This is a genomic window from Gallibacterium faecale, assembly GCF_027920745.1.
In the GTDB taxonomy this organism is placed as follows: domain Bacteria; phylum Pseudomonadota; class Gammaproteobacteria; order Enterobacterales; family Pasteurellaceae; genus Gallibacterium; species Gallibacterium faecale.
In genome coordinates, this window is record NZ_JAQIBB010000036.1 from 1 (window position 1) to 45155 (window position 45155).

General features: G+C 36.0%; 52 protein-coding genes, 1 tRNA gene and 2 pseudogenes. 28 read left to right on the forward strand and 27 right to left on the reverse strand.

All coding sequences use genetic code 11. From position 1 onward, the window contains the following. The first annotated feature begins 649 nt into the window (after positions 1-649). The 3 genes from PF272_RS02370 (at position 650) to PF272_RS02380 (ending at position 2283) form a co-directional block, all read left to right on the forward strand. Positions 650-898, forward strand: coding sequence for a type II toxin-antitoxin system HicA family toxin (locus PF272_RS02370; protein ID WP_271141474.1), 249 nt, complete (start codon positions 650-652; stop codon positions 896-898). Beyond that, positions 895-1236, forward strand: a complete 342-nt coding sequence (locus PF272_RS02375) for a type II toxin-antitoxin system HicB family antitoxin (RefSeq protein WP_271141475.1) — start codon at positions 895-897, stop codon at positions 1234-1236. The genes PF272_RS02370 and PF272_RS02375 overlap by 4 nt, the downstream gene beginning before the upstream one ends. 606 nt (positions 1237-1842) lie before the next feature. Next, positions 1843-2283, forward strand: coding sequence for a GNAT family N-acetyltransferase (locus PF272_RS02380; RefSeq protein WP_271141476.1), 441 nt, complete (start codon positions 1843-1845; stop codon positions 2281-2283). A 24-nt stretch (positions 2284-2307) separates the two neighbouring features. Here the strand turns inward: PF272_RS02380 and yccS are convergent, their stop codons facing one another. From yccS to PF272_RS02400, 4 genes are all read right to left on the reverse strand, one after another. Further along, positions 2308-4488, reverse strand: coding sequence for a YccS family putative transporter (yccS, locus tag PF272_RS02385; RefSeq protein ID WP_271141511.1), 2181 nt, complete (start codon positions 4486-4488; stop codon positions 2308-2310). Between the two features lie 5 nt (positions 4489-4493). Further along, positions 4494-4928, reverse strand: coding sequence for a YccF domain-containing protein (locus PF272_RS02390; RefSeq protein ID WP_271141477.1), 435 nt, complete (start codon positions 4926-4928; stop codon positions 4494-4496). Between the two features lies 1 nt (position 4929). Beyond that, positions 4930-5388 (reverse strand): methylglyoxal synthase, encoded by a 459-nt coding sequence (locus PF272_RS02395; RefSeq protein ID WP_065238090.1) that lies wholly within the window; start codon positions 5386-5388, stop codon positions 4930-4932. Positions 5389-5477: 89 nt separating this feature from the next. Continuing rightward, positions 5478-6140, reverse strand: coding sequence for a curli polymerization inhibitor CsgI-related protein (locus tag PF272_RS02400; RefSeq protein ID WP_065234083.1), 663 nt, complete (start codon positions 6138-6140; stop codon positions 5478-5480). A 95-nt stretch (positions 6141-6235) separates the two neighbouring features. Between PF272_RS02400 and PF272_RS02405 the strand changes: the two genes are divergently transcribed. Beyond that, positions 6236-6508 (forward strand): acylphosphatase, encoded by a 273-nt coding sequence (locus PF272_RS02405; RefSeq protein WP_271141478.1) that lies wholly within the window; start codon positions 6236-6238, stop codon positions 6506-6508. A 28-nt stretch (positions 6509-6536) separates the two neighbouring features. Here the strand turns inward: PF272_RS02405 and PF272_RS02410 are convergent, their stop codons facing one another. From PF272_RS02410 to PF272_RS02435, 6 genes are all read right to left on the reverse strand, one after another. Beyond that, entirely contained in the window at positions 6537-7361 is an 825-nt protein-coding gene (locus tag PF272_RS02410; protein WP_271141479.1) for a metal ABC transporter permease, read from the reverse strand. A gap of 6 nt (positions 7362-7367) precedes the next feature. Continuing rightward, entirely contained in the window at positions 7368-8219 is an 852-nt protein-coding gene (locus PF272_RS02415) for a metal ABC transporter permease (RefSeq protein WP_271141480.1), read from the reverse strand. 1 nt (position 8220) lies between these two features. Then, complete coding sequence (locus tag PF272_RS02420) at positions 8221-9099, reverse strand: ATP-binding cassette domain-containing protein (RefSeq protein ID WP_271141481.1); 879 nt, start codon at positions 9097-9099, stop codon at positions 8221-8223. Then, positions 9096-9980, reverse strand: a complete 885-nt coding sequence (locus PF272_RS02425) for a metal ABC transporter substrate-binding protein (protein ID WP_271141482.1) — start codon at positions 9978-9980, stop codon at positions 9096-9098. Before PF272_RS02425 ends, PF272_RS02420 begins: the two co-directional genes overlap by 4 nt. Positions 9981-10058: 78 nt before the next feature. Then, positions 10059-10394 (reverse strand): TusE/DsrC/DsvC family sulfur relay protein, encoded by a 336-nt coding sequence (locus PF272_RS02430; protein WP_065234077.1) that lies wholly within the window; start codon positions 10392-10394, stop codon positions 10059-10061. Between the two features lie 146 nt (positions 10395-10540). Continuing rightward, entirely contained in the window at positions 10541-11203 is a 663-nt protein-coding gene (locus PF272_RS02435; RefSeq protein ID WP_065238095.1) for a Bax inhibitor-1 family protein, read from the reverse strand. Positions 11204-11413: 210 nt separating this feature from the next. On the opposite strand from PF272_RS02435, the gene PF272_RS02440 reads away from it, so the two are divergent. Beyond that, positions 11414-11503 (forward strand) — tRNA-Ser (locus PF272_RS02440). A gap of 88 nt (positions 11504-11591) precedes the next feature. Here PF272_RS02440 and PF272_RS02445 read toward each other — a convergent pair. Continuing rightward, positions 11592-12164: a TorD/DmsD family molecular chaperone gene (locus PF272_RS02445; protein WP_271141483.1), complete on the reverse strand. Its 573-nt coding sequence runs from the start codon at positions 12162-12164 to the stop codon at positions 11592-11594. A 98-nt stretch (positions 12165-12262) separates the two neighbouring features. Between PF272_RS02445 and nfo the strand changes: the two genes are divergently transcribed. After that, positions 12263-13108: a deoxyribonuclease IV gene (gene nfo, locus PF272_RS02450; RefSeq protein ID WP_271141484.1), complete on the forward strand. Its 846-nt coding sequence runs from the start codon at positions 12263-12265 to the stop codon at positions 13106-13108. A gap of 144 nt (positions 13109-13252) precedes the next feature. Further along, the gene (locus PF272_RS02455; RefSeq protein ID WP_065234073.1) at positions 13253-13759 is read left to right on the forward strand and encodes an NlpC/P60 family protein; all 507 of its coding nucleotides are present in this window, start codon (positions 13253-13255) and stop codon (positions 13757-13759) included. A 153-nt stretch (positions 13760-13912) separates the two neighbouring features. Here PF272_RS02455 and PF272_RS02460 read toward each other — a convergent pair whose 3' ends face one another. The 3 genes from PF272_RS02460 to PF272_RS02470 all read right to left on the reverse strand — a co-directional run bounded on the left by PF272_RS02460 (position 13913) and on the right by PF272_RS02470 (position 15495). Next, positions 13913-14203: a HigA family addiction module antitoxin gene (locus PF272_RS02460; protein WP_271141485.1), complete on the reverse strand. Its 291-nt coding sequence runs from the start codon at positions 14201-14203 to the stop codon at positions 13913-13915. 8 nt (positions 14204-14211) lie between these two features. Further along, positions 14212-14490, reverse strand: coding sequence for a type II toxin-antitoxin system RelE/ParE family toxin (locus tag PF272_RS02465; RefSeq protein ID WP_271141486.1), 279 nt, complete (start codon positions 14488-14490; stop codon positions 14212-14214). Between the two features lie 351 nt (positions 14491-14841). Then, on the reverse strand, positions 14842-15495 hold the full coding sequence (locus PF272_RS02470; protein ID WP_271141487.1) for an NAD(P)-dependent oxidoreductase: 654 nt from the start codon (positions 15493-15495) through the stop codon (positions 14842-14844). A 109-nt stretch (positions 15496-15604) separates the two neighbouring features. Here PF272_RS02470 and PF272_RS02475 point away from each other — a divergent pair, with 109 nt between their 5' ends. From PF272_RS02475 to PF272_RS02485, 3 genes are all read left to right on the forward strand, one after another. Then, positions 15605-16504 carry a LysR family transcriptional regulator gene (locus PF272_RS02475; protein ID WP_271141488.1) on the forward strand — a complete coding sequence of 300 codons (900 nt, stop codon included), beginning with the start codon at positions 15605-15607 and terminating at the stop codon, positions 16502-16504. 62 nt (positions 16505-16566) lie between these two features. Next, entirely contained in the window at positions 16567-16929 is a 363-nt protein-coding gene (locus PF272_RS02480) for a type II toxin-antitoxin system RelE/ParE family toxin (protein ID WP_271141489.1), read from the forward strand. 4 nt (positions 16930-16933) lie between these two features. Next, positions 16934-17236 (forward strand): helix-turn-helix domain-containing protein, encoded by a 303-nt coding sequence (locus PF272_RS02485; protein WP_271141490.1) that lies wholly within the window; start codon positions 16934-16936, stop codon positions 17234-17236. A 168-nt stretch (positions 17237-17404) separates the two neighbouring features. On the opposite strand, the pseudogene PF272_RS02490 reads toward PF272_RS02485, so the two are convergent. From PF272_RS02490 to ruvA, 11 genes and pseudogenes are all read right to left on the reverse strand, one after another. Then, positions 17405-17733: pseudogene (locus PF272_RS02490) on the reverse strand (transposase); the annotation flags it as partial. A gap of 113 nt (positions 17734-17846) precedes the next feature. Next, positions 17847-18365: a GNAT family N-acetyltransferase gene (locus PF272_RS02495; RefSeq protein WP_271141491.1), complete on the reverse strand. Its 519-nt coding sequence runs from the start codon at positions 18363-18365 to the stop codon at positions 17847-17849. Next, positions 18365-18637: a type II toxin-antitoxin system TacA family antitoxin gene (locus tag PF272_RS02500; RefSeq protein WP_065239577.1), complete on the reverse strand. Its 273-nt coding sequence runs from the start codon at positions 18635-18637 to the stop codon at positions 18365-18367. Before PF272_RS02500 ends, PF272_RS02495 begins: the two co-directional genes overlap by 1 nt. A gap of 153 nt (positions 18638-18790) precedes the next feature. Continuing rightward, the gene (locus tag PF272_RS02505) at positions 18791-19816 is read right to left on the reverse strand and encodes a porin (protein WP_271141492.1); all 1026 of its coding nucleotides are present in this window, start codon (positions 19814-19816) and stop codon (positions 18791-18793) included. Positions 19817-20621: 805 nt separating this feature from the next. Then, entirely contained in the window at positions 20622-21065 is a 444-nt protein-coding gene (locus PF272_RS02510) for an ACP-like domain-containing protein (protein WP_271141493.1), read from the reverse strand. Positions 21066-21114: 49 nt separating this feature from the next. Beyond that, a complete protein-coding gene (locus PF272_RS02515; RefSeq protein ID WP_271141494.1) occupies positions 21115-21327 on the reverse strand; it encodes a hypothetical protein in 213 nt (70 codons plus the stop codon). 94 nt (positions 21328-21421) lie between these two features. Then, positions 21422-21775, reverse strand: coding sequence for a 50S ribosomal protein L20 (gene rplT, locus PF272_RS02520; protein WP_065234471.1), 354 nt, complete (start codon positions 21773-21775; stop codon positions 21422-21424). A 59-nt stretch (positions 21776-21834) separates the two neighbouring features. Continuing rightward, positions 21835-22032: a 50S ribosomal protein L35 gene (gene rpmI, locus PF272_RS02525; protein WP_013745268.1), complete on the reverse strand. Its 198-nt coding sequence runs from the start codon at positions 22030-22032 to the stop codon at positions 21835-21837. A 102-nt stretch (positions 22033-22134) separates the two neighbouring features. Beyond that, entirely contained in the window at positions 22135-22677 is a 543-nt protein-coding gene (gene infC / locus PF272_RS02530; RefSeq protein WP_271141512.1) for a translation initiation factor IF-3, read from the reverse strand. Between the two features lie 210 nt (positions 22678-22887). Continuing rightward, on the reverse strand, positions 22888-23898 hold the full coding sequence (ruvB, locus tag PF272_RS02535) for a Holliday junction branch migration DNA helicase RuvB (protein ID WP_065239370.1): 1011 nt from the start codon (positions 23896-23898) through the stop codon (positions 22888-22890). 18 nt (positions 23899-23916) lie between these two features. Further along, positions 23917-24534 (reverse strand): Holliday junction branch migration protein RuvA, encoded by a 618-nt coding sequence (ruvA, locus tag PF272_RS02540; protein ID WP_271141495.1) that lies wholly within the window; start codon positions 24532-24534, stop codon positions 23917-23919. A 181-nt stretch (positions 24535-24715) separates the two neighbouring features. On the opposite strand from ruvA, the gene PF272_RS02545 reads away from it, so the two are divergent. From PF272_RS02545 to ruvC, 15 genes and pseudogenes are all read left to right on the forward strand, one after another. Next, the gene (locus tag PF272_RS02545; protein ID WP_271141496.1) at positions 24716-25612 is read left to right on the forward strand and encodes a DMT family transporter; all 897 of its coding nucleotides are present in this window, start codon (positions 24716-24718) and stop codon (positions 25610-25612) included. A gap of 61 nt (positions 25613-25673) precedes the next feature. Beyond that, the gene (locus PF272_RS02550; RefSeq protein ID WP_271141497.1) at positions 25674-26216 is read left to right on the forward strand and encodes a methylated-DNA--[protein]-cysteine S-methyltransferase; all 543 of its coding nucleotides are present in this window, start codon (positions 25674-25676) and stop codon (positions 26214-26216) included. A 10-nt stretch (positions 26217-26226) separates the two neighbouring features. Continuing rightward, positions 26227-27069 (forward strand): 23S rRNA (adenine(2030)-N(6))-methyltransferase RlmJ, encoded by an 843-nt coding sequence (locus PF272_RS02555; protein WP_271141498.1) that lies wholly within the window; start codon positions 26227-26229, stop codon positions 27067-27069. Between the two features lie 105 nt (positions 27070-27174). Then, positions 27175-28524: a glutathione-disulfide reductase gene (gorA, locus tag PF272_RS02560; RefSeq protein ID WP_413789415.1), complete on the forward strand. Its 1350-nt coding sequence runs from the start codon at positions 27175-27177 to the stop codon at positions 28522-28524. Positions 28525-28794: 270 nt separating this feature from the next. Beyond that, positions 28795-28974: an ESPR domain-containing protein gene (locus PF272_RS02565; protein WP_271141500.1), complete on the forward strand. Its 180-nt coding sequence runs from the start codon at positions 28795-28797 to the stop codon at positions 28972-28974. Between the two features lie 475 nt (positions 28975-29449). Beyond that, positions 29450-30850, forward strand: coding sequence for a L,D-transpeptidase family protein (locus PF272_RS02570; RefSeq protein WP_271141501.1), 1401 nt, complete (start codon positions 29450-29452; stop codon positions 30848-30850). 99 nt (positions 30851-30949) lie between these two features. Continuing rightward, entirely contained in the window at positions 30950-31510 is a 561-nt protein-coding gene (locus PF272_RS02575; protein WP_271141502.1) for a YcbK family protein, read from the forward strand. Between the two features lie 17 nt (positions 31511-31527). Further along, positions 31528-32169 (forward strand): MBL fold metallo-hydrolase, encoded by a 642-nt coding sequence (locus PF272_RS02580; protein WP_271141513.1) that lies wholly within the window; start codon positions 31528-31530, stop codon positions 32167-32169. Positions 32170-32271: 102 nt separating this feature from the next. Continuing rightward, a pseudogene (locus PF272_RS02585) lies at positions 32272-34206 on the forward strand (LTA synthase family protein). 615 nt (positions 34207-34821) lie between these two features. Continuing rightward, on the forward strand, positions 34822-35550 hold the full coding sequence (gene cmoA, locus PF272_RS02590; protein WP_271141503.1) for a carboxy-S-adenosyl-L-methionine synthase CmoA: 729 nt from the start codon (positions 34822-34824) through the stop codon (positions 35548-35550). Positions 35551-35691: 141 nt separating this feature from the next. Continuing rightward, a complete protein-coding gene (gene aspS / locus PF272_RS02595) occupies positions 35692-37461 on the forward strand; it encodes an aspartate--tRNA ligase (RefSeq protein WP_271141504.1) in 1770 nt (589 codons plus the stop codon). A 13-nt stretch (positions 37462-37474) separates the two neighbouring features. Beyond that, entirely contained in the window at positions 37475-38362 is an 888-nt protein-coding gene (locus PF272_RS02600) for an RsiV family protein (protein WP_271141505.1), read from the forward strand. A gap of 3 nt (positions 38363-38365) precedes the next feature. Then, positions 38366-38818, forward strand: coding sequence for a dihydroneopterin triphosphate diphosphatase (gene nudB / locus PF272_RS02605; protein ID WP_065234546.1), 453 nt, complete (start codon positions 38366-38368; stop codon positions 38816-38818). A 12-nt stretch (positions 38819-38830) separates the two neighbouring features. After that, positions 38831-39571 (forward strand): YebC/PmpR family DNA-binding transcriptional regulator, encoded by a 741-nt coding sequence (locus tag PF272_RS02610; protein WP_065238023.1) that lies wholly within the window; start codon positions 38831-38833, stop codon positions 39569-39571. A gap of 471 nt (positions 39572-40042) precedes the next feature. Further along, positions 40043-40612, forward strand: a complete 570-nt coding sequence (ruvC, locus tag PF272_RS02615) for a crossover junction endodeoxyribonuclease RuvC (RefSeq protein WP_271141506.1) — start codon at positions 40043-40045, stop codon at positions 40610-40612. Positions 40613-40978: 366 nt separating this feature from the next. On the opposite strand, the gene fabA is transcribed toward ruvC, so the two are convergent. After that, a complete protein-coding gene (gene fabA, locus PF272_RS02620) occupies positions 40979-41524 on the reverse strand; it encodes a 3-hydroxyacyl-[acyl-carrier-protein] dehydratase FabA (RefSeq protein WP_065234534.1) in 546 nt (181 codons plus the stop codon). 129 nt (positions 41525-41653) lie between these two features. Then, a complete protein-coding gene (locus tag PF272_RS02625) occupies positions 41654-43429 on the reverse strand; it encodes a Lon protease family protein (protein WP_271141507.1) in 1776 nt (591 codons plus the stop codon). A 315-nt stretch (positions 43430-43744) separates the two neighbouring features. Between PF272_RS02625 and PF272_RS02630 the strand changes: the two genes are divergently transcribed. The 3 genes from PF272_RS02630 to PF272_RS02640 form a co-directional block, all read left to right on the forward strand. Continuing rightward, positions 43745-43870, forward strand: coding sequence for an ESPR domain-containing protein (locus PF272_RS02630; RefSeq protein WP_271141508.1), 126 nt, complete (start codon positions 43745-43747; stop codon positions 43868-43870). Continuing rightward, positions 43851-44351, forward strand: coding sequence for a hypothetical protein (locus PF272_RS02635; protein WP_271141509.1), 501 nt, complete (start codon positions 43851-43853; stop codon positions 44349-44351). Before PF272_RS02630 ends, PF272_RS02635 begins: the two co-directional genes overlap by 20 nt. A gap of 227 nt (positions 44352-44578) precedes the next feature. Then, positions 44579-45155, forward strand: a 577-nt coding sequence (locus PF272_RS02640) for an autotransporter-associated beta strand repeat-containing protein (RefSeq protein WP_271141510.1), incomplete at its 3' end; no start/stop codon positions are given.

Genomic DNA, 45155 nt, shown 5'->3' on the forward strand with positions numbered 1-45155 from the left:
TTTTAGCTGCTTTTTATTTAGTTCTTTTTGTATTGTTATATCCTTACATTAATTAACAAGCATAATTACTCCTTAAAATCACTCAGATATTGTCGTCTTAGCGCTTCGCTTTGATACACTTCTTTGCAATATTGTTTATCAAAGAACAAAGCACTAATTAGCTGTAGAAGATCAGACTTGATCTTCTACAGCTAATTAATGTAAGTAGTGGGGCTATTGGGCAATTCCTTGCCAGGAAACGAAATATCCCCCTATCTCAATTGGCATACCATTGCCATCCGATGAGAGTAAACGGAAAATATTGCACATTAGCGAGGATTTGGCATTAAAAATAGAAGCTTGTTTGATTGTAATGCATAAAGTTACGCCTAATTTATACGTACATTCATGGCAACTTACGCTTATCGCTGACCACACTCTATACGGAATATGATAAAGATCGTATTTCTGTTATATACGGGATATTAGAGTTATTTTCAATTAAAGAAAGAACATATTATACGCAAATGAAAATAGCGGAAACCTCATTAAAATTAATGTTAATGAAAGATGAATGTTTATTCCTTGCTTAGTATTAAAATTAGTTACAAAAAAATTGACTTTTTATACTTAGTAACTAAAATTAGTATTAATAAATGTGGAGGTAAAGATGGGTAGAGCAGAAAAACTTTTAGAAAAATTAGTTAATTCAAAGAATACATTTGTATGGACTGATTTAGTTACTTTGCTTTCCCAGCTTGGTTATGAGAGAAAAGAAATGGCAGGATCTAGGGTGCGTTTTTATAATGTAGAATTAGATCATTTAATCTTATTACACAAGCCACACCCTGAAAATTACATTAAAGGCGGAGCATTAAAATCAGTTAAAGATAGTTTAAAAGGAGTAAGATTGTTATGACATATTTAAAATATAAAGGTTATGTTGGCACGATTGAAGCTGATTTAGAAAATCATGTTCTTTTTGGTAAATTAGCATATTTACGTGATGTAGTAACATATGAAGCAACAACATTACCAGAATTAGAAGCTGAATTTAAAAAATCAGTAGACTTATATCTACAAGATTGTAAAGATTTAGGCAGAACAGCAGATAAACCATTTAAAGGCGTATTTAATGTGCGCATTAGTGAAGAATTACATCGTAATGCAGTGTTAGCAGCAGGAGATTTAAGTTTAAATGCTTTTGTAAGTGAAGCAATTAAAGAAAAAGTGGAACGTTCAGGCATTAAATTATAAAAAAGTATTGATTTCTGCGCAGGAGAAGTAATATTTTAATTTATAATGAGATTTTACCTTGAAGAAAGCTCGATAGAAATATCGAGCTTTTTTATAGTTAAAAATCAGAAGTTAATAAAAACTTTTCAAAACCTTGATCGTAAATAGTCGGGGGCTTTTTCATTTGGGGTGCATATCATATTTGATCCATGTGTATTTATTTTTACAATAAAAATCAAACGGTTATAACTATATATGTGTAAGGCTCCCTCCCCCAGCTCCACCAGATAACCATTTCAATAAGCATAAAAGACCTTGATTTATCAAGGTTTTTCTTTTTTTACTCATATCAAAAAGTCTCAGAAAAACCATACAGAGTTAACGTAATGGTAGTAAAGATAGTAGTAAGATATTACAATCTCAAAAACCTTACTACTATTTTGAGGATTATATGGCTAGCCCAGGGAAACTATTCTCTGTGAAACAAATTAATGTAGATCCACCAGACACCTTAAAATAAAAAAAAATAAAAATCAAAAACTTAAACTGAGTTTAGCTTCCTGATAAATTGCTTTTAATGTATGCACATTTCTAATGATCAATAATATATTGTCAAAAGGTTCTTATATGAAAATCTATCCAATGCAAATCAGTGATTATGAAGATATCTATCAATTATGGTGTTCTTGTAAAGGAATGGGACTAAATGATCTTGATGATTCAAAAATTGGGATTGAACGCTTTCTGCAAAGAAATCCTGATACCTGTTTTGTGGCTAAAAGTGGACAAAAAGTTGTAGGTGTTATTCTCGCTGGTCATGATGGTCGTCGAGGCTATATTTATCATACCGCGGTTGCTCCTCAATATCGCCATCAGGGTATTGCTACCGCATTAACCCATTCCGTTTTAAATGCGTTTCAACAACTCCAAATTCATAAAGTTGCATTATTAGTTTTTGCTCATAATCAAGCTGCAAATGCTTTCTGGGAGAAAATGGACTTTACAGCACGAGAAGATATTATCTATCGCAATAAAGCCCTATGTGAAATGGTGCGGATCGATACTTAAATTCAAATAAAATTGATATATCAATTAAGCAGCTTTAAACTCAATTTCTTTTTGATAATCAACGAATAATGTTGGTAACGTTTTTGCAATCGCATCTAATTGCTTCACTAATGGCAAGAATGTCGCTAATGATGGTTGCAAAATACATTGTTGTTGTAATTGTTGTAATAACTCCTCAACATCTTGCATCGCTTGTTTAAAGTTCTCTGCTGAAAGCTGATCAAAATTATCCAAAATCGTAATAATACGGCGTGAAATTGGATATAAATGAATTAACATTTGTGTGCTTAATTTTGTGCTATCCATTTGTGAACGGAATGTCGCTAATGCCGCAATATAGCTTAATAAAGAATAATTTAGCTTCAATAATTCAAACGCATTATTTAAACGAGTTTTATCCTTATAACCTTGGTAATTTAAATTCGATACTGCGGTATTTAACGCTGTTGCATTATCATGTGCCTGACGGCGAATAATCCGATATTTTAGATCATGATGATTACCAAATTGCAGTTGCACCATAATCGTTAATAAATAACGTGCATTACTCCTTAACGCGTTAATTAAAGTATATTTTAAGCGTAGATATTTCCAATCTGGCCATAAATATGAAACAGCCAATCCCGCAATAAAACAACCAATAATTGTATCTACTGCACGCGGTAATGTAGCTGAAGCAATATCCACCCCAATAATATTAAAGCTCATCAACACTTGGATAGTAATGAAAAATGTTGAAAAGCTGTAATTATTGGTCCTAAAGAAGAAGAATAAGGTACTCGCAATAACGACAATCCCTAATTTACTTTCTAGACTAGTCGTAAAATATGGCATTAATGATCCCACTAATACCCCTAAAATCGTACCAATAATCCGTTGTTTTAAGCGGGCTTGAGTAGTTGTGTAATTTGGCTGACAGACAAACACAGCAGTTAATAAAATCCAGTAACCACGCTCAATAGGTACATTATTCGCAATCAAACAACATATCGTTACTACAATGGTTAATCGTACCGCATGACGAAATAATTGGGATTCAAAAGTACATTGATTTTTAATTACACGGAAAATATTCGCTAAACCAGTAATATGATCTTGATGAATACGCCAATTAATCGCACTGCTATCGGGTTCTTTCACTTTTGCATCTAAATGTGAAAGTTGTTGCTCTATTTTATGTAAACTTTCTAGCAATACCGACAAATTAGCTAAATGCTCACTATTCGGTGTTTGTTGCTGAAAATGGGCGAAGGATTGTTCTAGCGATAACATCGCGTGTTTTACTTTACCATAATAAAAAAACGCTTGATTCCGCTGCAAAGTTCTCGCAAAAGCACGACAAGTTTTAGCTTGTAACTCAAGTAAATAACGGATTCTAAAGATCAAATCGCTATATTTAAGATCGGCTAATAACTCAGGATAACTAAAATAATTAGAGTTAATCCGTTCATGGATATCTTGTGCAATAAAATAGCTATTAATCATACGTAACGTTGTATTTTGCACATAGGTCCCAGTTGAGCGATAAAACAAAGCACTACGGCATAGATTAAACGCTTGGATCACTTTGCTATTTGCCATCACTAATGCAGTTTGATGATGATCGAGATCTTGCGCTCGATTATCAGGATTAAAAAATTCTGCTTTTGTTTGCAAATAATCTGCTAACGCAAGATAAGCATTCGCTAAATTTTCTTGTGCTGGTCGTAATGGAAACAATAGATAGACCAACATCGTCAATAAACTATATAACGAGGTTCCCACCAAAATAAGGAGCGGATTCACAAACCAAACTTGTTCTGGGTTATAAGCCAAAATAGTATAAAGTGCGACAACCAGACTACCAAAAGCAATCGTACTATAACGTTGTCCAATCGCTCCTAACATGGTGAAGAAAAATGTTAATAGCGCCATTACTAAAATAAACAAGTAATGATCAACAAAAGTAATTTGAATAACTAACGAGGAAATCGAAAAGGCGATCAATGTATAAAATAAATTTTTTAATCGCCCACTCAATCGATTATCTAAATCTACCAATCCCCCAGCAATAGTACCGAGAATAAGTGGCATACTGACTGATGAAATATCAAAATACCAAACAACCAGAGAAACAATATTGACAGCAAGGAAAATTGGAATAACCGCTAAAATTTTGCTATTTAGCCATGTGGTATTAATACGTTCTAAAAACTGCTTGAACATCATTTTTATTTAAAAAATTTCCTTTGATTTAGATAATTTGCATAATCTTTTTCTACCACTCTTTGTCCTACTGGAAAGAGTGAAATCCGCACTAATTTAAAATGCATAATTCCCGTTGGAATACCAATAATCGTTAAACATTGCATCACACCAACAATAATATGGGCAATCGCTAGCCACCAACCAAAGAGAATAAACCAAACGAGGTTTAACACAGTACCCAAGCCATTCATGACTGAATGTTGCGGTTCTATTTGGCTAACATGAACAATATCATGTCCAAATGGTACTAAAGAAAGTTTGAAAATTTCCCAACAACTGCGTGTATAAGGTAGCGTTACAATCAGAATGGCACTCAAACAAGTCGTGATCAGCCATCCTAAAGAGATCGCAAAACCACCGAAAAAGAAATTCCATAAATTTAAGATAAAATTCAACATATTATTGCAAACGCTCCTTTAAATAACCTTGATAATCTGGAATTTGGATCTCTGTTGTTTGAGTAAATAATGGGGAAGAAATTAAGAAATTCGCTGAAGAACGTGTAATTGCCGTTGGAATATTCCATACGGTCGCAATACGCATTAATGCTTTCACATCAGGATCGTGTGGTGCTGCATTCATTGGATCCCAAAAGAAAATTAATACATCAATTTTACCTTCTGCAATTAATGCACCAATTTGTTGATCGCCCCCCATTGGCCCACTAAGTAAACTATTAATCGTTAATCCAGTTTCTTTCGCAATAAGATGGCCTGTTGTTCCAGTAGCGACTAAATGATGTTGTGATAACTGTTGTTGATGTGTTTTACACCATAAAATCAAATCTTCTTTACAGTGATCGTGCGCAACTAAAGCAATTGTTTTTTGTGTTTGTAATTGACGAGTGGTTTGTTTCATTGCGGTCTCCTTTTGCAATAGAAATAAAAAAAAAAGCGGACAAATTTGCCCGCTTATTGTACCTCAAATTATAACCTTAAAGGATTATTTTATTTGCTACCTTGAGCCCATTTTAAGAAACGAGCTTGAGTTTCTTTATCTGCTTGTTGATACCAATATTGCAACATTTGTTCTGCAACATTCTCACCTTGCACAGTGATTTTCGCTTTCGCTGCTTTAGCACCTGCTGCTGTTGGAATTGCTGCTGGCATACTAACAGACACAAAGCTTGGTACAGCTGCAACACCTTGTGATGCATTATACTCTGCTAAATCTTCTGCAACACGAGTATCAGGGAAAATTCCGCTTTGTTGTAAGATATCTTGTTTAGTACTAATTTCTTGATTACCGCTCGTTTTCACCGTAATTTTCGGATTCTTAGCGAATAAATTTGCATTACGCATATTGTCTAAACGTGGTGCAGTAATAACTAAATCTTGGCTATTACCTTGGAAAGTCACAATAATTGGACTAGATTCAAACAATGTTCTATCTGAACCATTGGTTACCACTTCAGAAACACGCACAACAACTTGGTGAGTGTTGTTATCACTTGCGTCAAAACTGTTTTGTGATTTAGTTAATGAAGATTTGGCTTTTTCACCGTCGATGGCAAGGAGGGAAATATTTGGGGTTACAGTGACTTTCGCCGCTAATGTACTCATCGAAAGGGTCGCTGCCACACATGCCAATGCAAAACGAGATAATTTCATGTACACTCCTAGTAAAAATTACGAGCTAGTTTAAGAGGTTCTTATCCTATGCTATTTTCTAGCAAAATTAAATAAGAATTTAGGAAATATTTATTATGAAAACAGAACAATTTATTATTTATGGACATGTGCAAGGTGTTGGCTTTCGTTTTTTTACTTGGCGAGAAGCGCAACGAATTGGTATTACTGGATGGGTAAAAAATCAATCTAACGGTAGCGTTGCTGTACTCGCACAAGGCACAGAACAACAACTAGAAACCTTCTACCGCTGGTTACAACAGGGTCCTAAAACAGCAACTGTTAATTATATCGAATCATTGATTGTAGAAAATAATACGATTTATTCAGACTTTCAAATTCTTCATTAATATTATTTTCTTAGGCATATCTTTTATTTTACCGATATTTTAATTTGCTCAAAATAACAGCAAAAATAAATAATATCGCTTGGGTTAAGACAATTGTAGCCCCTGTGGCACTATCTAAATGATAACTTAATACAATTCCGAATAGATTAGAAATTAATGCACTGCCAATCGCAATGCCTAACATTGTCGAAAAACGTTTAGTCAATAGATAGGCCGTAATCCCTGGAGAAATCAACATTGCTACTACCAGAATCACACCAACAATCTGCATCGCCAATACAATCGCTAAAGAAAGAAGAGCCAATAAACCATAGTGTAATAATGTAATATTTAATCCTGCCACCTTTGCTTGTATCGGATCAAAACAGTACAACAACAGATCCCGCCATTTTGTATAAATAATCAACAAAATTACACTGCCAAAACCAAGCATCTGCCACATTTGTTGCCGATCAATCCCTAAAATATCGCCAAATAATATATGAGTTAAATGCTGTGTGGTCTCTACATAATTAAATAACACTAAACCAAAGGCAAACATACCAGAAAAAACAATTCCCATGATCGTATCTTCTTTTAAACGCATATGATTTTTTAAAAACCCTACGCTGCCAGCACAACAAACTCCTGCAATAAAAGCACCTAACGTCAAAGGTAAATTAAACATAAAAGCCAATACAATACCTGGCAATACCGCATGGGAAATCGCATCTCCCATTAATGCCCATCCTTTTAACACCAAATAACAGGATAGCACTGCACAAATCACTGCAATCATTAATGCTGTAAGCAAAGATACTTGCATAAAAGGATAAGAAAGTGGCTCAATAAACCAATTTAATAATGTATTCATAGCCATTTACCTTTTCTCTCTAACCGCATAATAACGTTGCGTAAAAAAGCCATATTTTGGCGAAAATGCAAATACCAATAAAAATAAACAGGTTTGCAAACTCACAATAATGCCTCCCGTTGCACCATTTAGATAAAAGCTAAGATATGCCCCTATCCCACTGGTGAAAAAACCAAAGGCCACCGCAATTTTCAATAAGGTAGAAAATCTATCTGTTAATAAATAGGCTGTTGCTCCTGGTGTTACGACCATCGCAATCACTAAAATTGCGCCTACTGTCTGTAATGCAGCGACAATACAAGCACTTAATAAAGTGAAAAATAACACTTTTAATCTTGTTGGATTTAATCCACTGGCTTTAGCTTGGATTTCATCAAAAAAGACTAATAATAAATCTTTCCAAAACAATAACAGCAAAACCAAACTGACACTTAAAATAATCACTACTTGCCAAACATCATTATCTGCAATCCCAAGAATATTGCCTAAAATGATACTTTCAACATCAACTGACGTAGGATTAAGTGAGATAACAAATAGCCCTAACGCTAAGAAAGTAGTAAAAATAAAACCAATAATCGCATCTTCTTTTAATGGTGTGATCGCTTTAATCCATAAAATCGCTATTGCGGCAAACATTCCTGAAAAGAACGCTCCGATTGCATAAGGCAACGATAACGCATAAGCAATCGCTACACCGGGGACAACAGAGTGCGAAAGCGCATCACCAATTAATGACCAGCCTTTTAGCATCAAATAAGCAGATAAAAAAGCACAAACACCACCAATTGCAGCACTTACCCAAATTGCTTTAAACATATAATCATATTCAAAAGGGGCAAACAGAAGTTCCCACATATTATTGTCCTTTATCGTGTTCCACTAATGTGGCTGGTGGTTCATTTTTCGTTTTACCATAGAATACTGCAGCTTTTTCATCATCAGTAAACACAGTCACCGCCCGTTCATCACCATCTTCGTGCAAGGTTTCACCGTGCAATTTGATATGACGCAACACCCCACTAAATACCTTTTCCAGATTTTCTTGCGTAAAGGTAGAGTGCGTTGAACCGCTGGCGATCACAGTACGATTAATCATAACTACTTGATCACAAAAATCAGGCACACTTCCTAAATTGTGGGTAGAAACTAAAATTAAACAACCTTCCTCACGTAATTTCTGTAGCAACTCAATAATCGCAAGTTCCGTTTGCACATCAACCCCTGTAAACGGTTCATCGAGTAAAATAATTTTACTTTGTTGGGCTAATGCTCTGGCTAAAAAAACACGTTTCTTTTGTCCGCCTGATAGTTCTCCAATCTGTCGATCTTGTAAATGAGCAATATCTACACGCTGCATTGCTTTCATTACCGCATCTTTATCGTCCTTTTTCGGAATTCGCAAAAAATTCATATGAGCATATCGGCCTTGCATCACCACATCATAAACCGAAATCGGGAACTGCCAATCAACCTCTTCACTTTGCGGTACATACGCAACAAGATGCTGTTTCAGCGCCTCTTTTACTGATAAATCAGATAAGGTGATTTTGCCTTGTTGTGGGGTAATTAATCCCATAATGCTTTTAAATAATGTTGACTTTCCACTGCCATTTACCCCGATTAAACCGCAAATCGTGCCACCAGCTAATTGAAACGACATATCTCGAATAGCTGTATGTCCATTGTTATAACGCACACTAATCTTATCTACCTGTAAAGAAGCTATTTTATTCATTTTTGGTTAAATCCTTTGCTGATCGTATTCACGGTAGTGGAAAGTAAATCCAAATAGGTTGGTACTGGCCCATCTTGGGTAGAAAGTGAATCCACGTAAAGCACGCCACCATATTTAGCCCCCGTTTCTTTTGCGACTTGTTTTGCTGGCTTATCCGAAATGGTACTTTCACTAAACACAACTGGAACATGATGAGCTTTGACTTGTTCAATCACTTTGCGAATCTGCTGTGGTGATCCTTGTTGTTCCGCATTAATTGGCCATAAATATAACTCTGAAAAACCATACTCTTTGACTAGATAACTGAAAGCTCTTTCGCTGGTCACTAACCATCGCTGAGATTCTGGAATATTTGCCAATTTCTCACGAATTTCAGTATCAAGTGCCATCAATTTTTCACGATATTTTGCTGCATTTTGGTTATATTGCTCAGTATGTGCAGGATCATACTTTACCAATGCTTGACGGATATTTTCTACATAAATCATCACATTTTTCGGCGACATCCATGCGTGAGGATTAGGAATACCCTTATATGGCCCTTCATAAATGGATAAAGGCTGAATACCTTCACTAACAATAATACTAGGTATTTTTTTGGGTAATGTTTTAAAGAAACGTTCAAACCATTGTTCTAAATGTAATCCATTCCATAAAATCAAATCTGCATCTTGAGCTTTAATAATATCCTTTGGCGTTGGCTGATAATTGTGAATTTCGGCACCGGGCTTAGTGATAGATTCCACAACTGCGCTTTCTCCAGCAACATTTTGTGCAATATCTTGAATAATCGTAAACGTAGTAATTACCTTAAAAGGTTTTGCTAAACTACAAACCGAGATCGAGAATAGACAAAATAAGATAATCAATTTTTTTAACATGATAGCTCTCGCAAAATTTATTAATTATGTAAAAGTTTAGCTGAATTACCATTTTACTTAAATGAGAATAATTATCAACTATAAACATTTTGCAGGTTTGGGCAATCCTGCTAATTTTGTTGCTTGTTTCGCTGGTCCATCCGGAAATAACCGCTGTAAATAACGACTATTCCCTTTATCTTCACCTAATTTTTGTGCCATTGCTTTCACTAACATACGAATTGCAGGTGAAGTTTTATATTCTTGATAAAAATCACGTACAAAATAGATCACTTCCCAGTGTGCATCTGTTAATGTTAAGTTTTCTTTTTCTGCAATCACAAACGCAAGTTCTGGACACCAATCCGCACTATTTAATAAATAACCCTGTCCATCAACTTCAATTTGTTGCCCATTAAATTCAATATATTGCATATCGTTTTTCCCTTTTTGCTAATTCAAATATTGTACAAAATTCTCCATAGAAGAACTGATTAAAATATCTATCGCTATAATTAATCCATTAAAAAACCGCATCATCTGATGCGGTTTTTTCATTTTTATCCTTGATTAATTGATGATTAATCACGGCTTGCAGATAAGATATTCAACAAGCTTACAAAGATATTATAAAGTGACACGTAAATACTTACAGTCGCACGAATATAATTTGTTTCACCACCATGAATAATATTGCTGGTTTCTAATAAAATTGCACCACTTGAGAACACAATAAATAACGCACTAATTGCTAAATGTAATGCTGGAATATTTAAAAATAGGCTTGCAATCACGCCCACAACTAACACAATAAATAAAGAGAACATCATTCCAGCAATGAAAGACATATCTTTTTTAGTTGTTAATACATAAGCAGAACAAGCAAAAAAGACTAATGCTGTACCAGCTAATGCAGTAACGACAACATCACCTAATCCTTGGCTAACATAAATATTCAAAATTGGTCCCAAGGTATAACCTAAAAAACCAGTAAATGCGAACGTTGCTAAAATACCAAGCCCACTGTTAGCCAATTTATAGGTTAAAAAAAGTAAACCATAAAAACCAACTAACATCACAATTAATCCCGGATAAGGAAGATTAAAAGCCATTGATAAATAGGCAGTAAATGCAGAAAAAGCGATAGTTAATGCTAATAAAAAGTAGGTATTACGTAATACACGATTCGTACTTAGTATGGAAGTTGAACTTTCTCGAGTATCGACAACGATTTTTGGTTGCATAAAGTAAGTCTCCTAATTAACAAAATAACTGAATAACGGTAATAATTTATACTGACAATGTCAATAATAACAGCAATAAAAAAAACAAAAAGTGTAAAAAAGCAGCATAAGGTCTAAAAAGTAAGCTATTGCATTAAAATTTCAATTTTTTTATTTACTGTAAGATCAAACTATACTATATTGCACACCGCTGAAAACAACCAGCTCTGCGGAGGAATGGTCGAGTGGTTGAAGGCACCGGTCTTGAAAACCGGCGAGGATTTACGTCCTCCGTGAGTTCGAATCTCACTTCCTCCGCCATCTAGCTTAAGAGAAGCCATAAGTTTAAACCATAAACTTATGGCTTTTTTGTTTTATATCATTCTTGCTGTACTAACAGCCTATCTTCTTACTCTACTACTTGATTTTGTTCTTCTTCCTCTAACTCATCTGCCATTGCTGCTAATAAATCACGGCAAAGTTGAGCTAGGCTACGATAAAAGCCTGTTTTAGCGTGGGCTTCAACTTGCCCCAAAAAACGCCCCATACAAGGCAATAAAAAAGTTTGGAAAAACGCTTGTTGTGCAGTTAAAGACCCTGTTTGATCTTCAATCCAAGAAGCAGTTAATAACAACAAAGCGATATGATCCGGATTTTCTAACGCAGGCATTGCTCGTTCTTGTCTAAATTGCACAAAATCCGCTACCGCAATATCATAAGCTGATAAATGAAAATCAACAGACTCTTGTAAATGCTGATAATCTTCAGCTAATTGTTCGATTGTCCAATTAGACTGTAAATTCATCATTGCCACTTCGCTTTGTTGATCCAACACCAAAGCCCAAACCGATCTTACTCCACCTTGTTTGATCCACTGTAAAGCGGAAGTTAATACTGAATCTTGTGGTTGGCGATAAAATAGATTTCCAAAAAGACGACAAATTAAAGAAAAGTTATTAATTTCAATAGGTTGTTCACTCATATATTTTAGCTATCTTAGTAATCATCAATAAATTATGAAGAAAGTGGCTAAGTTTACTATAATTCTCATTTTTCAATAAATCATTTTAAGGAGAAACAATGAAATATATTGGTGCTCACGTTAGTGCATCCGGTGGTGTAGAAAATGCCGTGTTACGTGCAGTAGAAATTAATGCCAATGCTTTTGCTCTATTTACAAAAAATCAACGCCAATGGAAAGCGCCTGCTTTAAGCCAAGAAAGTATCAAAAAATTTAGAGCATTTTGTGAGAAATATCAGTTTTCGCCCGATCAAATTTTGCCACATGATAGCTATTTAATTAATTTAGGCAATCCTACTGCCGAAGGGTTAGAAAAATCACGAACCGCTTTTATTGATGAAATGCAACGTTGTGAGCAACTTGGTCTAAAACTACTGAATTTTCACCCTGGTAGCCATTTACAACAAATTGATGAACTCAGCTGTTTAAAACGTATTGCTGAATCAATTAATATTGCCCTAGATACAGTACCAAATGTCGTTGCAGTAATTGAAAATACTGCTGGTCAAGGCTCAAATTTAGGTTGGAAATTTGAACATTTAGCAGAAATCATTGCCCATGTTGAAAATAAAGAGCGTGTTGGCGTCTGTTTAGACACTTGTCATACTTTCTCTGCTGGCTATGATCTCTCATCGCTTGATGCTTGTGAGCAAACTTTTACCCAATTTGCCAATATTGTTGGTTTTCAATATCTCCGTGGTATGCATCTCAATGGTTCTAAAACCCCATTAGGTAGCCGTGTTGATCGCCATGATTGTTTACAAGCTGGGACGATTGGTACCACCGTATTTTCTTATATTATGAATGACTCTCGTTTTGACAATATTCCAATGATTCTGGAAACAATTAACCCTGACATCTGGAAAGATGAAGTTTCTTGGTTACGTTCGTTAGAAAATCGTTAAAAATCCAGCTCAAACTTTGAACAAACTCACAAAAATGAGCTTTAATTACCATTTTTTATCAAAAATAACTAGCCAGACCAGTGCTTTTTCGGTAGGATGTCGGCACTTGTGTGGTTTTTATATTTAATTTTTTATTTTTGAGTCATGTTTTATCGAATTCTCGTACCAGTATGTTTCCTATTTTTGACCGCGTGTAGTAACTTATCTACCACGCAAACAGCTGCTACACATTCTGATGGCGATGATCCAATCGGCGAATTAATTTTAAAAACAAACGCTACCGAACGTAAAATTATCAATAAAAAACTTAGCAACTTCTATCAAGAATGGGTAGGTGTTCGTTATAAGTTTGGTGGTACTGGTAAAAACGGAATTGATTGTTCAGCATTCGTACAAACTGCATTTGCAGAAAAATTCCACATCAGCCTTCCTCGTAGCACATCAGAACAAAAATCTTTAGGTCGTCAAATCCAGAAAAATCAGTTAAAACAAGGTGATTTAGTTTTCTTTAGAAAAAATCGTCATGTTGGGATTTATCTAGGAGGCGATTTATTTATTCACTCTAGTACTAGTCAAGGTGTGACTATCAGTTCTTTAAGTGAAGATTATTGGACTCGAACTTATACACAATCTCGTAGAATCCTTGATTAGTTGATTTTTCTGATAGAAATTATCTCCTTTAGATATTTAGATTACTAATAAACCTACGATTTTTATCGTAGGTTTATTTTTTCAACTATATTAATACATACTATCTATAATAGAGTACATAAAACATTTATCTTTATACCTTAATAGTAGGTTTTATGACGTTGTTATAGAGTGCATTGAGAATGGTTGGATATGAATCTTACAACGTTGTTCTATTTGCCATAAATCATATTCACTTTGCATATTCAACCAGAATATTGGTGCAGTATTTAAAGCTTGCCCTAATCTAATTGCCATTTCAGCAGAAATTGCAGCTTTACCATTTAATACTCGAGATAAAGCAACACGCGATACACCTAATTTTTCAGCAGCTTCAGTAACAGATATACCATCTAAATATTCCCTCAATACTTCTCCAGGATGAGCTGGATTATACATAGTCATAAAACCTCCTAATGATAATCTTGATAATCTACAATTTCAGCATGTCCATTCTCAAATTTAAATGTGATACGCCAGTTTCCATTTACTTTGATTGACCAATGTTCAGCAAGATTGCCTTTTAACTTATGTAAACTCCAATTTGGTGCATTTAGATCTAGAGGACTTGTTGCATTATTTAATGCAGTGAGCTGAACTCTCAATTTATTAGCATGATTAGATTGAATTCCTGATGTAACACCTGTTCTGAAAAACAATTCTAACCCTTTATGTTTAAATGATTTAATCATCTCAATAACCAATAACTTTGTATAGCTGTACTATACACAATAATCTTAAATTTGTAAATCTATGCGATACAACTTACTAAGTCTTATAGAAACGTTCAATTATCATCTGAAAATTATCTAATAAATTAAAACAATTTTTAGGGAAATATCATAACTGAGCAATAGAAAATAAAATGATGTTCATATAGGATTTTTAAATAAAAAGAGTGGTTATAGTTCTATAATCACTCTTTTTTACTAAAAAATTGACTGGTCAAATAGCAACATTTTTCCACTATGGTCAAACATAGATAAATTTAGAAATTATCTACTTAGACTTTTATAAATAGTTGATACTTCATACAACAGACATCATTCCGCTACAGTAAAATGTTGGTGTAAATGTGCTTTCTGTTCTACATCATCTGCAATCGCTTTTGCTAAATCAGGCACACTAATATCCGCAGGTTGATTATTTTCATCTAATAAAACTTGATTACCACCGATACGATAACGACCTGTTCCTGTAAAACGAGGTGGTTTCACAGCAAACATAGCTGCTGGAGAAAGGAAAGCCCAATTTAAAAGAAGATTACCTTTTAATTGCACCAATATTTGACGTACAGCATCTGCCGCTGGGTAGATCGCTTTCGGAAATTCTGGTGTATCCACGAGTTGTAAATTAGGGGCAACATACAGACAACCTGCACCACCGACTATCAAAAAATATGGCACATTCGCTTGTTCTGCAATGTGTAAAATAGTAGCCATGCCACGATTATAATCTGCGACTAAATTTGGATTTTCCCAACCGCCATTAAAGGCACAAACCACCGCATCAACGCCCGTTAAAACAGCTGCCAAATTACCAGTATTTACATCTATTGATACCGCAGTAAAATTTTCCGCTTTCGGTAAGCTATCCGCATGACGAGAAATTCCTACTACTTGATGGCCGCGAGCTACTAATTCTGCTACTACACCTTTACCGACTAGCCCTGTTGCACCAATTACTGCAATTTTCATTGTAAACTCCTTTCTAATTGTTAATTAAAAACTGTGCCATTATAGCCAACTCTTTTTTCAAGATTTAGCTTATAATTAATCAAAATATATTCAACTATTAGTTAATAATATGCAGAAGAATTATTATCAACAACTCCTTATTTTTCATACTATTGCTAAAACCAGAAATATTTCTGCTGCTGCACGGCAGCTAGAACTTAGTGTTGCTGCGGTCAGTAAATCCTTGCAAACACTCGAACAACATCTCGGTTTACCGCTTATTCAACGTACAACACGCAAATTAACACTAACCGAAGCTGGTGAAAAATTAGTACAGCAAACCACGCTGGCAGTGAAACAGATTGAACATAGCTTAACGGACATCCAGTCTTGGGCAAATCCACCAGCAGGCTTAGTTAGAATCACCTTACCGCAATTAGCCTTTTATTTAGTATTACAGCCGAATTACGCTGAGTTTTGCCAACAATATCCACAAATTCAATTAGAACTTTCAATTGATAATGCAACCGTTGATATTGTTGAACAACACTTTGATTTTGGTATTCGTTTTGGGCACAGTATTGAAGATGGAATGATCGCACATCAATTAACTACGCCAATGCAAGAAGGTTTATTTGTTTCTAAACAATATGCTCTACAATATGGTATTCCTCAAACACCTACTGAACTATCGCACCATCAATTAATTGGACATCGCTTTATCACTCATAATCGTTTAAATCCGTTAACTCTTAACCTTAATGGGATCGAAAAACAGTTCGAGGTTAAGCAACAATTAATTTTAAATGATACAGAAATGGTAGTTGATGCGGTGCTGCAAGGTTTTGGCATCGGTCGAATTTTTGATCTACGTTATCAACAATTAGACTTAAAAGATCAGCTTATTCCTGTGTTGCAGCCTTATTGGCGGCAATTCCCTGCTCTCTATCTATATTATTTTCCTCGTCAGCAACAACTCAAGCGAGCTAAAGCGATTATTGATTTTTTGTTAGCACACAGAACAATTTAAAACTTAAGTTGTTTTTTATTTTATATAGACTATAATCTATATAAAATAAAGAAGGACAAATAATGCAACAAGAATGGAATATTCTATTACAACAACCCGTATTAGACTGGTTAAAAACACTAGAACAAGATGATTTATTAAGAGTCTATGCAGCCTTAGAATTATTGTCAACGGAGGGGCCTCAACTTGGACGTCCTTACGTAGATACATTACAAGGTTCTAAATATGTGAATTTAAAAGAATTAAGGGTACAGTCTAAATTATCTGTATTTCGTCTGTTCTTTATTTTTGATCCCATCCGCCAGGCAATCATATTATGTGGTGGAAATAAAAAAGGTAAAAAACAACAACTGTTTTACAAGCAGATGATTACACTTGCAGAAAAAACTTATGATGAGTATCTTTCTCAATTTGCACAGGAGTAAGACTATGAGCGTACAATTTAAAGATCTTATGGCTGAATTGCCAATAGAGCAGCAAAATAAAGTTAAATTAATGGCTGATGAAATGAGAATGGAATTACAGCTTCAACGTATTCGCGAGGAATTAGAAATATCACAACAACAAATTGCAGCAGCTTTAAATATTAAGCAACCTTCTGTCGCGGCTTTAGAAAAACGAGGAAATGAAATCCGCCTTTCATCAATAAAACGTTATGTAGAAGCAATGGGTGGTGTTTTAAATTTATCAGTTGAATTACCGACAGGAAAAACCGTAACTTTTCATCTATAAATATATAGCAGCCCAATTTAAATTGAGCCGATATTTTCCCTCTTACAAAAAGCGGGGCATAGTAGACAAAAAGGTTGGTATTTTGCTGAACTATGCCTTTTATTATTTTTTGGCTGTACTAGATAATTAGCTCAAACTTCACTTAACCAATTGTTTTAAAATGGAAATTTAAGACTTTATATTACTGTTTTTAAAACGCCACTCACATTCCTTCAAATACAGTTCAAAACACTAACTTGCATAAATGACGTTTTGCTTGATTCCAAAAACTCTCAATTTCGTTTATATGGTTATGATTTTCAGCAAAATGCATACTATGATTGATTCAAAAATGGCTAAATTCACTCACATCAAGTACATCATAACTACGGTGAGTATCAGTGTAAGGCTATCAGACTTAACTTTCTCGTAGATTATTGACAATAACGTCGCTCTAATTGAGCATTAGGCAAAATAACACTATAAACCTTATCATTTCACCTGAGAAGTCCAAATAGCTCAATAAGTTTATTTTGTTTATGCTGACTTAGGCGATTTTTTCTCATGGGCTCATTCTAACCTAAATCGAGTTTTTAGTTATTATCTAGTATAGTCCCTAAAATAATATACTTTATCTCGCTGATTCTTCTTGTTCTAATTGCTTTCTTATTTTTTCCAAAGGAAAGAACAATTTATTGGGTTCATGAATAAAAGGTATAAATCCAAATGTCTGATAAAATGCTTTTGCATTTTGATCTTTTGCATCAACAATAAGTGCATAAGCGGCAATTTCTGAACGGATAATACGCTTCAATGCATTACCTAATAAAGCTTTTCCTAAGCCAGATCCTTTTACTTGATTATCAATCGCTAAACGTCCAAGTAAAACAGCAGGAACACTAGGATAACGGGGTAATTTTTTCTTTAAATAATTAGGTAGTTCTATCAGAGGTATACTAGTTGAGGCTAATGTGTAATACCCTAAAATAGTCTGGTTTTCATCAATTATCGTAAAGCAAGAAGCAATACACCTTTTTATATCTTGAGAAACCTGTTGTTGTAGATAATTATTTAATGGAGTAGAACCACAATCAAATTTATTACGATTCAATACCTTACTGAACGTCACAATTTTTAGTTTAGGCAACACTAATCCTCCAACAACTCTGAACTTAAGCGTAAAGCCTCTTTCATTTTCTGATTTGGTTCTGGTGGAGAAATTAACGCTTCTGCAAACTTTTGCTGATCAGTAATAGAAAGATGAATTAATTCATTTTTCTCTACGGTTTCTTTAGCCGCCAATAATGCGGCATTAATTACAAAATCACTTAAACTACGCCCTTCGAGGCTTGCTGCTCGTTTTAATAAACGCTGTACATCTTCGCTAATTCTTGCTTCAAATCTTGCTGTTGCTGCCATCATATGCTCCTATCTATTTTTCTAGAATATTGTACGGCGATTGTACGGCAATTTCAACTATTTATACCATTTAATATTATTTCTCCTTTATTTTAGCCATAAAAAAACACCTCAGCAGAACTGAGGTGTTTTTTAATGATTAACTAAATCGTGAGATTAGAAATAAACGCGGAAACCTACGCCAACTTTGTTATCTCTATCTTTATCACCAGCTTTGTGTTTCTTCAATTGAGTTGTGCCACCTTCTAAGTACGCTACTACTGATTTAGTAAACCAGTAATCTGTACCTAAGATAAATGTATTACGTTTTACATAATCATCTGCAGCAAGACTTGCTTTACCATTAATATATTCACCATAAATAGAAGCATTCTCTAAATAGCTATATTTAACACCAACTTCAAGTTCTCTAACTTTACCTGCATCTGTTACGCCATAAGTATCATTTGTGATGCTATATGAATCATCACTATGTTTCTTTTGTGAATAGTCAACACCAATAGCAAATGGACCTGATACTAGTTCAGCACCTACTAAGAATGCATTTTCTTTAACATATTCTGTTGTATAAGATTTTTTCAATTGAGAAAAACCAGCTTCTACGTTAAGTTTAGTATCTGCTGCTAATGCTACAGTATAGAATGCTGATACACCAAATCCTGAATCAAAATTATGAACAGCTTTATCTTTTTGACCAAAGAGGTAATCTAAACCAAAGCTAAAACCACCAAAATCTGCACTACGGAATTTAACAACTTTAGCACCATCAGTCGCAGTTTGATTAATACCACCTAAATCATAAGTATAATCTGATACACCTACATCATCTAAGTTAGTTAATTGGCGACCAAAAGTTAATGTACCTACACCATCTTTTGCGAAACCAGCATATAAACGTTTAACAGTGATATTTGTGTGTTCATCTGATGTATCAAAGTTGCTAAGGCGAGTTTCTAAATAGCCTAATGCACTATAGCCATCACCTAAATCATGACTTGCCTTAAAGTGAAAACGTGACCCGTCATTTTTAAGATCAACTCGTTCACCTTTATCTTTAGATAGAAGTAAACGAATAGAACCACCAATATCTACTTTAGTACCATCTTGGTTATAAACTTCTGCTGCATTTGCAGAAGTTGCTGCTAATGCTGCTACTGCTACTGCGACTAATGTTTTTTTCATAATTGACACCTCTGTGTTAAGTGATGTTATTTAACAGTAAGCCATTAAATAACTGGATTGTGCTGAATAATACAAATTACTCAGCGATTACTCATTTCGAGGTGAATAGTACAGACTTTCCAAATTCTGTCAATTTTTTACCAGTCTTACGGAACTTTTTAAAAAATCATTTAATTTCAATAGGTTGAGAAAAACTCCATTATTTACCTTTATTTGAATGATAATATCAAAAAAAGTAACGTTTGTTATTATATATTTTAACTATATGATTTATATAATTTTATTTTAATAAACCACTACTTTTATCGTAAAAACTAAAAGTTCAAAAAATTTTTGATCAATTTTAAATTTTGTGAACCATATCACAATAAAAAAATATCAAAGCCTGTTTTTTAACCAATTTATTACCTTAATCTCACTTTTTCATCACTTTCTGTATCGAGGTGAATTTGTGATCTAACTCACTTTTTTAAATTCACCAGCTCATTTTTTAGCAACATATTTCTAAATTAGAATTGTTCTTATCTTAATCAAAATGACTATTTATTCAGCTATTTTGAATGAACAATCATTCATTGAATTTTGCTTTATTTTTTATAAATACCAATTCCCATCTAAAGCTAAAACATCACAAAACAGATAGGATTTTTGTACTATGAATGAATTAAAATATCAAAACACTTCTATTGTCCAAGATGGTTTTAAGCTCAATAAATAATTATCTTTTAAAAACAAAAAACCACGCTATTGCTAGCGTGGTTAATTAATTAGAAACGTATTAATAAGTTAAGAAAAAACCACTTTACTACTTGGTTACTACACAGTTTTGCAGCAACACTTGATCTTCTGTCGCAGTTTTACCACGTTTTAACCAAGAGTTAATTTTGCTGTGTTGCCAATCTTGTGCCTGAATCACATCAACACTTAATAGATGAGCTTGATTACTAAATACGAGGGTGTTATTTTCGCTTAGCTTGCGATCTTGTTTTAATAACTGTTCTTTACCTTGCCAAGTCACTTTTGCTTGATCATTTTGATAAGCAACCACTAAAGTTTTCCCATTATCACAACGATAAGTTAAGCGACCTGTTGTAGCGGTTGATTGTGCGTTTTGCTCTGTAATAGATAACTTCACATTATAGAAATGTTGTTTATTCGGCTGTTTCCGCGCATCATTTCTTGTTTGATAAACTGTTAAGATATATTTCCCTGAATAAGGCAGTAACTGTTGGCTAGCGCTTAAATCCACTTGTTTAGATTTATTCGCATATGCTAATGCAAATTGAATTTGAGGATCTTTATCTAAAGTTTCTAATTGTTGCTATCTGTCCTTTTTTTGCATAGAAAGTATAGCGATCAACATCACTCCCTTTAATTGTACCGTTTAATTCAGCAGCAGTTTCTCCTTTTGGAAATTGTACTGAAAAATCATTTGATGCTGCCATTACATTGAATGCACCAGTTTGTAAGCAAGCTGCTAGAAATAGTATGGAAAGTATTTTTAATTTCATTCTTCTCTCTCCTCACTCCCTTTATATAGTAAAAAAGGATAGGGTTTTGAACCACTATCCTTTCTCACGAACTAAATTAAAATAATTTGGTTGATTAAAGTGCTGATTTTGCTTTTTCAACTAAAGCGGTAAATGCTACTTTATCAAACACTGCGATATCTGCAAGGATCTTACGATCGATTTCAACAGATGCTTTTTTCAAGCCTGCGATGAAACGGCTGTAAGATAAACCATTTTGACGAGCCGCTGCGTTAATACGTGCAATCCATAATTGACGGAATTGACGTTTACGTTGACGACGGTCACGATAAGCATATTGACCAGCTTTAATCACTGCTTGGAAAGCAACACGATATACACGAGAACGTGCACCATAATAACCTTTAGCTGCCTTAAGAACTTTCTTATGACGAGCTCTTGCAATTACACCACGTTTTACACGGGCCATAGGAATCTCCTTTGTCTATTTGTACTTAAAAAATAACGAAACGTTCGCAAAACCGTGGGTTATGCGTATGGTAAACAAGCTACGACTAAAACTTGGTCTGCTTTCGCAACCATTGATTTATGACGTAAATGACGTTTACGTTTAGTTGATTTCTTAGTCAAAATATGACGAAGATGAGATTGTTTACGTTTAAAACCGCCAGTTCCAGTTTTTTTGAAACGTTTAGCAGCACCACGTACTGTTTTAATTTTAGGCATGAGTTTAACTCCGCATTGTTTATTATTAATCACCAATAATTAGGCGAATAAAAAGTAACGATGAAGCCACCGTTACCATTATTACTTGAGTTGCACTAATTATTATTTCTTTTTCGGGGCAAGTACCATCACCATTTGGCGACCTTCAATCTTAGATGGTTCAGATTCAACAACTGCTAAATCTGCTAAATCTGTTTTAATCCGCTCTAACATTTCAGTTCCAATTTGTTGATGGGCTAATTCACGACCACGGAAACGTAGTGTGATTTTGGTTTTATCCCCGTCTTCTAAGAAGCGAATCAGGCTGCGTAGTTTTACCTGATAATCGCCTTCATCAGTTCCTGGACGGAACTTAATCTCTTTAACTTGAACAACTTTTTGTTTTTTCTTCTGCTCTTTTGCAGTTTTGCTCTTTTCATAGAGGAACTTACCGTAATTCATAATGCGGCACACTGGAGGCTCTGCATTAGGGCTTATTTCAACTAGATCGAGTTCGGCTTGTTCCGCCATTTCCAACGCTTGTTGGATAGATACGATACCCGCTTGTTCACCATCTTGGTTAATTAAGCGGACTTCTTTCACACGAATTTCATCATTAATACGATTCGGGCGATTAGTTGCTGGGGCTTTTTTTACGGTTTTAATAGTCTTATTCCTCTAATAATTTCACTTACTACTGTACTGCTTTTAATTAAGCAGAAAATCAAATGTTGTTCACCAATCCTTTTCTTTGGCAAAAAACGTGCAAATTCTATAAGATTTCTTATAGCGATGCAATAAGAACTCTTGTTTGTCCGCATTTTTCCTACTTCTGATTAGATTTAATACACTCGTTATTTATCACTCAGCAAAGATTTATCTCTCTTGTAATTGAGCTAGCCCAAAATGGCGGTAGGTATGAGAGGTGGCAATTCTGCCTCTTGGGGTGCGTTGTAAAAAGCCTTGCTGAATAAGATAAGGTTCTAAAACATCTTCGATTGTTTCTTTTTCTTCGCCAATCGCTGCGGCAAGATTATCTAAACCTACTGGTCCACCATCAAAGCGTTCAATAATCGCCATCAACAATTTACGATCCATAAAATCGAAGCCTTCTGAATCAATATCCAACATATTCAACGCCAGTTTAGCGATTTCTGCAGAGATAAAACCACCATTTTTGACATCTGCATAATCACGCACACGGCGTAATAGACGATTTACAATTCGTGGTGTACCGCGAGAACGGCGAGCAATTTCATGTGCTGCTTCATCTGCAATTTGTAAATTAAGGCAGTTTGCACTACGCATAACTATCGAGGTGAGATCGGGAATAGAATAAAATTCTAAACGTTGCACAATACCAAACCGATCGCGTAACGGTGAAGTGAGTGAACCAGCTCTTGTCGTTGCACCAACTAATGTAAAAGGAGGAAGATCTAATTTGATCGATCTTGCGGCTGGCCCTTCACCAATCATAATATCTAACTGGTAGTCTTCCATTGCTGGATACAACACTTCCTCTATTGCTGGAGATAAACGGTGGATTTCATCAATAAATAATACATCATGAGGTTCAAGGTTAGTCAGCATTGCTGCTAGGTCACCCGCTTTTTCTAAAACAGGGCCTGATGTTGTACGAATATTGACGCCCATTTCATTAGCAACAATATTTGCTAATGTCGTTTTCCCTAGCCCTGGTGGGCCAAAAATTAACAGATGATCCAATGCATCTTGACGCATTTTGGCGGCTTTAATAAAAATATCCATCTGCTCACGTACGTGTGGCTGGCCAACATAATCTTCTAGTAATTTTGGGCGAATAGCTCGGTCAATATACTCTTCTTCTGCTTTGGCTGTTGGGCTGATAATGCGATCTACTTCAATCATCTTTTATACCGTTTCTAATCACAATGCATTCTTTAATGCTTCACGAATTAATTGTTCACTATTTAGATCAGGTTGGGCAACGCATTTCACCATTTTTTCTGCATCAGCTGGTTTATAACCTAACGCAATCAAGGCAGAAATTGCATCATCCGCTGGAGAAGTTGCGGTTGCTAAACTTTGTTCCATTGTTGTGGTGCCCACTTTCTGTTCAATAAAGAAATCTTGATTACGGTACTGTTTAAATTTCCCTTTTAGTTCGACTAATAAACGTTCTGCTGTTTTCTTCCCTACCCCAGGAATTTTCACTAATTTAGAAAGCTCTTCATGTTCTATCGCATAAGAAAATTCATTCACTGACATTGCCGATAAAATCGCTAATGCTAATTTTGGGCCAACACCATTGGTTTTAATTAATTCACGGAATAAGGTACGATCCTGCTTTTGGTAAAATCCAAATAATAAATGTGCATCTTCTCTTACTACAAGATGTGTATAAAGCGTTGTTTCCATATTTACTTCTGGTAAATGATAGAAACTCGTCATTGGTAATAACAATTCATATCCCACCCCATTTACATCTAATAAAATTTCTGGTGGCGATTTTTCTAATAGAATGCCTCGTAAATGCCCAATCATACTCAACCTCACAAAAAAACTGCTGCATAGCATACAAGAAAACTGTATAAGCATCCAGTAGCTTTACTGGTTCTCTTTGCGCTATGACAATAATTGGTAAATTCTTACTGAAAAGGGTTTTACAGGCTTTTGCGGAATACCGATAATACACAATTAACGATAAAAGAATATGGATATACAAATGAAAAATATTGATGGTATTGGTGAGATAATTCTATTTTTTGTTTCAATTTTAGCCGCATTAGGTTGGTTCTTTTCTAAATATGCTTTAGTCGGTTTCCCTCCAGTGGGTTTTATTGGATTACGTTTCTTTTCTGCTGCACTTCTCTTTTTTCCCTTTGCGTATCCACAACTAAAACACTTAACTCGTTCTGAAATTATTCGTGCCTTTGCTACTGGATTATTTTTCGCTATCTTTATGGCAACTTGGATTATGGCAATTACCTTTAACAATAATCTTGGCTCGGGTGCATTTTTATTAAGTGTATCTATGTTGCTTGCGCCATTGATTTCTTGGCTTGTATTCCGCAATAAACCATTACGTACATTCTGGATTGCTTTACCGACCGCACTTTGTGGTGTTTATCTACTTGCTAATTCAAAAGGTGATTTCCATTTCTCAGTTGATAGCTCGCTATATTTACTCGCTTCATTATTTTCTGCGATCTATTTTGTATTACATAATCAATATTCTAAATCCATTCCGCCTTTACCATTAACCACATTACAGCTTTCTGTAGTTGGAATACTATGTCTTTCCTACTCTTTACTCACCGAACAATGGCAAAGTGATATTCCTTCTTCTGCGATTTGGTGGTTAGCGACTAGCGTATTAATTGGTACCAATTTCCGTTATATGTTACAAACGATCGGGCAGCATTATTGTCATATTGCAAATGCTTCCATTATTATGCTGTTAGAGCCAGTTTGGACGATTATTTTGAGTGTTATTCTGTTAGGTGAACAGCTTACTACAATTAAAATTATCGGCAGTATCTTGATTTTATCCGCTTTATTAATTTATCGAATTCAGAATTTAATTGGTTTATTCAAAGGTAAAAATCGACAATCTACTTGAGAAATTTAGCATTTCTTCGCAAAATAACGCCTTTTTCTAACCACCTAATCAAGAGGGGAAAATGAAAGAACGCATCTTTTTACACACAATAGATTCCCCAGTGGGGAAACTACAATTGCTTGCTCATCAACATCATTTAGTTGGAGTGCTATTTGAACGTGAAAACGAAGTCATTCAACCTCATTGGCTGTGTGGTCTTGATCACCCAGTTTTACAACAAACAGAACAAGCATTAACGCGCTATTTTTCTGGTGAACATCAAGCATTTACATCATTACCACTAAAATTATTAGGTACAGATTTTCAACAGGCAGTTTGGCATCAATTATTACAAATTCCTTTTGGGCAAACTGCAACTTATGCCGATATTGCTCAACGTATTGGAAAACCAAAAGCAGTACGTGCGGTTGGTGGTGCCGTAGGACGTAATCCGATTAGTATTATTGTGCCTTGTCACCGCATTTTAGGAAAACAGCAACAATTAACGGGGTTTGGCGGTGGCTTACCTGCAAAACGCTATTTACTCCAACATGAAAACATCACTTTCATTGATAAAGGGATAGAATTTGTCAATCCAAAACATTGGAATCGACTAGAAAAATAAGAGGATATTTATGTTAAGTTATCGCCACAGTTTCCATGCTGGCAACTATGCTGATGTGTTAAAACATATTGTGCAATTACTCATTCTGGAAGCATTACAGCAAAAAGAGAAAGGGTTCCTATATCTTGATACTCATGCTGGTGCTGGGTTGTACTCTTTACAAAGTTTTGAAGCAGAAAAAACAGCCGAATTTACTGAAGGTATTGGTTATTTATGGGAACGTGATGATTTACCTGAGATTGTCCGCCATTATCTCCAACAAGTTAAGCAGGTTAATCCAAAAGATAAACTCAACTTTTATCCAGGTTCTCCTTTATTAGCGGCTAACTTATTACGTCCTCAAGATCGTGCTATTCTCACTGAATTACACCCGAGTGATTACCCATTATTGCGTAAAAATATGCAAAAATTCAGCAATATCCAAGTCAAACGTGAAAATGGATTCCAACAATTAAAATCTACCTTGCCACCAAAAGAGCGGCGTGGGTTTGTATTAATTGATCCTCCTTATGAATTAAAAGAGGATTATCAACTGGTTGTTGATGCGATTGTTGAAGGCTATAAGCGTTTTGCCACAGGAACTTATGCGATTTGGTATCCTGTCGTGTTACGCCAACAAATTAAAAAGATGATCCATTCCTTTGAAGCCACACAAATTCGCAAAATTCTGCAAATTGAATTAGGCATTCGTCCAGATTCTACGCAGCGTGGTATGACGGCAAGTGGCATGATTGTGATTAATCCACCTTGGAAATTAGAAAGTCAAATGCGGGAAATTCTGCCTTATTTAAGTGAAGTATTAGCGCCGGCAGGTACTGGGCATTGGTCAGTAAATTGGGTTACACCTGAATAAATCACTCTTACCAATCAAACCGATTTACGCTAACAGTTAGCTTAATTAAAGAAAATTCGCCAAAATAAAGGCACTTAAAAAACGTATCAATACGGAGAAATGACAATGAAAGAATATGATTATATTGCGATTGGAGGCGGTAGTGGTGGTATCGCTTCAATCAACCGCGCAGCAAGCTATGGTCAAAAATGTGCCATTATTGAGGCAAAATATCTTGGTGGAACCTGTGTCAATGTAGGTTGTGTACCGAAAAAAGTAATGTGGTATGGTGCACAAATCGCAGAAGCGATTAATCTATATGCGCCTGACTATGGTTTTGATGTCACTGTTAACCGTTTTGATTTTGCTAAATTACGTGAAAGTCGTGAAGCTTATATTGATCGTATTCATCAATCTTATGAACGCGTATTAGGCAATAACAAAGTTGGTGTCATTCGTGGTTTTGCAAAATTCGTTGATGCGAATACCGTTGAAGTTAATGGCGAGCTGATTAAAGCAAAACATATTTTAATTGCAACTGGTGGTCGTCCAAGTCACCCAAATATTGAGGGTGCTGAATACGGTATTGATTCAGACGGTGTATTTGCCTTAACTGAATTACCAAAACGTGTTGCTGTGGTTGGTGCTGGTTATATTGCTGTTGAATTAGCGGGTGTATTACATAATCTTGGTGTAGAAACCCATCTTTTTGTTCGTAAACACGCTCCATTACGTAATTTTGATCCTTTAATTGTTGATACTTTAGTAGAAGTCATCAACAACGAAGGTCCAACTTTACACACTCAGGCAATTCCACAAAAAGTCGTTAAAAATGCTGATGGTAGTTTGACACTCTTCTTAGAAGATGGTCGTTCACAAACCGTCGATTGTCTTGTCTGGGCAATCGGGCGTGTACCAATGACCGATAAATTAAATCTTGAAGCAGCTGGTGTGAAAACTAATAGCAAAGGATTTATCGAAGTCGATAAATATCAAAATACTAATGTAAAAGGTATTTATGCTGTTGGTGATAATACAGGTGCTGTGGAACTTACGCCTGTTGCTGTTGCCGCTGGACGCCGTTTATCTGAACGTCTATTTAACAACAAACCAACTGAACATTTAGACTATAACTTAATTCCAACGGTTGTTTTCAGCCATCCACCAATTGGTACAGTCGGTTTAACTGAACCACAAGCAATCGAGCAATATGGTGCTGAACACGTGAAGGTATATAAATCTACCTTTACTTCTATGTACACTGCTGTCACCCAACATCGTCAACCATGTCGGATGAAATTAGTCTGTGTTGGTGATGATGAAAAAATTGTTGGCTTACATGGGATTGGTTTCGGCGTGGACGAAATGATTCAAGGTTTTGCGGTAGCAATTAAAATGGGTGCAACCAAAAAAGACTTTGATAATACAGTAGCGATCCACCCAACAGGCTCAGAAGAGTTTGTGACAATGCGTTAACATCTGACCGTGTTCTAAAAAACACTAATCTTGTCTAGCCTTTCTTCTAATAAGGTGGAAGAAAGGCTTATTTTTTATCTACTATATTGATAAAAAAACATCCTCTATACTTACTTGAATTAATTTAAATTTAGATAAATAAAATTACTTTATTGTTATATTATTCATTTCATTGTAATCTATCATTGAGTAATAATTCATTTCTCATAAGACATTCGTTTTATCAACTACTGATCACTACTAATAGTAATGCAGGGGGGGGGGGATCCTATGTTAAATCAAATATTTAAAGTTATTTATAACCATACTTTAGGTAAATTCATTGTTGTTTCAGAATTAGCCAAAAATAAAACTAAACTTAGTCAAACCAGCACCAATCAACCGCAAACTAAACCAGCCAATAAGTTATTTCAATTAAGTTTATTAACTTTCCTAATAGGGGGGGGGTAATTGAGTCGGCTATTGCAGTATCTGGCTTTAAATTTAATGAATCAGATGGAAAACTTTATTATTGCGACGATCTAAGTGATTTAAATAATTGTAGTGCAACAACTTTCTTATCATCCCCCAATGGTTCAACGCTAGTTACACCTTATTTTGGTGTAGATGGTAGAACCATTACCGATGCTGCCTACACGGCAGAAAACTACAACACAAACACGCATTACCCCAGAAATACCAAGGGATAATATACAAATCTAGTGATTTACCCCTTTTTTGTCAAGGTGGTAAAAATTATTTAAAATCAATCGGTTATTTTTAATAAAAAATAAAGAGGTAAATAAAATAATTAACTTGAAAATAATCTGGTAAGAGGTCGATATAACTTTTTATTAGAAAAGATGAAATAAAAATAATCTTATTTTATAATGTTACATAATTTTAACTATTTTAATAACTTAAAGAACTAATAGAGGAGGTTAATATGTTGCAAAAAAAACATATCATCACCACAATTTTATTATCTGCGATGATGGAAGTAAGCTTTGCAGAAGAGGTGGTAACTACACCAACAACAGAGCCTACGACCCAAACTTCTCAATTACAAGTTGATCAACAAGCCAATTTAGAAAAGTTACAACAAGCAACACAAGGAATTAAGCTCGTTTTTCCTGAAAAATTAGCTGAAATTTATGCAGCGCGTAATTTTTCTCCAATTTGGCAAGATGCTGAAGCGAAAAAATTATTTTTACGTGATTATGCGTTACTTGGATTAACTGATATTTCAAAAGATGTAAAACAACAATTAGCGCAATTAAACCAAGTTGATACAAATAGTTTAGCTGCTGATATTTTGATTACAGATAGCTGGCTGAATTATTTGAATTATGCTGAGAATGTTACTGCAAATGCACAAAATTGGTTGTATGACAGTTATCGTTATAGTGCAAAATTACCAAAAGATGAGATGATTCAATCTTGGTTATCTGCGGTTGATCAACAACAGTTACTGACATTTGTACAAAAATATAGTCCGCCAAATCAACGCTATGTTCATACAGTAGCAGCAATTTTAGCTGGTATGCAGCAACAAACATTGGATAATGCAACGTTAGCGAAATTAGCGATTAATGCACAGCGGTTACGCTTTATTCCTGATTTCCATACAGGTATTTTTGTGAATATTCCGACTTATCACCTTCATTATTATCGCAATGGTGAAGAAGTATTAGATTCACGAGTCATTGTTGGTAAACAAGCACGTAAAACACCAGTGATGACAAGTAAATTAAGTAATATTGTCGTGAATCCGCCTTGGAATGCACCAGTTCGCTTAATTAATGAAGATTTAATTCCAAAAGTGCGTAAAGATCCAAGTTATATCTATCGTAATGGTTATACGATTATTGATAGTAAAGGAAATACTATCGATCCATATACGATCGATTGGGATAATATGACAGCAAAACGCTTCCCGTATCGTTTACGTCAAGCACCGGGTGGCGATAGTGCATTAGGTAATTTTAAATTTAATATGCCAAGTTCAGATGCGATTTATTTACACGATACGCCAAATCATCGTTTATTTAACAATAAGAATCGAGCAATTAGTTCAGGCTGTGTACGGGTGAATAAATCAGATGAGTTAGCAACGCTATTATTAACAGAGTCTGGTTGGACATTAGACAAAAAAGCACAAGTGTTGAAGAGCCGTAAAACGACTTCTGTGCCAATTCGATCTGATAATCCAGTGTATTTATACTATGTTACAGCTTGGGCTGATGCCGAAGGTAAACTACATACTGTGGCAGATATCTATGGATATGACAAAAAATTGGTACTAGATGACACAAGTAAAACACTTCTACAACAATATTTGCTTTAATCTAGAGAAAAAATCAGTATAATCCTGAAGGCTATTGTTTATGCAATAGCCTTTCTGTTTGACCTCTGATAAATCACACTTACCAATAGGAACAAGGAAATGGGTAATATTGATCATTCTCGCCGTAAATGGCTATCGTTAGGCGGTATTATGTTAGGTAGTTCATTTGTCGCTAACTCTGCGTTTGCTGTACTATCTACCGCTGCACCAAAAGTCCTACATTTCAAAAATATTAATACAGGCGAAAAATTAAGTTCCCCAATTACTCCGGGTAAAGGCGTCGCTAGAACAGATTTACAGAAGTTAAATTATCTTATGCGTGATAGACGCACAAATTTAGTCCATAATATGGACCCTCGCTTATTTACTAAACTCTATCAAATCCAATCGCGCTTAGGATTACGTTCATGTGAAATTTCGGTAATTTGCGGTTATCGTGCGCCAGCAACAAATGCAGCAATGCATCGTCGTAGCAAAGGTGTAGCAAGTAATAGCTATCATATGCGCGGACAAGCCATTGATTTCCGTATTGCTAATGTTTCACTGGATAATGTACGTAAAGTTGCACAATCATTGAATAATGGTGGGGTTGGCTATTACCCAAGAAGCAATTTTGTGCATGTAGATACAGGTCCTAATCGTACTTGGCGTGGTAGTTGATCGACAAGACAAACATGATGAATGTACAAATAATCCCCGTTACGCCATTTCAACAAAATTGTTCAGTTGTTTGGGATGACGAAAAAAATGCCGCTATCATTGATCCGGGCGGTGATGCCGAACGAATTATTCAATTTATTAATGAAAATCAAATTACCCCAAAAGTAATTTTACTTACGCATGGTCATTTGGATCATGTTAGCGCTGCTGCGAAATTAAAACGTGAATTTAATATTGATATTCTTGGACCAGAAAAATCAGATGATTATTGGTTACAAGGATTACCACAACAAGCAGAACAATTTGGATTACCGTATTGTGCGCCTTTAACGCCAGATCGTTGGTTAAATGAAGGGGAAACTATTGAAGTGGGAGAACTCTGTTTTTCCATATTACATTTACCAGGGCATACGCCGGGCCATATTGGCTTTATTAATCAAGAAGAAAAAATTGCATTTACTGGTGATGTATTATTCCGTCGTAGTATTGGACGCACAGATTTTCCCGGTGGAGATTTTTCACAACTGATCAAAAGTATCAAAGAAAAACTCTGGCCACTAGCTGATGATACGCAAATTGTTGCTGGTCATGGATTATTAACCACAATTGCAGATGAAAAAAGACAAAATCCTTTTTTAAATGTACAAAATATCGACTAGATAAATGAACTCTTTTTACAGATAAACCTCTAATAGCTGCTCCGTTATTGGAGGTTTTATTTTTCCAAACAGAATATCAGGAAGATGAGGATTAAAATTATTATGTTGCGGGTTTTCTCTCTATATCCAGTACTCTATTTTTTCGTTCTGAATTTAATTATTTTATCAGTGAGTCGCCTTGGTTTAGCCTTTTGGCAGAAAGAACGGGTTGATGCTGTAGATGGTTGGTTTCCACTCTTGGTACAAGGTGTACGTATGGATGTGGTTTCGCTATGTTGGCTATTTGGCCTATTTGCTTTGCTTTCAGCACTCTTTTTAGATAAAACTCAATTTGGTTCTGTGTTTAGAGTGGTATTGCGGGTGGTATTAACGGCAGGATCTGTGTTTATCCTATTTATGGAATTAGCCACACCAGAATTTATTAGTACCTATGATTTCCGTCCAAATCGTCTTTTTATTGAATATTTAGTTAATCCACGTGAAGTCTTTACTATGTTAGCTAAGGGCCATTTAGTGACGATGATTATTTCAATTATTGTGACAGTATTGGCAACGTGGGGATATTGGAAGTTATCGGGTTATGTGGTACGTGATGCGAATGCGGGAAGCTGGCTATATCGTCCTGTAATTGCCGTTGTGGTTGCTGGATTAGTGTTTATGGGCGCGAGATCAACCTTTGATCATCGTGGAATTAATCCATCAATGGTTGCATTTTCGTCGGATCCACTGATTAATTCATTGGTATTGAATTCGGGCTATTCGGTGATGTTCGCAATGCGACAAATGCGCCATGAAGAAGAATCTTCAGAAATTTATGGGCGCTTAGAACCAGAAGATATGTTAGCGACGCTCAAAGGTTTGCATCCACGCCCAGAGAGTGATTATATTGCTGGCGATATTCCATTATTAAGCAAAAATGAAGCAACCTATCGTGGTAAACCTAAAAATCTCGTTATTCTATTAGAGGAGAGTTTAGGAGCACAATTTATTGGTTCGTTAGGGGGATTACCGCTATCACCAAATCTTGATCAATTAAGTAAAGAGGGTTGGTGGTTTGAAAATCTGTATGCAACAGGAACACGCTCGGTACGTGGCATAGAGGCAGTAGTTACTGGCTTTACGCCTACACCAGCACGTGCTGTAGTGAAATTAACCAATAGTCAAAATAATTTCTTCACCATTGCAGAGTTATTAGCTCGCAGAGGCTATCACACTTCATTTATCTATGGTGGGGAAAAACATTTCGATAATATGGCAAACTTTTTCTATGGTAATGGATTTAAATACATTATTGATGAAAAAGATTATCCAAATCCAAGTTTTAAAGGAACTTGGGGGGTATCTGATGAGGATTTATTTGCTAGAGCGGATCAAGAGTTTCGCAAGTTACACCAAGAAGGGAAACCGTTCTTTAGTTTAGTCTTTAGTTCAAGCAATCACGATCCGTTTGAATTTCCAGATAATAAAATTGAGCTATATGAACAACCAAAAGCGACCAGAAATAATGCAGCAAAATACGCTGATTTTGCGATTGGTGAGTTTTTCAAACGAGCGAAACAATCTGATTATTGGAAAGATACTATTTTCTTAGTGATTGCTGACCATGATTCACGAGTGGCCGGGGCTTCTTTAGTGCCAATTACCCATTTCCATATTCCAGCATTAATTATTGGTGATGGAATTGCGCCTAAACAAGATAATCGTCTCGTTAGCCAAATTGATATGCCACCGACACTACTTTCATTAATTGGTATTGATGCTGAATATCCAATGTTAGGTTTTGATTTAACCAAATATAGTCCGAATCGAGCATTAATGCAGTTTGATAAATCAATGGCATTGATGAATCAACAGCATTAGGTTGTAATTTTACAACCAGATAAGCAGCCAGAAGGGTTTAACTACGATCAAGCACAGAAAGTATTACACCCAGCAGAAGTGCCAGCTGAGATGAAAAAACAAGCGTTAACTTATGCCTTATGGGGAAGTTATTTGTATAAAAATCGGTTGTATCATTTACCGGCGGAGAATAAATAATTATTTTAATTGTAATATCATTTAGGTTTCGCCCTAAAAGGCGACCTCCTTTTCTTTGATTTGCAAAGAAAAGGAGGCAAAAGAAAGCAAACCCTCGCACACTTGCTAATCCTCATTCCAATAAGATTTTTCGGGCGGCAAAAAACAGAGATTTTTCTCACTACGTTCGAAAAATGATCACTTTTTTTGCCTAAAAATCTTATTTTCATTCGGGCAAGTGTGAGAGGGAACCTATTAAACACTTATTAAGATTTGTGACTAAATTTAAATTTATGTAGTGGGACACCACAGTGTTTCTTTTGCTTCGTTTTCTTTATACGAGTAAAGACAAAAAGCGATGGCTTTTTGAACGTTGCTTGCAACGGCTCGTTAGAGTGAGCAAGCTTACTTGCGAATAAAATGAAGTCGCCCTTTAGGGCGAAACCTAAATGCTTATTAGAGTAAAAATATCTGAAAAATATGAAATGGGTTTTGTCATCAAATAGAAGTTATCGATTTATAGATGAAGAAAATTAAGAGTTTTATAAGGTAACACCCTCTAATATAATCCCTATTAAAAAAACAAACATTTTCTATTACAATAAGCACCTTTTTTCATTTCAAGTTAAACAATCCATGGCTAAAGATATGATTTTCTCCGCCCCTATCGAAAAATTAGGCGATTTTACCTTTGATGAACATGTTGCAGAAGTGTTTCCTGATATGATTCAACGTTCTATACCGGGATACTCAAATATCATTACTGCAATCGGAATGTTAGCGGAGCGTTTTGTGCAACCACAAACGAATGTCTATGATTTAGGGTGTTCACGTGGTGCAGCGACACTTTCGATTCGTCGTAATGTGCATTGTGACGGGGTAAAAATTTACGGTATTGATAATTCTGAACCTATGGTACAACGTTGTCGCCAACATTTAGCGGCTTACCATAGTGACGTTCCAGTTGAAATTTTATGTGATGATATTCGCCAGATTGACATTAATAATGCCTCAATGGTGGTGTTAAATTTTACACTACAATTTATTCCACCAGCAGATCGAGAAGCCCTATTAAACAAAATTTACCAAGGGCTAACTAAAGGGGGAATTTTAGTGTTATCAGAAAAATATCGTTTTGAAGACGATGTGATTAATGATCTGCAAATTGATTTACACCATACGTTTAAACGAGCTAATGGATACAGTGAATTAGAAGTCAGTCAAAAACGGACGGCATTAGAAAATGTGATGAAAACAGATAGCATTGCTAGTCAAAAAGCATTGTTAGAAAAGATCGGATTTCAACACGTTGCGATGTGGTTCCAATGCTTTAATTTTGGTTCAATGTTAGCGATTAAAGCCTAATAACCAAAATTACGCTATCCAGATTGAAATTTTTCATAGATTTCTGCGGGAAATGAATGAATCCAATTCAAACTAGAAGCGATTTTCGCTATAATCGCCAAGTTAATTTTTAGCTTAATTTAAAAACAAGGATTTATTATTATGATGCGTTCACATTATTGCGGTGCATTAAACCGCAGTCATATTGGTCAAGAGGTTACTCTTAGTGGTTGGGTTCACCGTCGTCGTGATTTAGGCGGGTTAATTTTTATCGATATGCGTGATCGTGAAGGGATTGTCCAAGTATTTATTGATCCACAAAATAAACAAGCATTTGAAAAAGCAGCAAATTTACGTAGTGAATACTGTATCCAAATTAAAGGTCAAGTTATTGCGCGCCCAGATAACCAAATCAATAAAAATATGGCGACTGGTGAAGTAGAAGTTTCTGCAACCGACGTTTTAATTTATAACGCATCAGATGTACTTCCATTAGATTTCAACCAAAACAATACTGAAGAACAACGTTTAAAATATCGTTATTTAGATTTACGCCGTCCAGAAATGGCACAACGTTTAAAAACACGTGCAAAAATTACCAGTTATGTACGCCGTTTTATGGATAGTCACGGTTTTCTTGATATTGAAACACCAATGCTTACAAAAGCAACGCCAGAAGGTGCACGTGACTATTTAGTACCAAGCCGTGTGCATAAAGGAAAATTCTATGCTTTGCCACAATCCCCACAACTGTTTAAACAATTATTAATGATGGCGGGATTTGATCGCTATTATCAAATTGTGAAATGTTTCCGTGATGAGGATTTACGTGCGGATCGTCAGCCAGAATTCACCCAAATCGATGTGGAAACTTCATTTCTTACCGCACCAGAAGTGCGTGAAATTATGGAAGAGATGGTTCATGGATTATGGTTAGAAATTTTAGGCGTAGATTTAGGTAAGTTCCCTGTCATGACCTTTGCAGAAGCAATGCGTCGTTTTGGTTCAGATAAACCAGATTTACGTAATCCATTAGAAATGGTGGATGTGGCAGATTTATTAAAAGACGTCGATTTTAAAGTGTTTAGTGGTCCAGCAAATGATCCAAAAGGACGTATTGCCGCAATTCGTGTACCAAATGGCGTAAGCATTACCCGTAAACAAATTGATGAATATACACAATTCGTTAGCATTTATGGTGCGAAAGGCTTAGCTTGGATGAAGATTAACGATCTTGCTGTGGGTATGGACGGAGTACAAAGTCCAATTGCAAAATTCTTATCGGAAGATGTATTAAAAGCAGTATTAGAACGTGTTCAAGCTCAAACAGGTGATATTATTTTCTTCGGTGCTGATAGCTATAAAGTAGTGACTGATGCAATGGGTGCGTTACGTTTGAAATTAGGACGTGATTGTGGCTTAACTAAACTTGATCAATGGGCGCCATTATGGGTAATTGATTTCCCAATGTTTGAAGATGATGGTGAAGGTGGTTTAGCTGCAATGCACCATCCGTTTACTTCCCCTGCACACGTATCACCAGAAGAGTTAGAAAAATCACCAGTTGATGCAGTAGCTAACGCTTATGATATGGTGATTAATGGTTATGAAGTGGGCGGTGGTTCAGTGCGTATTTTCGATCCGAAAATGCAGCAAACCGTATTCCGTATTCTTGGTATTAATGAACAAGAGCAATATGAAAAATTTGGTTTCTTGTTAGATGCCCTAAAATTTGGAACTCCACCACACGCAGGGTTAGCATTTGGTTTAGACCGTTTAACTATGTTACTCACTGGAACAGAAAATATTCGTGATGTGATTGCATTCCCTAAAACAACAGCAGCAGCTTGCTTAATGACTGAAGCGCCAAGTTTTGCTAATGCACAAGCCTTACAAGAGTTAGCTATTCAAGTGGTAAAAGGAAAAGAGTAGTAAAGAGGCAAAAATGAAACTATATAAATGGGGCGTACTTTGTTTAAGTGGGTTAGCCCTATTTGCCTGCAAAGAAGAAAAGGTCGCTGAAAAAGTAACTCCACCACAAAATGAAGCCAAAGATCAGCTACCTTTAGTCAGTGCAAAAACAGTGACTTTTTTACGAGAGGAAAAATGTTTTGCAGAGGATCGTTGTTATCAGCTTGATTTACAAAGTTTAGCGACGAATGTTGATTGGATTAATCAATATTTTGATGATGCTGCGCGTAAATTACTACAAGTTAATGATCCTAATCTTTCAGAAGCAGAGAGTGCAAAAAAACAAGCCGAATGGGATAAATTACCGCTAGATCAACTCAAAAAAGCGTATATTGATGATGTAGCGTCATTATTCAAAGATGCAGAGTATGCACCTTTTGGATATTCGCTTGAATATCAACCTCGCTTTATGGCACAAAACCAACAATTAGCGATGTTTAGTGATTATTTCTTCCATTATGCAGGTGGTGCACATGGTATTTATGCTACACACTTTATTAACTTTGATTTAAAAGCGAAAAAAGTATTAAGCATTGATGATGTGCTATTACCAAATCAAAGAAAAGCATTTAATAATTTATTGCAAGAAGCTTATCTGGATTATGTGGCTTCAGTAGAAAATGAACCTGATCATGATAAAGCAGAGCAATTATTGCAAGAACGTGCTGATATGGGGTGGACAGCAGAGCCAACAGATAACTTTACCTTTACCTATAATGGAATGTTGTTAAGTTACCCACCTTATGAACTCGGTGCTTATGCAGAAGGTGAAATCCAGCTATTAATTCCGTATGAACGTTTAATAGATGTGGTAAAACCTGAATATTTATTTAATACAACAAAAACGATTATTTCTGAGTAAATGATGAAATATAAACACCCTGAATCGGTTCTGGTCGTTGTGTATTGTACCAATACAAAACGGGTATTAATGCTGCAACGTAAAGACGATCAGGATTTTTGGCAATCTGTTTCGGGCAGTTTAGAAGTAGGCGAAACACCAGCGCAAGCGGCAAAACGGGAAGTGTTTGAGGAATTACAATTAGATATTTCTACCTTACCAAGTATGCTTAAAGATTGTCACTATGAAGTTGATTTTGAAATCTTTGCCCAATTTCGTGCACGTTATGCACCGAATGTAACGCATTGTCACGAATATTGGTTTACCTTACCGTTAGCAGAGGAGTGTGCTGTCAGTTTAACAGAACATTCTGCCTATCGTTGGGTTGAAGCAGAAACTGCAATGAAGATGACAAAATCATGGAATAACGCGCAAGCGATAGAAAAATTTGTAATACATCAACCTATTGAAAATTAAAGAGGATTTTTCATGGCTGGTCACAGTAAATGGGCTAATATTAAACACCGCAAAGCGGCGCAAGACGCACAACGTGGGAAAATTTTTACTAAATTAATTCGTGAGTTAGTTACCGCAGCGAAAATGGGCGGACCAGATGTTGGTTCAAACCCTCGCTTACGTACAGCGGTTGATAAAGCATTATCAAATAATATGACTCGTGACACAATCAATCGTGCTATTCAACGTGGTGCTGGTGGTGGTGATGATACCAATATGGAATCTATCGTTTACGAAGGTTATGGCCCAGGTGGTACAGCAATTATTGTTGAATGTTTAACGGATAACCGTAAACGTACTGTATCGGAAGTTCGCCATGCTTTTACTAAATGTGGTGGAAATTTAGGTACTGACGGTTCAGTGGCTTACTTATTTACACGTAAAGGCTTAATCTTAGTAAATCAAGCTGATGAAGATGCATTAATGGAAGCGGCTATTGAAGCAGGAGCAGATGATGTACAGCCACAAGATGATGGTAGTTTTGAGATCTATACCGCTTGGGAAGATCTTAGCTCAGTACGTGATGCATTAACTGAAGCCGGCTTTAAAATTGATGAAGCTGAAGTAAGTATGATCCCATCAACTACGGCGGAATTAGATGCGGATACAGCACCAAAACTAATGCGTTTAGTTGATATGTTAGAAGATTGCGATGATGTGCAAAACGTATATCACAATGGTGATATGAGTGATGAAGTAGCAGCATTATTGTAAGAATGATGAGTTAAAAAAGGGGGCTTAGCCCCCTTTTTACTAGTAAAGTGAAATCCTATTCATAAATCTTGATAAATGGTTCATTTGGGTTCCCTCTTACACTTGCCCGAATGGAAATAAGATTTTCAGGCAAAAAAAGTGATCATTTTTCGAACGTAGTGAGAAAAATCTCTGTTTTTTGCCGCCCGGAAAATCTTATTGGAATGAGGATTAGCAAGTGTGCGAGGGCGTACTTTCTTTTGCTTCGTTTTCTTTGTACGAGCAATGACAAAAAGCGACCGCTTTTTGAACGTTGCTTGCAACGGCCCGTTAGGGTGAGCAAGCTTGCTTGCGAATAAAATGAAGTCGCCCTTTAGGGCGAAACCTAAATTTATAATTTAGTGAAAGAATTAGTAGCCAAATATTGTGGACTAAATAGGGCCTATTCTTCCCAGAAAGATAGGCAAAACCCTAATATTTTTAACATTCAATATGATTATTCTCGGCATTGACCCCGGATCACGCCTAACTGGTTATGGCGTTATCCGCCAACAAGGTAAACAACTCACCTATCTCGGCAGTGGTGTAATTCGTACTGAAGTTGATGATCTTCCAACACGATTACAACGAATTTACGCTGGTGTAACGGAGATTATTACTCAATTTCAGCCAGATGTTTTTTCGATTGAACAAGTCTTTATGGCGAAAAATGCTGATTCCGCGCTAAAGCTAGGGCAGGCAAGAGGAGCAGCAATTGTTGCCGCAACCAATCATCAATTACCGGTTTTTGAATATGCGGCAAGATTAGTGAAACAAACTGTGGTAGGAATTGGTTCCGCTGATAAAAAGCAAGTGCAGCATATGGTGACAAAAATTTTAACATTATCTGCTTCACCACAAGCTGACGCCGCAGATGCGTTAGCGATTGCAATTACTCACGCTCACTCTTATCAATATTCACTACAAGTTGCTCAAGTAGGACAATCCAAATTAACGGGAAATGCGGCTTTGTTACGTGCAAGGTATAGTCGGGGACGCTTTCGCTTAAAGGTAGAAGAATAATTTTTGTGTACAGATATTAAGTAGTTTGCTCTTGAAGTTTATTTTTAGATATTTTTTCTTTCAGTATCATTTAGGTTTCGCCCTAAAAGGCGACCTCCTTTTCTTTGATTTGCAAAGAAAAGGAGGCAAAAGAAAGCAAACCCTCGCACACTTGCTAATCCTCATTCCAATCAGATTTTCCGGGCGGCAAAAAACAGAGATTTTTCTCACTGCGTTCGAAAAATGATCACTTTTTTTGCCTGAAAATCTGATTTCCATTCGGGCAAGTGTGAGAGGGAACCCATTAAACATTTATCAAGATTTGTGATTAAATTTAAAAAATTTTTAGTTATTTAACTGGGTATTCATAGACCAGCACAAATACTATTAAAACATCGTTGTATCTTGGAATAACCCCACTTTCAAATCGGTTGCGGTATAAATAATACGACCATCTACCTCAACTTCACCATCGGCTAATCCCATAATTAATTTACGATTAATCACACGTTTTAAATGAATACGATAAATAACTTTCTTTGAAGTTGGCAAAATTTGCCCTGTAAATTTCACCTCACCAACTCCTAAAGCGCGGCCTTTACCTTCACCACCAATCCAGCCTAAGAAAAAGCCAACTAATTGCCACATTGCATCTAACCCTAAGCAACCCGGCATCACAGGATCGCCAATAAAGTGACAACCAAAGAAAGGCAAATCAGGGCGAATGTCTAATTCTGCTTCAATATAACCTTTACCATAACGCCCTTTCGTTTCATCCATTTCAACAATACGATCCATCATTAACATTGAGGGTGCAGGTAGTTGAGGGCCTTTCTCACCAAATAATTCACCGCGTCCAGAAGCTAATAAATCTTCATAGCTAAATGATTTTTGAGCGGTGAATGTTCTTTTTTGTGAACTACTGTTCGGCATACTGATCTCCTCCAAGCGAGCGTTAAAAATCCTTTCCAAAAGGAAACATAAGATGTTGGCTATTCTAGCAAGGAAAAATGCTTTTTGAAATAGCTTACACTTGTTCGCTGAATGGTCGGAGCAGTTTTTTTATTTTTTATGCGAATTTAACCAAGGAAACCAACGATTAAGTAAAGGTTTTGCCTCAGCTTTCTGTTCAATATTTTGCATAATTAATTGGTTTAGTGGGCGATTAGCCTCGTGATATTCAGTATCAGGCATTTCTACTAAATCACGTTGCAATAAAATTTGTAACGCTTGTGTCGCATCTTCAACGATCCATAAATGGAATGTTCCTGCTTTTACTGCTTCAATAACGGCTTGATTTAAGCTTAATTGTGCACAAACCACAGTAGGAATAATCACTCCTTGCTTTCCAGTTAAACCACGTTGTTGGCAAATTGCAAAAAAGCCTTCAATCTTTTCATTTACACCACCCACAGCGTGTACCAAACCGAACTGGTCAATCGCACCAGTAATTGCAATATTTTGCGGTAACGGCAATTCCGCTAAAGCACTGACTAATACACAAAGCATAGCTAACGAAGCACTATCGCCATCAATTTCAGTGTACGACTGTTCAAAAACTAGTGATGCAGAGAAAGGTAATTGGCTAGGTAATTGCAAAATATTGCTTAAACAAGATTGTGCAATCATCATCCCTTTACTGTGAATATTGCCGGCTAATTCATTTTTACGATCAACATCGACAATTTCTCCTTCGCCAATTTGTACTAAACAACTGATTCGTGAGGGTTCACCAAAGGCATAGGGTACGCCCGGATATTCAATCACCGACAAACCGTTAATTTGTCCAATCTCTTCACCATCCGTAGCGATATAGATCTGTTCAGCCAAGACGCTTTGATAACTACGTTGCTGCAATAAATCTTGCTGATAACATTGTTGGCGATAACAATCTTCGATCATCGCTGCGGTAATTAACTTAGATTCGGGTTGGGTAATCATTGCACCTTGTAAAATGCGTAAAATCTGTGAAGGCGAATTACTAATTAACTGGCGATCTTCACTATCACGCACAAGCCACTGATACAAGCGATTAATGCCAGATAAATCAATATCACGTTGCAGTTCGGACTTTGCTAAATGTTGAATATAACCGGCCCATTGTGCTTGTTGCTGTTCAGAGGCAACCTCACTATAAGCGGCTAATTCTGCATAATCCGCTAATTGGTATAAGTCAGGTTGAATTGCTTCTAATTCGGCAATATTTTCCCGACTGCCAACTAAGATAAGTTTTAATTTCAATGGCATACTTGGAATAACACATGGTTGGCGTTGCAGAATATTATCTAAATGCCAATGAAATTGTTGTTGTTGCAATAAACTTAATAAACGTAACCAAACGTCAAATTGTGCTAACAGTTGTGCGATAGAAACGATTAAGATCCCGCCATTTAATTGATGAACTAATCCCGGTACAAGATGCAGTTTATCGCTATTAGTTAGCTGTAATACTTGCCCAAATAAATGTTGAGGATCAAGGTAATCTGCACTTTTTACCCAATCACGTTGAATAAAATTATCTTGTACAGACGTAGCTGTCCGCATTTCCATAATAGGAAATTCATTATTATGCTGCTGAAATTGATAATGCACCCCATTAATTGCCAACGGTTGATCTGCAAAATAATGCTGTAATAAATAACGTTCTAAACGCTGTAAATCACTAAATTGTTCTTCACCTTTTAATACTAATAAATGCCTATCTTGTGCTAACCAATGTTTAATCGCTGCGGTAGCACGTGGCTGTAAATCCCAAAAATCAATGGTGTGATTAATCTGTTCAGCTTGAATCGCAAAGGTGGGGGCAAGTGACTGCCAATCTAATTTTAATAAATCCATAGTTATTCTCTTTTCTTTTTTAACCTGCGAATTATACACAAAACTACTGTAAAAGGTGGATTTCTATTGCTTTAGGCAAGAGGAAAAAAAGCGTATAAAAGAGAAACGTAAATTTTTAATTACCTATATCGAGTTAGGTCTGTAACCTATTGAAATAATAGGAAGTAAGGAATAAGATTTACGCTGGCATTTAACAAAAAATCTGCTAGAATTGCGCAATTTTTAAGTAGTCAATAAACGTTATTTTGATAATCTGTAATTACGAATAGCAATCTTTACTTAAAGAATATTTTTAACATAGTGAAGGAGTTTCATATGAATAAAATTTATCGTGTTGTGTGGAATGCCACGTTAGGGTTGTGGCAATGCGTGTCGGAATTAGCAACCGCAAAAGGAAAAAGCAAATCTCAAGCTAAAAACGTTGTGGGGGGGGGGTATTAATCGCTCTTATTGGTTTGCATTAGCGCCGTTGGCGGCGTGTTTGGTATTGGCGTCGGGGCAGGCAGTAGCAGACACGAATGTAACGATTGACACTACTACAACACTGACGCCTGTGACAGGCACTAATATAGTAAGAATTGGTGATCCTTGTTCTTCATGTAATGTTCCATATAAAGGTAAGACGAATGTTACTATTACTTCAAATGGGTATGTGACTATTAACAATTATGGTTTCCAGATTACTGCTTATGGCCCCACAAATAACTACGCTGAAAATACATCTATCACTTCTTCTCCTGAAGATCCAGAAGTGTTGGCTATAGCAGGTTCGTCAGTTGTTGTTGATGGCGGTAAACTGAATCAAACAGGATCGACTAAATGGTTAGAGGTTGGACGCACCAATGAAGGGCATTTAACCGTGCAAAATGGCGGTACTGTTAATACGCAAGGTGCTGTCGGTATTGGAGCGTGGCCAAGTTAAGACTGCAAGTATTTCTACCGCAGGTGATCTAACTTACGGCGAAGTGAATATTGATGGCGGTATATTAGAGCTTACAAAAACAGGAACTATTTTCGCGAATTTCAATACCTTAACAGGTACTAAACCGGAATATTATCAATATTGGTGCCGGCGGTGCCACCTTAATTACTTCTGCTAGCGGTAATTACACACAATCCAGTACAGCAGCGATTAGCGGTACAGGTGGGTTGACCAAAGCAGGTGCCGCTGGTAGTAATTTAATCTTTGCCGCCGATAATACTTATACCGGCGATACCACAATTAATGCAGGTAGTTTACAACTCGGTAACGGCGGTGTAACTGGTGATGTTGCTGGCAATATCGTTTTTGGTGCGGAAACTACTTCTTTAACATTAAACCATGGTGCTAATGACTATACTTTAGATAGTCAATTAACCGGTGCCGGTAGTTTAACGCAGCTTGCTGCTAATACAGGCACAACATCTATTACTAGCGATAATGATGGTTCTTATACCGGAGCAATCTCTATTCAAGCTGGTACGCTACAAGCAGGTAATGGTGGCACAACCGGTACTTTTGGTACTGGTGATATTAGTGTCGCCAGTGGGGCTACTGTAGGTATCAACCGTTCTGATAATTATGAAGTTCAAAATGTGATTAACGGTGCTGATGGTGGTATTTTAAGAAAACAAGGCGACGGTACTGCAACATTTGCTAAGGCTGTTACTGTTAGCAAAACCTTAATTGATGACGGTACGTTAGTGGCAGGCACTAATTACAATGGCGGTGACGTTACTGTAGGTA

What these genes read in the sequence shown, in the direction of transcription:
- PF272_RS02480 (WP_271141489.1), top strand. Translation starts at nt 16,567, where the DNA reads ATGCAACAAGAATGGAATATTCTATTACAACAACCCGTATTAGACTGG.
- PF272_RS02610 (WP_065238023.1), top strand. Translation starts at nt 38,831, where the DNA reads ATGGCTGGTCACAGTAAATGGGCTAATATTAAACACCGCAAAGCGGCG.
- PF272_RS02485 (WP_271141490.1), top strand. Translation starts at nt 16,934, where the DNA reads ATGAGCGTACAATTTAAAGATCTTATGGCTGAATTGCCAATAGAGCAG.
- nudB (WP_065234546.1), top strand. Translation starts at nt 38,366, where the DNA reads ATGAAATATAAACACCCTGAATCGGTTCTGGTCGTTGTGTATTGTACC.
- PF272_RS02565 (WP_271141500.1), top strand. Translation starts at nt 28,795, where the DNA reads ATGTTAAATCAAATATTTAAAGTTATTTATAACCATACTTTAGGTAAA.
- nfo (WP_271141484.1), top strand. Translation starts at nt 12,263, where the DNA reads ATGAAATATATTGGTGCTCACGTTAGTGCATCCGGTGGTGTAGAAAAT.
- PF272_RS02570 (WP_271141501.1), top strand. Translation starts at nt 29,450, where the DNA reads ATGTTGCAAAAAAAACATATCATCACCACAATTTTATTATCTGCGATG.
- PF272_RS02465 (WP_271141486.1), bottom strand. Translation starts at nt 14,490, where the DNA reads ATGATTAAATCATTTAAACATAAAGGGTTAGAATTGTTTTTCAGAACA.
- PF272_RS02405 (WP_271141478.1), top strand. Translation starts at nt 6,236, where the DNA reads ATGAAAACAGAACAATTTATTATTTATGGACATGTGCAAGGTGTTGGC.
- PF272_RS02580 (WP_271141513.1), top strand. Translation starts at nt 31,528, where the DNA reads ATGAATGTACAAATAATCCCCGTTACGCCATTTCAACAAAATTGTTCA.
- PF272_RS02470 (WP_271141487.1), bottom strand. Translation starts at nt 15,495, where the DNA reads ATGAAAATTGCAGTAATTGGTGCAACAGGGCTAGTCGGTAAAGGTGTA.
- PF272_RS02455 (WP_065234073.1), top strand. Translation starts at nt 13,253, where the DNA reads ATGTTTTATCGAATTCTCGTACCAGTATGTTTCCTATTTTTGACCGCG.
- PF272_RS02400 (WP_065234083.1), bottom strand. Translation starts at nt 6,140, where the DNA reads ATGAAATTATCTCGTTTTGCATTGGCATGTGTGGCAGCGACCCTTTCG.
- cmoA (WP_271141503.1), top strand. Translation starts at nt 34,822, where the DNA reads ATGGCTAAAGATATGATTTTCTCCGCCCCTATCGAAAAATTAGGCGAT.
- fabA (WP_065234534.1), bottom strand. Translation starts at nt 41,524, where the DNA reads ATGCCGAACAGTAGTTCACAAAAAAGAACATTCACCGCTCAAAAATCA.
- PF272_RS02395 (WP_065238090.1), bottom strand. Translation starts at nt 5,388, where the DNA reads ATGAAACAAACCACTCGTCAATTACAAACACAAAAAACAATTGCTTTA.
- PF272_RS02445 (WP_271141483.1), bottom strand. Translation starts at nt 12,164, where the DNA reads ATGAGTGAACAACCTATTGAAATTAATAACTTTTCTTTAATTTGTCGT.
- PF272_RS02370 (WP_271141474.1), top strand. Translation starts at nt 650, where the DNA reads ATGGGTAGAGCAGAAAAACTTTTAGAAAAATTAGTTAATTCAAAGAAT.
- PF272_RS02500 (WP_065239577.1), bottom strand. Translation starts at nt 18,637, where the DNA reads ATGATGGCAGCAACAGCAAGATTTGAAGCAAGAATTAGCGAAGATGTA.
- PF272_RS02600 (WP_271141505.1), top strand. Translation starts at nt 37,475, where the DNA reads ATGAAACTATATAAATGGGGCGTACTTTGTTTAAGTGGGTTAGCCCTA.
- PF272_RS02410 (WP_271141479.1), bottom strand. Translation starts at nt 7,361, where the DNA reads ATGAATACATTATTAAATTGGTTTATTGAGCCACTTTCTTATCCTTTT.
- ruvA (WP_271141495.1), bottom strand. Translation starts at nt 24,534, where the DNA reads ATGATTGGGCATTTACGAGGCATTCTATTAGAAAAATCGCCACCAGAA.
- rpmI (WP_013745268.1), bottom strand. Translation starts at nt 22,032, where the DNA reads ATGCCTAAAATTAAAACAGTACGTGGTGCTGCTAAACGTTTCAAAAAA.
- rplT (WP_065234471.1), bottom strand. Translation starts at nt 21,775, where the DNA reads ATGGCCCGTGTAAAACGTGGTGTAATTGCAAGAGCTCGTCATAAGAAA.
- aspS (WP_271141504.1), top strand. Translation starts at nt 35,692, where the DNA reads ATGATGCGTTCACATTATTGCGGTGCATTAAACCGCAGTCATATTGGT.
- PF272_RS02630 (WP_271141508.1), top strand. Translation starts at nt 43,745, where the DNA reads ATGAATAAAATTTATCGTGTTGTGTGGAATGCCACGTTAGGGTTGTGG.
- PF272_RS02625 (WP_271141507.1), bottom strand. Translation starts at nt 43,429, where the DNA reads ATGGATTTATTAAAATTAGATTGGCAGTCACTTGCCCCCACCTTTGCG.
- PF272_RS02555 (WP_271141498.1), top strand. Translation starts at nt 26,227, where the DNA reads ATGTTAAGTTATCGCCACAGTTTCCATGCTGGCAACTATGCTGATGTG.
- PF272_RS02430 (WP_065234077.1), bottom strand. Translation starts at nt 10,394, where the DNA reads ATGCAATATATTGAATTTAATGGGCAACAAATTGAAGTTGATGGACAG.
- gorA (WP_413789415.1), top strand. Translation starts at nt 27,175, where the DNA reads ATGAAAGAATATGATTATATTGCGATTGGAGGCGGTAGTGGTGGTATC.
- PF272_RS02420 (WP_271141481.1), bottom strand. Translation starts at nt 9,099, where the DNA reads ATGAATAAAATAGCTTCTTTACAGGTAGATAAGATTAGTGTGCGTTAT.
- ruvC (WP_271141506.1), top strand. Translation starts at nt 40,043, where the DNA reads ATGATTATTCTCGGCATTGACCCCGGATCACGCCTAACTGGTTATGGC.
- PF272_RS02390 (WP_271141477.1), bottom strand. Translation starts at nt 4,928, where the DNA reads ATGTTGAATTTTATCTTAAATTTATGGAATTTCTTTTTCGGTGGTTTT.
- PF272_RS02545 (WP_271141496.1), top strand. Translation starts at nt 24,716, where the DNA reads ATGAAAAATATTGATGGTATTGGTGAGATAATTCTATTTTTTGTTTCA.
- yccS (WP_271141511.1), bottom strand. Translation starts at nt 4,488, where the DNA reads ATGTTCAAGCAGTTTTTAGAACGTATTAATACCACATGGCTAAATAGC.
- PF272_RS02575 (WP_271141502.1), top strand. Translation starts at nt 30,950, where the DNA reads ATGGGTAATATTGATCATTCTCGCCGTAAATGGCTATCGTTAGGCGGT.
- PF272_RS02475 (WP_271141488.1), top strand. Translation starts at nt 15,605, where the DNA reads ATGCAGAAGAATTATTATCAACAACTCCTTATTTTTCATACTATTGCT.
- PF272_RS02425 (WP_271141482.1), bottom strand. Translation starts at nt 9,980, where the DNA reads ATGTTAAAAAAATTGATTATCTTATTTTGTCTATTCTCGATCTCGGTT.
- ruvB (WP_065239370.1), bottom strand. Translation starts at nt 23,898, where the DNA reads ATGATTGAAGTAGATCGCATTATCAGCCCAACAGCCAAAGCAGAAGAA.
- PF272_RS02380 (WP_271141476.1), top strand. Translation starts at nt 1,843, where the DNA reads ATGAAAATCTATCCAATGCAAATCAGTGATTATGAAGATATCTATCAA.
- PF272_RS02415 (WP_271141480.1), bottom strand. Translation starts at nt 8,219, where the DNA reads ATGTGGGAACTTCTGTTTGCCCCTTTTGAATATGATTATATGTTTAAA.
- PF272_RS02460 (WP_271141485.1), bottom strand. Translation starts at nt 14,203, where the DNA reads ATGACTATGTATAATCCAGCTCATCCTGGAGAAGTATTGAGGGAATAT.
- PF272_RS02550 (WP_271141497.1), top strand. Translation starts at nt 25,674, where the DNA reads ATGAAAGAACGCATCTTTTTACACACAATAGATTCCCCAGTGGGGAAA.
- PF272_RS02515 (WP_271141494.1), bottom strand. Translation starts at nt 21,327, where the DNA reads ATGAAATTAAAAATACTTTCCATACTATTTCTAGCAGCTTGCTTACAA.
- PF272_RS02505 (WP_271141492.1), bottom strand. Translation starts at nt 19,816, where the DNA reads ATGAAAAAAACATTAGTCGCAGTAGCAGTAGCAGCATTAGCAGCAACT.
- PF272_RS02435 (WP_065238095.1), bottom strand. Translation starts at nt 11,203, where the DNA reads ATGCAACCAAAAATCGTTGTCGATACTCGAGAAAGTTCAACTTCCATA.
- PF272_RS02375 (WP_271141475.1), top strand. Translation starts at nt 895, where the DNA reads ATGACATATTTAAAATATAAAGGTTATGTTGGCACGATTGAAGCTGAT.